At 66.6% G+C, this 54,162-nt stretch carries 51 protein-coding genes, 4 tRNA genes, 2 pseudogenes and 1 riboswitch; of the genes and pseudogenes, 35 read left to right on the plus strand and 22 right to left on the minus strand.

Annotated elements, in window-relative coordinates; genetic code table 11:
• From ACR2JI_RS07575 to ACR2JI_RS07585, 3 genes are all read right to left on the minus strand, one after another.
• Positions 1-1,917 (minus strand): LCP family protein (locus ACR2JI_RS07575; protein WP_526389468.1); only part of this gene is annotated, 1,917 nt, incomplete at its 3' end.
• 153 nt (positions 1,918-2,070) lie between these two features.
• Positions 2,071-3,234 (minus strand): tRNA dihydrouridine synthase DusB, encoded by a 1,164-nt coding sequence (gene dusB / locus ACR2JI_RS07580; protein WP_526389511.1) that lies wholly within the window; start codon positions 3,232-3,234, stop codon positions 2,071-2,073.
• An 11-nt stretch (positions 3,235-3,245) separates the two neighbouring features.
• A complete protein-coding gene (locus tag ACR2JI_RS07585) occupies positions 3,246-4,241 on the minus strand; it encodes an acyl-ACP desaturase (RefSeq protein WP_526389469.1) in 996 nt (331 codons plus the stop codon).
• 163 nt (positions 4,242-4,404) lie between these two features.
• On the opposite strand from ACR2JI_RS07585, the gene ACR2JI_RS07590 reads away from it, so the two are divergent.
• Entirely contained in the window at positions 4,405-4,845 is a 441-nt protein-coding gene (locus ACR2JI_RS07590; protein WP_526389470.1) for a hypothetical protein, read from the plus strand.
• A 29-nt stretch (positions 4,846-4,874) separates the two neighbouring features.
• Here ACR2JI_RS07590 and ACR2JI_RS07595 read toward each other — a convergent pair.
• Positions 4,875-4,947: transfer RNA gene (locus ACR2JI_RS07595), tRNA-Lys, on the minus strand.
• Between the two features lie 122 nt (positions 4,948-5,069).
• Here ACR2JI_RS07595 and ACR2JI_RS07600 point away from each other — a divergent pair.
• From ACR2JI_RS07600 to ACR2JI_RS07610, 3 genes are all read left to right on the plus strand, one after another.
• Positions 5,070-5,142 (plus strand) — tRNA-Glu (locus ACR2JI_RS07600).
• A gap of 33 nt (positions 5,143-5,175) precedes the next feature.
• Positions 5,176-5,249, plus strand: a tRNA-Asp gene (locus ACR2JI_RS07605).
• A gap of 47 nt (positions 5,250-5,296) precedes the next feature.
• Positions 5,297-5,370: transfer RNA gene (locus ACR2JI_RS07610), tRNA-Phe, on the plus strand.
• A gap of 26 nt (positions 5,371-5,396) precedes the next feature.
• Here the strand turns inward: ACR2JI_RS07610 and ACR2JI_RS07615 are convergent.
• Positions 5,397-6,563, minus strand: a pseudogene (locus ACR2JI_RS07615) (acyl-CoA dehydrogenase family protein).
• Between the two features lie 78 nt (positions 6,564-6,641).
• On the opposite strand from ACR2JI_RS07615, the gene fabG reads away from it, so the two are divergent.
• Genes fabG through ACR2JI_RS07640 form a run of 5 tightly spaced genes read left to right on the plus strand, consistent with a single transcriptional unit; the run spans position 6,642 to position 11,339 of the window.
• The gene (fabG, locus tag ACR2JI_RS07620) at positions 6,642-7,382 is read left to right on the plus strand and encodes a 3-oxoacyl-ACP reductase FabG (RefSeq protein WP_526389471.1); all 741 of its coding nucleotides are present in this window, start codon (positions 6,642-6,644) and stop codon (positions 7,380-7,382) included.
• Positions 7,383-7,436: 54 nt separating this feature from the next.
• Complete coding sequence (locus ACR2JI_RS07625; protein ID WP_526389472.1) at positions 7,437-8,624, plus strand: thiolase family protein; 1,188 nt, start codon at positions 7,437-7,439, stop codon at positions 8,622-8,624.
• A complete protein-coding gene (locus ACR2JI_RS07630; RefSeq protein ID WP_526389473.1) occupies positions 8,624-9,817 on the plus strand; it encodes an acyl-CoA dehydrogenase family protein in 1,194 nt (397 codons plus the stop codon). The genes ACR2JI_RS07625 and ACR2JI_RS07630 overlap by 1 nt, the downstream gene beginning before the upstream one ends.
• 9 nt (positions 9,818-9,826) lie before the next feature.
• Complete coding sequence (locus ACR2JI_RS07635; protein ID WP_526389474.1) at positions 9,827-10,867, plus strand: TIGR03857 family LLM class F420-dependent oxidoreductase; 1,041 nt, start codon at positions 9,827-9,829, stop codon at positions 10,865-10,867.
• Positions 10,868-10,895: 28 nt separating this feature from the next.
• Complete coding sequence (locus tag ACR2JI_RS07640; protein WP_526389475.1) at positions 10,896-11,339, plus strand: SRPBCC family protein; 444 nt, start codon at positions 10,896-10,898, stop codon at positions 11,337-11,339.
• Here ACR2JI_RS07640 and ACR2JI_RS07645 read toward each other — a convergent pair.
• Entirely contained in the window at positions 11,336-12,505 is a 1,170-nt protein-coding gene (locus tag ACR2JI_RS07645) for a pyridoxal phosphate-dependent aminotransferase (protein ID WP_526389476.1), read from the minus strand. The genes ACR2JI_RS07640 and ACR2JI_RS07645 overlap by 4 nt on opposite strands.
• 210 nt (positions 12,506-12,715) lie before the next feature.
• Here ACR2JI_RS07645 and ACR2JI_RS07650 point away from each other — a divergent pair, with 210 nt between their 5' ends.
• The 3 genes from ACR2JI_RS07650 to ACR2JI_RS07660 all read left to right on the plus strand — a co-directional run bounded on the left by ACR2JI_RS07650 (position 12,716) and on the right by ACR2JI_RS07660 (position 17,174).
• Positions 12,716-13,927, plus strand: a complete 1,212-nt coding sequence (locus tag ACR2JI_RS07650) for an acetyl-CoA C-acetyltransferase (protein ID WP_526389477.1) — start codon at positions 12,716-12,718, stop codon at positions 13,925-13,927.
• Between the two features lie 19 nt (positions 13,928-13,946).
• Positions 13,947-16,094 carry a 3-hydroxyacyl-CoA dehydrogenase NAD-binding domain-containing protein gene (locus ACR2JI_RS07655; protein WP_526389478.1) on the plus strand — a complete coding sequence of 716 codons (2,148 nt, stop codon included), beginning with the start codon at positions 13,947-13,949 and terminating at the stop codon, positions 16,092-16,094.
• A gap of 84 nt (positions 16,095-16,178) precedes the next feature.
• A complete protein-coding gene (locus tag ACR2JI_RS07660) occupies positions 16,179-17,174 on the plus strand; it encodes an LLM class F420-dependent oxidoreductase (protein ID WP_526389479.1) in 996 nt (331 codons plus the stop codon).
• A 1-nt stretch (position 17,175) separates the two neighbouring features.
• Here the strand turns inward: ACR2JI_RS07660 and ACR2JI_RS07665 are convergent, their stop codons facing one another.
• Entirely contained in the window at positions 17,176-18,837 is a 1,662-nt protein-coding gene (locus ACR2JI_RS07665; RefSeq protein WP_526389480.1) for a DNA repair helicase XPB, read from the minus strand.
• Between the two features lie 38 nt (positions 18,838-18,875).
• The gene (locus ACR2JI_RS07670; protein WP_526389481.1) at positions 18,876-21,110 is read right to left on the minus strand and encodes a helicase-associated domain-containing protein; all 2,235 of its coding nucleotides are present in this window, start codon (positions 21,108-21,110) and stop codon (positions 18,876-18,878) included.
• 64 nt (positions 21,111-21,174) lie between these two features.
• Between ACR2JI_RS07670 and ACR2JI_RS07675 the strand changes: the two genes are divergently transcribed.
• The 4 genes from ACR2JI_RS07675 to ACR2JI_RS07690 are packed head-to-tail and all read left to right on the plus strand — an operon-like array spanning position 21,175 to position 22,776.
• Positions 21,175-21,363: a hypothetical protein gene (locus ACR2JI_RS07675; protein WP_526389482.1), complete on the plus strand. Its 189-nt coding sequence runs from the start codon at positions 21,175-21,177 to the stop codon at positions 21,361-21,363.
• A complete protein-coding gene (gene moaC, locus ACR2JI_RS07680) occupies positions 21,360-21,860 on the plus strand; it encodes a cyclic pyranopterin monophosphate synthase MoaC (RefSeq protein WP_526389512.1) in 501 nt (166 codons plus the stop codon). The genes ACR2JI_RS07675 and moaC overlap by 4 nt, the downstream gene beginning before the upstream one ends.
• Before the next feature lie 14 nt (positions 21,861-21,874).
• On the plus strand, positions 21,875-22,354 hold the full coding sequence (locus tag ACR2JI_RS07685) for a MogA/MoaB family molybdenum cofactor biosynthesis protein (RefSeq protein WP_526389513.1): 480 nt from the start codon (positions 21,875-21,877) through the stop codon (positions 22,352-22,354).
• Positions 22,351-22,776, plus strand: coding sequence for a molybdenum cofactor biosynthesis protein MoaE (locus ACR2JI_RS07690; RefSeq protein ID WP_526389483.1), 426 nt, complete (start codon positions 22,351-22,353; stop codon positions 22,774-22,776). Before ACR2JI_RS07685 ends, ACR2JI_RS07690 begins: the two co-directional genes overlap by 4 nt.
• Positions 22,777-22,779: 3 nt before the next feature.
• Here ACR2JI_RS07690 and ACR2JI_RS07695 read toward each other — a convergent pair whose 3' ends face one another.
• The 4 genes from ACR2JI_RS07695 to ACR2JI_RS07710 all read right to left on the minus strand — a co-directional run bounded on the left by ACR2JI_RS07695 (position 22,780) and on the right by ACR2JI_RS07710 (position 26,134).
• On the minus strand, positions 22,780-23,922 hold the full coding sequence (locus ACR2JI_RS07695; protein ID WP_526389484.1) for a transglycosylase family protein: 1,143 nt from the start codon (positions 23,920-23,922) through the stop codon (positions 22,780-22,782).
• Between the two features lie 46 nt (positions 23,923-23,968).
• Positions 23,969-24,144, minus strand: a riboswitch (cyclic di-AMP (ydaO/yuaA leader).
• 249 nt (positions 24,145-24,393) lie between these two features.
• Positions 24,394-24,672 carry a MoaD/ThiS family protein gene (locus tag ACR2JI_RS07700; RefSeq protein ID WP_526389485.1) on the minus strand — a complete coding sequence of 93 codons (279 nt, stop codon included), beginning with the start codon at positions 24,670-24,672 and terminating at the stop codon, positions 24,394-24,396.
• Positions 24,673-24,674: 2 nt separating this feature from the next.
• On the minus strand, positions 24,675-25,739 hold the full coding sequence (gene moaA / locus ACR2JI_RS07705; protein ID WP_526389486.1) for a GTP 3',8-cyclase MoaA: 1,065 nt from the start codon (positions 25,737-25,739) through the stop codon (positions 24,675-24,677).
• Positions 25,736-26,134, minus strand: coding sequence for a YccF domain-containing protein (locus tag ACR2JI_RS07710; protein WP_526389487.1), 399 nt, complete (start codon positions 26,132-26,134; stop codon positions 25,736-25,738). The genes moaA and ACR2JI_RS07710 overlap by 4 nt, the downstream gene beginning before the upstream one ends.
• A gap of 134 nt (positions 26,135-26,268) precedes the next feature.
• Here ACR2JI_RS07710 and ACR2JI_RS07715 point away from each other — a divergent pair, with 134 nt between their 5' ends.
• A complete protein-coding gene (locus tag ACR2JI_RS07715) occupies positions 26,269-26,679 on the plus strand; it encodes a cold-shock protein (protein WP_526389514.1) in 411 nt (136 codons plus the stop codon).
• Here the strand turns inward: ACR2JI_RS07715 and ACR2JI_RS07720 are convergent.
• Both ACR2JI_RS07720 and ACR2JI_RS07725 read right to left on the minus strand, forming a co-directional pair.
• On the minus strand, positions 26,676-27,191 hold the full coding sequence (locus ACR2JI_RS07720; RefSeq protein WP_526389488.1) for a DUF2771 family protein: 516 nt from the start codon (positions 27,189-27,191) through the stop codon (positions 26,676-26,678). The two genes, ACR2JI_RS07715 and ACR2JI_RS07720, sit on opposite strands and share 4 nt — an antisense overlap.
• Positions 27,188-28,870, minus strand: coding sequence for an MFS transporter (locus ACR2JI_RS07725; protein WP_526389489.1), 1,683 nt, complete (start codon positions 28,868-28,870; stop codon positions 27,188-27,190). The genes ACR2JI_RS07720 and ACR2JI_RS07725 overlap by 4 nt, the downstream gene beginning before the upstream one ends.
• Positions 28,871-28,961: 91 nt before the next feature.
• On the opposite strand from ACR2JI_RS07725, the gene ACR2JI_RS07730 reads away from it, so the two are divergent.
• Complete coding sequence (locus ACR2JI_RS07730) at positions 28,962-29,780, plus strand: DUF3027 domain-containing protein (RefSeq protein WP_526389490.1); 819 nt, start codon at positions 28,962-28,964, stop codon at positions 29,778-29,780.
• Here ACR2JI_RS07730 and ACR2JI_RS07735 read toward each other — a convergent pair whose 3' ends face one another.
• Both ACR2JI_RS07735 and ACR2JI_RS07740 read right to left on the minus strand, forming a co-directional pair.
• A complete protein-coding gene (locus ACR2JI_RS07735) occupies positions 29,781-30,233 on the minus strand; it encodes an SRPBCC family protein (protein WP_526389491.1) in 453 nt (150 codons plus the stop codon).
• A gap of 10 nt (positions 30,234-30,243) precedes the next feature.
• Positions 30,244-30,552, minus strand: a complete 309-nt coding sequence (locus ACR2JI_RS07740) for a DUF2530 domain-containing protein (protein WP_526389492.1) — start codon at positions 30,550-30,552, stop codon at positions 30,244-30,246.
• Between the two features lie 24 nt (positions 30,553-30,576).
• On the opposite strand from ACR2JI_RS07740, the gene ACR2JI_RS07745 reads away from it, so the two are divergent.
• Positions 30,577-31,398, plus strand: coding sequence for a TrmH family RNA methyltransferase (locus ACR2JI_RS07745; protein WP_526389515.1), 822 nt, complete (start codon positions 30,577-30,579; stop codon positions 31,396-31,398).
• A gap of 9 nt (positions 31,399-31,407) precedes the next feature.
• A complete protein-coding gene (locus ACR2JI_RS07750) occupies positions 31,408-31,692 on the plus strand; it encodes a DUF2537 domain-containing protein (RefSeq protein WP_526389493.1) in 285 nt (94 codons plus the stop codon).
• On the opposite strand, the gene sepH is transcribed toward ACR2JI_RS07750, so the two are convergent.
• The gene (gene sepH, locus ACR2JI_RS07755) at positions 31,693-32,457 is read right to left on the minus strand and encodes a septation protein SepH (RefSeq protein WP_526389494.1); all 765 of its coding nucleotides are present in this window, start codon (positions 32,455-32,457) and stop codon (positions 31,693-31,695) included.
• 103 nt (positions 32,458-32,560) lie between these two features.
• The gene (serC, locus tag ACR2JI_RS07760) at positions 32,561-33,685 is read right to left on the minus strand and encodes a phosphoserine transaminase (RefSeq protein ID WP_526389495.1); all 1,125 of its coding nucleotides are present in this window, start codon (positions 33,683-33,685) and stop codon (positions 32,561-32,563) included.
• A 145-nt stretch (positions 33,686-33,830) separates the two neighbouring features.
• On the opposite strand from serC, the gene pdxH reads away from it, so the two are divergent.
• The 5 genes from pdxH (at position 33,831) to ACR2JI_RS07785 (ending at position 38,231) form a co-directional block, all read left to right on the plus strand.
• On the plus strand, positions 33,831-34,478 hold the full coding sequence (gene pdxH, locus ACR2JI_RS07765; RefSeq protein ID WP_526389516.1) for a pyridoxamine 5'-phosphate oxidase: 648 nt from the start codon (positions 33,831-33,833) through the stop codon (positions 34,476-34,478).
• Positions 34,475-35,779 (plus strand): MFS transporter, encoded by a 1,305-nt coding sequence (locus tag ACR2JI_RS07770; RefSeq protein WP_526389517.1) that lies wholly within the window; start codon positions 34,475-34,477, stop codon positions 35,777-35,779. Before pdxH ends, ACR2JI_RS07770 begins: the two co-directional genes overlap by 4 nt.
• An 18-nt stretch (positions 35,780-35,797) precedes the next feature.
• A complete protein-coding gene (locus ACR2JI_RS07775; protein WP_526389496.1) occupies positions 35,798-36,472 on the plus strand; it encodes a TetR/AcrR family transcriptional regulator in 675 nt (224 codons plus the stop codon).
• A 76-nt stretch (positions 36,473-36,548) separates the two neighbouring features.
• On the plus strand, positions 36,549-37,841 hold the full coding sequence (locus ACR2JI_RS07780; protein WP_526389497.1) for a citrate synthase: 1,293 nt from the start codon (positions 36,549-36,551) through the stop codon (positions 37,839-37,841).
• Between the two features lie 27 nt (positions 37,842-37,868).
• The gene (locus ACR2JI_RS07785) at positions 37,869-38,231 is read left to right on the plus strand and encodes an FKBP-type peptidyl-prolyl cis-trans isomerase (RefSeq protein ID WP_526389498.1); all 363 of its coding nucleotides are present in this window, start codon (positions 37,869-37,871) and stop codon (positions 38,229-38,231) included.
• Between the two features lie 43 nt (positions 38,232-38,274).
• Here ACR2JI_RS07785 and ACR2JI_RS07790 read toward each other — a convergent pair whose 3' ends face one another.
• Complete coding sequence (locus tag ACR2JI_RS07790; RefSeq protein WP_526389499.1) at positions 38,275-38,967, minus strand: response regulator transcription factor; 693 nt, start codon at positions 38,965-38,967, stop codon at positions 38,275-38,277.
• Between the two features lie 76 nt (positions 38,968-39,043).
• Here ACR2JI_RS07790 and ACR2JI_RS07795 point away from each other — a divergent pair, with 76 nt between their 5' ends.
• The 8 genes and pseudogenes from ACR2JI_RS07795 to ACR2JI_RS07830 all read left to right on the plus strand — a co-directional run bounded on the left by ACR2JI_RS07795 (position 39,044) and on the right by ACR2JI_RS07830 (position 49,520).
• Positions 39,044-40,975, plus strand: coding sequence for an ABC transporter ATP-binding protein (locus tag ACR2JI_RS07795; protein ID WP_526389500.1), 1,932 nt, complete (start codon positions 39,044-39,046; stop codon positions 40,973-40,975).
• Positions 40,972-42,768 carry an ABC transporter ATP-binding protein gene (locus ACR2JI_RS07800; RefSeq protein WP_526389501.1) on the plus strand — a complete coding sequence of 599 codons (1,797 nt, stop codon included), beginning with the start codon at positions 40,972-40,974 and terminating at the stop codon, positions 42,766-42,768. Before ACR2JI_RS07795 ends, ACR2JI_RS07800 begins: the two co-directional genes overlap by 4 nt.
• 58 nt (positions 42,769-42,826) lie before the next feature.
• A complete protein-coding gene (locus ACR2JI_RS07805) occupies positions 42,827-43,558 on the plus strand; it encodes an enoyl-CoA hydratase (protein WP_526389502.1) in 732 nt (243 codons plus the stop codon).
• A gap of 3 nt (positions 43,559-43,561) precedes the next feature.
• Positions 43,562-44,677, plus strand: coding sequence for an MBL fold metallo-hydrolase (locus tag ACR2JI_RS07810; RefSeq protein ID WP_526389503.1), 1,116 nt, complete (start codon positions 43,562-43,564; stop codon positions 44,675-44,677).
• Positions 44,662-46,242, plus strand: coding sequence for a serine hydrolase domain-containing protein (locus ACR2JI_RS07815; protein ID WP_526389504.1), 1,581 nt, complete (start codon positions 44,662-44,664; stop codon positions 46,240-46,242). The genes ACR2JI_RS07810 and ACR2JI_RS07815 overlap by 16 nt, the downstream gene beginning before the upstream one ends.
• On the plus strand, positions 46,239-48,623 hold the full coding sequence (locus ACR2JI_RS07820; RefSeq protein ID WP_526389505.1) for a cation-translocating P-type ATPase: 2,385 nt from the start codon (positions 46,239-46,241) through the stop codon (positions 48,621-48,623). Before ACR2JI_RS07815 ends, ACR2JI_RS07820 begins: the two co-directional genes overlap by 4 nt.
• A gap of 91 nt (positions 48,624-48,714) precedes the next feature.
• Positions 48,715-48,906: pseudogene (locus ACR2JI_RS07825) on the plus strand (Rv0909 family putative TA system antitoxin); the annotation flags it as partial.
• Between the two features lie 146 nt (positions 48,907-49,052).
• The gene (locus ACR2JI_RS07830) at positions 49,053-49,520 is read left to right on the plus strand and encodes a type II toxin-antitoxin system Rv0910 family toxin (RefSeq protein WP_526389506.1); all 468 of its coding nucleotides are present in this window, start codon (positions 49,053-49,055) and stop codon (positions 49,518-49,520) included.
• Between the two features lie 25 nt (positions 49,521-49,545).
• On the opposite strand, the gene ACR2JI_RS07835 is transcribed toward ACR2JI_RS07830, so the two are convergent.
• The gene (locus tag ACR2JI_RS07835) at positions 49,546-51,234 is read right to left on the minus strand and encodes a potassium channel family protein (protein ID WP_526389507.1); all 1,689 of its coding nucleotides are present in this window, start codon (positions 51,232-51,234) and stop codon (positions 49,546-49,548) included.
• Positions 51,235-51,284: 50 nt separating this feature from the next.
• Between ACR2JI_RS07835 and ACR2JI_RS07840 the strand changes: the two genes are divergently transcribed.
• Together ACR2JI_RS07840 and ACR2JI_RS07845 are read left to right on the plus strand one after the other, a co-directional pair.
• Positions 51,285-51,695 (plus strand): hypothetical protein, encoded by a 411-nt coding sequence (locus ACR2JI_RS07840; RefSeq protein ID WP_526389508.1) that lies wholly within the window; start codon positions 51,285-51,287, stop codon positions 51,693-51,695.
• Positions 51,696-51,731: 36 nt separating this feature from the next.
• Positions 51,732-52,364 carry an LpqN/LpqT family lipoprotein gene (locus tag ACR2JI_RS07845; RefSeq protein ID WP_526389518.1) on the plus strand — a complete coding sequence of 211 codons (633 nt, stop codon included), beginning with the start codon at positions 51,732-51,734 and terminating at the stop codon, positions 52,362-52,364.
• Between the two features lie 13 nt (positions 52,365-52,377).
• Here ACR2JI_RS07845 and ACR2JI_RS07850 read toward each other — a convergent pair whose 3' ends face one another.
• Both ACR2JI_RS07850 and ACR2JI_RS07855 read right to left on the minus strand, forming a co-directional pair.
• Entirely contained in the window at positions 52,378-53,895 is a 1,518-nt protein-coding gene (locus tag ACR2JI_RS07850) for a carotenoid oxygenase family protein (RefSeq protein WP_526389509.1), read from the minus strand.
• A gap of 9 nt (positions 53,896-53,904) precedes the next feature.
• A partial coding sequence (locus ACR2JI_RS07855; protein WP_526389510.1) for a thiolase C-terminal domain-containing protein occupies positions 53,905-54,162 on the minus strand: 258 nt, incomplete at its 5' end.

Raw genomic sequence — 54,162 nt, forward strand, 5'->3', positions numbered from 1 at the left:
CTCGCAGCTGACGTCCGCGCCGTTTGTGACGGTCAGGTCGGTGGGAAGCTTGGTGGGGGTGCTGCTGCCGGCGTGGGTGACCGACATCGTGAGCGCTGTTCCGCTGGCCTGCGGGTAGGTCACCGCGGTGAAGTCCGAGCCGAGAACCACCTGGACCGTCTCGCCCAGACCGCTGATCCGTTCGATCGCGGCGCCGGGAATCGTCGCGGCCACCGTCGCAGCGGCCTGCTCGTTGCCCAGCGAATAGAACACGGTCGTCGCGGTCACCGAGCTCCAGTCCGAGTAGGTGTCTGGTTGGAGAACGTCGAACCCGTACAACTCGAATTCACTGCTGGCGGTGGTGGCCAGGCCGCTCTGCTCGGTGGGGTCGGCAACCTGCACGGTGACATCGCGCGGGTCGGCCGCGACCGCCTTGAGCGCTTCGGTGATGGTCGTCTCAGTCGCCGTAGACGACTCCTCCTGCGCAGTCGGAGTGGGTGTGATGGTGACGGGGATCTCTGTGCTCATCGTCTCGGCGGTCAGCGGGCTGAGCGTCTCGTTGCGATCGTTCTCGCCCGGCAGGGGCTTATCGTCGATCACGGCGTCGAACAGCGCCCGAATGTCCTCGGTTTCGGGCACCTCGTTGCCCTCGGAGTCCGGGTATCCGGTGGTGGGCAGTGTCACGAAGGTGATCCGGCCGGCGCTCATCCCCTGCAACGACTGTCCCAGCCCGACCAGGTCGCGAGTCTTGACGTTGTCGACATAGCTGTCATTGATGAACATGTTGACAACATCGTTGAGCTTGCCGAGGTCGAACAGCGTCTCGGTGGAGATCAGTGAGCGCAGCAGCGACGAGAGGAACAGCTGCTGACGTTTGATCCGGCCGTAATCGCCGTTGCCCTCGGTGGTCACCGAGCGAGCGCGAACATAGTTCAGCGCTGTGGCGCCATCGACCTTCTGTCGTCCGGACGTCGGTAGCACGGTCCCGAGTTCCGCATCCTCAAGCGCAGTGGTGCTGCACACCTCGACGCCACCGAGGGCGTCGACCATCGTCGCGAATCCGGCGAAATCGATAGCCATGAAACGGTTGATCGCCAAACCGGACATCCTTTGGATCACCTTCACAAGGCACTTGGGTCCACCGAAGGCGTATGCCGAGTTCAGCTTGGTGCCGGTGAGTCGCTCGTTGTCGCTCCACTCGCCGGTTTCCCTGTCATACACCGGGCCGTACTTACCGGTCTCGGCATCCCAGGCCTGACACCTCATCGGGGTGATCGCCAGGTCGCGTGGAAATGACACCGCCACAACCCTTTTGCGGCTGGCGGGGATATTGACCAACATGATGGTGTCGGAGCGTGCGCCCTGAGCGAGGGTGGTATCTCCGGCACCCATTTCCCCGTTGGCGCCGATCCTGCTGTCAACGCCGACGATCAGGAAGTTCTCGTCGCCGAGTTGGGCGTTCGGATCGCGGATATCGGCGGAATTGGGATCCAGCGCGACAATGGTGTTCAGCAGTTTGTTCTTCGCGCTCTGCCACTGCCACGCGGCGCCGGTCAGCGCCAGCGCGCAGACTGCGATGAGCGCCGCGACCACCCTGGCGGCAATGGCGGCCGAGTGCCGGTGCGGTTTGGCTGCGCCCATGGTGGGAATGGGATCGCGATCGGCGGCCAGGGGCACCCGGTTGCGGGCCAGTGCCGCCAGATCGGGAATCTCCGAGCCGCCGGGGACAGTGATGGGTGTGGTGACGTCGGAGTCCTCGACTCGCGCGGCATCAGCGCTGCGGCGGGTTACCGGATTGATCTGTTGGCTACCGGTGAGCTTTGCGATCAGTTCGGCGGCAGCCACGCCTTCGCTGTGGCTGCCGGACCGCCGGGAGCGCGCGCCATCCCGCGACGGGCCTGAGGCCGGCCGCGGGTCACCACCGTCACTGTCAGACATGGTCCAGAACAAGCCTCCGACTCAGTGAAGTCTCGGGAGCGCGTCGATGCGCCACACACGGTGGTGCTTGTCTATCGGCACCGTACGGACCGTCGGCCCGCTATCAGGGAACTTATGGTACTAACCCAACCTGAGAGCAGGGTAGGCCCGGATTCAGCCGCCGGATGCCGACTCGGCGCCCACCGGCACAGTGGCGTCATCGGGATCCTCCAGCCACCCCTCCGGCAGCGAGACCGAGGCCGCGGAGCCCTGGCGTCCCCGGGGGCCCTCACCGGCCCGGGGAAAGGGCACGTCACGGTCCAGTTGGGTCAGCAGGCTGTCCAGTTCGTCCTGGGTCCTCACCAGGGCGAGGGCGCGGCGCAGGTCGGATCCGGCCGGGAACCCGTGCAGGTACCAGGCGACATGCTTGCGGATGTCCCGCATGGCCTTGTCCTCGCCGAAGTGATCGGTCAGCAGCGCACCGTGCCGGCGGATGATGTCGGTCACCTCGCCCAGGGTGGGCGGTGTGACGGCGGGGGTGTCGTTGAACGCCGCCGAGAGTTCCGCGAACAGCCAGGGCCGGCCCAGGCAACCGCGCCCGATGACCACGCCGTCGCATCCGGTGGCGGCCATCATCGCCAGTGCGTCCGCTGCCTCGAAGATGTCTCCGTTACCCAGCACCGGGATGGTTGTCACGGTCTCCTTGAGCCGGGTGATCTGACTCCAGTCGGCGGTACCGGAATACCGTTGGGCCGCGGTGCGGGCGTGCAATGCCACGGCGGCCGCGCCCTCCTGCTCGGCGATCCGGCCGGCCTCGAGGTGGGTGTGGTGGGCGTCGTCGATGCCGATCCGGTATTTCACCGTCACCGGGACGTTGGTGCCCTCGGTGGCGCGCACCGCCGCAGATACGATCTGGCCGAACAGCTTTCGTTTGTAGGGCAGAGCGGCCCCGCCGCCGCGACGGGTCACCTTGGGCACCGGGCAGCCGAAGTTCATGTCGATGTGGTCGGCCAGGTTCTCCTCGACGATCATCTTCGCCGCGTCGTACGTGGTGGCCGGGTCGACGGTAAAAAGCTGCAGCGATCGCGGCTGTTCGGACGCGCCGAAGGTCGTCATGTGCATGGTGACCGGATGCCGTTCGACCAGGGCTCGCGCGGTGACCATCTCGCAGACGTAAAGCCCGCTGACCGTGCCGGCCCGGGCGAGCTCGAGCTCTCGGCACAGGGTGCGGAACGCGACGTTGGTCACCCCGGCCATGGGCGCCAAGACAACCGGGCTGCGGAGGGTCAGTGACCCGATCCGCAGCCCGGTCGCAGGCGCGTGCGTGGCTGAGTTGATGAGCGTGGACCCTATGAGGCCGCTCCGGCCAGGGCTTTTCCGGCGCGCTTGTCGGCCAGCTTCGCGTCGCGCTCGAGCTTGCGGGCCTTGGCCTCGTCGAACTTGTCGCAGGTCTCCTCGAGTTCGGTGATCAGCACGGCCAGCTCGTCGCGCAGTCGGGCGCCCTCGCCGGTGAAGTCCTCGCGCTCGAAGATCCGCCACTTCTTGAGCACCGGCATGACGACATCGTCGAGGTGGATGCGTGGGTCGTAGACGCCACCCATCGCGATGATGACGGCCTTGCGTCGGAAGTCCGGAACGGTGTAGCCCGGCATCTTGAAGTTCTTCAGGATCCGGTGCACCGACTTGATCGCCATGTTCGGGGCGATATCCAACCCCGCCGCGCTGACGTCGCGGTAGAAGATCATGTGCAGGTTCTCGTCGTGGGAGATCCTCGCCAGCAGTTGTTCTGCGACAGGGTCATTGCACGCTTTGCCGGTGTTGCGATGTGAGACGCGGGTGGCCAGCTCCTGGAAGCTGACGTACATCACCGAGTCGAACAGGTTCTCGGCGAACAGATCGCCCTGCTGGTTCTGGCCCGGGGAGAAGCCGCGGGTCATTTGCTCCAGCCGCAGCTCCTCGAGCTCGACCGGGTCGCAGTTGCGGGTCACCACCAGGTAGTCGCGAATCGAGATGCCGTGCCGGTTCTCCTCAGCGGTCCACCGGTTCACCCAGTAACCCCACGGCCCGTCCATCGAGAAGTTCATCGCGATCTCGCGGTGATAGGCCGGCAGGTTGTCCTCGGTCAGCAGGTTCTGAACCATGGCGACCCGTGCCACCTCGGAGAGCTTGGCCTGATCCGGATGCCAGTCCTGGCCGCCGAGCGCGAAGTAGTTACTGCCCTCTTTCCAGGGGACGTAGTCGTGCGGAGTCCAGTCTTTGAACATCGACAGGTGCCGGTTGATCAGCTTCTCCGCGACGGGTTCAAGCTCTCGCAGCAGGTCGACGTTGGGCAGGTCTTGGGACATGGGTCCTCCGATAGCTGTGCCTCGTGGTTGCACCAATATATCTGTGTCTGGCGGTGACATTCAAGTTCCGCCCTGCTGGCGGCATGTCGAGCAGGCGCTGCGGGGGTCTGTTAACAGCGGTATCGTTGTCGGCGACATCCCTGGTATGTGGAAGGTAGGCGCGGTGAAGAGGACCTTGGCCCGCAGTGTGGCCGCCGCCGGCGGCGCGGCCGCATTGTTCGCGTTGTTCGGGTCCGGCTCGGCCGCTGCGATAGACGAATACAAGGGGCAGACCTACAACGACGCGGCCACCGCGATCAGCCAGGCCGGCCAGACGCCGATCATCGCGACCAAGGTGGGCAGCTTCCTGCCGACCGGGGCCTGCATGGTCACCGGGTCGCATAATGCCAGCTTCCTCGACTCCAGCGGCAACAACCCCGGCGGCAAGGTGCTACTCAGCCTGAACTGCAACTATTACTTCGCCCTGCCGGGGGTCCCGGGTAACTCCCATGGCAGCACGGATGGCAAGACCGCTTATGACGCGGCCGTGCAGCAGGCACAGGAGGAGCAGGAGGCCGCACAGGCCGCGCAGGAGGCCGCAGCAGGAGAGGCCGCGGCCGGCTGAGTACCGCCCCGCTTGGTGCCGGACTTTTGTGCCCCCACCAGGGCTCGAACCTGGGACCTGCGGATTAAAAGTCCGTAGCTCTACCGACTGAGCTATAGGGGCGCTCCGCACACGATACTGAATCGGTCGGGTTTGGTCTGGTTTGGGGATTGCCGCAGGCGTGCCCTAAGCTGTGAAAGCTCCAAGCTTGCAGCGATTGTGAGTTCCCCGGAGATTCGGCTCAGGCCCCCTTCGTCTAGCGGCCTAGGACGCCGCCCTTTCAAGGCGGTAGCGCGGGTTCGAATCCCGTAGGGGGTACGCACGACGCGGCAACGTGGAGTGAAGCGGTAAGGCCCTGTGGCGCAGTCGGTTAGCGCGCCGCCCTGTCACGGCGGAGGTCGCGGGTTCGAGTCCCGTCAGGGTCGCAATTGCGGCGAGGCACCTCGTTGTTTCATGCGACGGTGTGCCTTCCGGCCAGGTAGCTCAGTTGGTACGAGCGTCCGCCTGAAAAGCGGAAGGTCGCCGGTTCGATCCCGGCCCTGGCCACAACCAAAGTCGTGCCGGGTTGGCACTCAGCCCCGGGCAGCCTTCATCAGTCCACCACCGATGATCAGCCGCTGAATCTCGCTGGTCCCCTCGTAGAGTCGCAGCAGTCGCACATCGCGGTAGATCCGCTCGACGGGCACACCCCGCATCTAGCCGGTACCCCCGTGAATCTGGACGGCGAGGTCGGCGACAGTGCCCGCCATCTCGGTGCAGAACACCTTGGCCACCGACGGCGCGATCCGGCGGTCCGCACCGCTGAGCCACTTCTGCGCCGCGTCGCGCACCAGAGCGCGGCCGGCCGATACCCCGATCTCCTGATCCGCCAGCATCGCCTGCACCAGTTGGAAACCCCCGATTCCCACACCGCCCTGGGTGGCCGACGCCGCGAACGCGACCGACTCGTCCAGGGCCCGCTGTGCGGCACCGACGGCGAGTGCGGCGATATGAATGCGGCCCCGGGCCAATGAGGTCAGGGCGGCCCGATAACCGATGTCCTCACTCCCGCCGATGAGCGCATCATGGCCAACCCGGACATCGGTGAAGTAGACATCGGAGGTCCAGGCGCCCTCCTGGCCCATCTTGGCGTCCTTGACGCCGACCTCGACACCGGGTGCGTCGGCAGGCACCAGGAACACCGCGATGCCGGCGCCGTCGTCATCGGCGGGCCGGGTTCTGGCGAAGACCACGAAGAGATGCGCCGACGGGGCGTTGGTGATCCAACGCTTCTGCCCGGATATCACCCAGTCGTCGCCATCTCGGACGGCCTTGGTCCGCAGCCCCGACGGGTTGGAACCCGCCCCCGGCTCGGTGAGCGCGAAGGATGCGACCACCTCACCGGTGGCCATCGCCTCCAGCCAGCGGGCCTTCTGGCCGTCGGTGCCGAACCCGACCAGTACCTGCCCGGCGATGCCGTTGTTGGTGCCGAACATCGACCGCACCGCCAGCGAGGTGTATCCGAGTTCCAGCGCGAGTTCGACGTCCTGAACGATGTCCAGTCCCAGCCCGCCCCACTCCGCCGGGATCGCGTAGCCGAACAAGCCCATGGTCTTGGCCTGTTCGCGAATGTCGTCGGGAACGCGATCGCCATCTGCGATCTCGGTCTCCCGGGGCACCACCGCGGAGCGCACGAATCGGCGGGTCTGGGCCAGGATCTCCCGGAAGTCGTCGTCACTGACCGCAGGCGCAGAGGACATGGGTGCATCCAATACGATCGGCCACTGGGTCCGATCATTGGGCCCGATCATCGGGGGCGAGAGCAGGAGGGTGATCGGATGGGGTTACTGACCGGACGGACCGCTGTGATCACCGGGGGCGCTCAGGGCCTGGGGCTTGCCATCGCGGAGACCTTCATCGCCGAAGGCGCGCGAGTCGTTCTCGGCGATCTCAACCTGGAGGCCACCAGGGCCGCCGCCGCCGGTCTCGGCGGGACGGAAGTAGCCCGGGCGGTGCGCTGCGATGTCACGTCCGCGGCCGACGTCGACGCCCTCGTCGCCGCTGCCCTCGAGCAGTTCGGCGGCCTCGACATCATGGTGAACAATGCCGGCATCACTCGCGACGCCACGATGCGCAAGATGACCGAGGATCAGTTCGACGAGGTGATCGCCGTGCACCTCAAGGGGACGTGGAACGGCACCCGCGCTGCGGCGGCCGTCATGCGGGAGCAGGGCAGCGGCGCGATCATCAACATGTCCTCGATCTCCGGCAAGGTCGGGCTGATCGGCCAGACGAACTATTCGGCCGCCAAAGCCGGCATCGTCGGGATGACCAAGGCCGCTGCCAAGGAAGTCGCGCACCTCGGGGTTCGGATCAATGCGATCCAGCCCGGTCTGATCCGTTCGGCGATGACTGAGGCTATGCCGCAACGGATCTGGGACTCCAAGGTCGCCGAAGTCCCGATGGGCCGCGCCGGGGAACCCTCCGAAGTCGCCGGCGTCGCACTGTTCCTCGCCTCGGACCTGTCCTCCTATATGACCGGCACCGTTCTGGAAGTCACCGGCGGTCGGCACCTCTGATGGCTCGCCCAGCCGCGACGATCCAGAGCGAAGCGATGAGGAGGAGTGGCCGAGATGTCTAGCGCGGTGATCTGCGAACCGGTTCGTACCCCGATCGGCCGCTATGGCGGCATGTTCAGGTCGGTCAGTGTGGTCGATCTCGCCGTCGCCGCGCTGACCGGACTGCTGGAGCGAACCGGTCTTCCCGCCGACGCCGTTGACGACGTCATCCTGGGTCACTGCTATCCAAACCCCGAGGCGCCCGCACTGGGGCGCGTGGTCGCCCTCGACGCCGGACTGCCGGTGACCGTCGGCGGCATGCAGGTCGACCGGCGCTGCGGATCCGGCCTGCAGGCGGTGATCCAGGCCGCCATGGCGGTGGCGGCCGGCGACGATGATCTGGTCATCGCCGGTGGCGCGGAGAGCATGAGCAATGCGGCGTTCTATTCCACCGATATGCGCTGGGGCGCCGGTTCGCGCGGCGTACGGATGCACGACGGCCTGACTCGCGGCCGGGTGACGGCCGGTGGCCGGAACTATCCAGTGCCGGGCGGAATGCTTGAGACCGCCGAGAACCTTCGCCGCCAGTACGGGATCTCCAGGGCAGAGCAGGACGAACTTGCCGTGCGGTCCCATCATCGGGCGGTCGCTGCGCAGCGTGCCGGCATTCTCGCCGAGGAAATCGTGCCAGTTCAGGGAATCGACACCGATGAACACCCGCGTGCGGACACCAGCATCGAATCCCTTGCCAAGCTCAAACCCGTTCTTGCCCAGAGTGATCCGGATTCCACCGTCACGGCCGGCAACTCCAGTGGGCAGAACGACGCCGCCTCGATATGCATAGTCACCACCCCGGAGAGGGCAGCCGAACTGGGATTGACCCCGCTGGTGCGACTGGTCGCGTGGGGCCGGGCCGGAGTCGAGCCGAAGATCATGGGCATCGGACCGGTCCCGGCCACAGCGGCCGCACTGCGCAAGGCCGGGCTGTCGCTGAGGGACATGGACGTCATCGAACTCAACGAGGCCTTCGCCGCGCAGGCCCTGGCAGTCATGCGGGAGTGGGGTTTCACCGACGCCGATCGCGAGCGCACCAATATCCATGGCTCCGGGATCTCGCTGGGGCATCCGGTCGGCGCCACCGGCGGTCGCATGCTGGCCACACTGGCCCGCGAACTGCACCGCCGCGACGCGCGCTATGGTCTGGAAACCATGTGCATCGGCGGCGGTCAGGGTCTGGCGGCCATTTTCGAGCGGGTGAGCTGATGACGCGGTTGGCGCAGACTCTGGGGCTCACCGAGGTTCAGACTGAAATCATCGCCACCGTAAGACAATTCGTCGACAAAGAGATCATCCCCAACGCTCAGGAACTCGAGCACGCCGACGCCTACCCGCACGACATCGTCGAGCAGATGAAACAGATGGGTCTGTTCGGGCTGATGATCCCCGTCGAGTACGGCGGATTGGGGGAGTCGCTGCTGACCTACGCGCTGTGCGCCGAGGAGCTCGCGCGCGGTTGGATGAGCGTCTCCGGTGTGATCAACACCCACTTCATCGTCGCCCACATGATCCGCCAGCACGGTACCGATGAGCAGAAGCAGCGATTCCTGCCCCGGATGGCCACCGGCGAGACCCGGGGAGCGTTCTCGATGTCCGAGCCCGAACTGGGCTCCGACGTCGCGGCGATCCGCACCCGCGCCGTGCGCAATCCCGATGGGGACTACACCATCACCGGTCAGAAGATGTGGCTGACCAACGGCGGCAGCTCGACATTGGTCGCCACCCTGGTGCGCACCGACGAGGGGGCGGACAGACCGCATCAGAATCTCACCGCGTTCCTGATCGAGAAGCCCACCGGCTTCGGCGAAGTCGCCCCGGGGCTGACCATCCCCGGAAAGCTCGACAAGCTCGGCTATAAGGGCATCGACACCACCGAGTTGATCTTCGACGGCTATGTCGCCGGCGCCCGCGACATACTGGGCGGAGTTGGGGGCCGGGGCTTCGGACAGATGATGGACGGAGTCGAGGTCGGGCGCGTCAACGTCGCCGCCCGGGCCTGCGGTGTGGCGATTCGTGCATTCGAACTCGCGGTGCGCTACGCCCAGCAGCGGTCCACCTTCGGCAAGCCGATCGCTGAGCACCAGGCGATCGCCTTCTCGCTGGCCGAGATGGCCACCAAAGTCGAAGCGGCACACCTGATGATGGTCAACGCCGCCCGGCTCAAGGATTCCGGCCAGCGCAACGATCTGGAGGCCGGGATGGCCAAATATCTGGCCAGTGAATTCTGCTCCGAGGTCACCCAGGCCAGCTTCCGAATCCACGGTGGGTACGGATACTCCAAGGAGTACGAAATCGAACGCCTGATGCGCGACGCGCCCTTCCTGCTGATCGGCGAAGGCACCAGCGAGATTCAGAAGACCATCATCAGCAAGCGACTACTGGACCAGTACAAGATCTGAGGTACGCCCATGCGGGTTCTGGACGAACTTGGCTACTACCTGCTGGCCGGTGCCGGCGGGGAAGGTCCCGCGACGCTGATGGACGAAGCCCGCCGCGGTGAGGAACTCGGCCTGGGCACCGCGTTCATCTCCGAGCGCTGGAACATCAAGGAGGCGTCATCGCTGAGTGGCGCGGCGTGCGCGGTCACCACCAGGATGCAGATCGCCACGGCGGCAACCAATCACAACACCCGCCATCCGCTGATCACCGCATCCTGGGCCACCACCATGCATCGGCTGTCGGGTGGCCGGTTCACGTTGGGGATCGGCCGCGGTATCGGTGCCATCTACTCCGCATTCGGGGTGCCCAAGGTGACCACCGCCCAGATGGCCGACTTCGCCCGGGTGATGCGCAGACTCTGGCAGGGCGAGGTGATCATCGGGCACGACGGTCCGATGGGGCGCTACCCGGTGATGGTCCTGGACCCTGACTTCAACGAAGACATCCGGCTGGCGTTGGTGGCCTTCGGTCCCAAGACGCTGGCGCTGGGCGGCGAACTCTTCGATGACGTCATTCTGCACACCTACTTCACGCCGGAAACCGTGCAACGCTGCGTCCGCACCGTCAAGGACGCCGCCGAGCGAGCCGGTCGCGACCCCGACAGTGTTCGGGTGTGGTCCTGCTTCGCCACCGTCGGCGATCACCTGTCTGAGGAACTCAGGCTGAAGAAGACAGTCGCGCGGCTGGCCACCTACCTGCAGGGGTACGGCGACCTCATGGTGAGCACCAATGACTGGGATCCGGCGGTGCTGCGGCGCTTCCAGGCGGATTCGGTAGTGCAGTCGATCGGCGGCGGCATCGACCACAGGGGAACGCCCGCGCAGATCGAGCACATCGCAACCCTGATTCCGCGGGAGTGGCTGGAGCCGGCTGCCACCGGTTCATCCGCACAGTGTGTAGAACGGATCCGCCAGGAGTTCGACTACGGTGCCGACGCGGTGATCATGCACGGCGCGACCCCGGACGAGTTGGAACCGGTGATCGCGAAGTACCGCGAAATGGTGCCGTAGGGATCGGCCGTCTCGCTAGGGTCGCGATATGGCTGTCAAAGATTCACGGGAAGTCCTCATCGAAGCGTCCCCGGCGGAGATCTTCGCGGTCATCGCTGACGTGGACTCCGCGCCGAGCTGGTCGTCGCAGTACCAGAGCGCAGAGGTGCTCGAGACGTTTCCCGACGGGCGTCCCAAGCTGGTGAAGATGAAGGTCAAAGCCGCCGGTATCACCGACGAGCAGACCGTGGAGTACCACTGGGGCGAAGACACCGCGGGCTGGACGCTGATCAAAGCCGGTCAGATGCGGTCCCAGGAGGCCACCTACACGCTGACGCCGCAGGGCGATAAGACCAAGGTGCGCTTCGATCTCGTACTTGATCCCTCGATTCCGCTTCCCGGGTTCATCGTCAAGCAGGTCATCAGGGGCGCGATGGACACCGCGACCAACGGCCTGCGCAAGCAGGTGCTCAAGATCAAGAAGAGCGGCTAGCAACCCCGCAGCACGCCGAGGCGCTTGATCGCCTCATCGAGCGTCGCGTCACGTTTGCAGAACGCGAAGCGCACCAGGTGTTTCCATGCGTCTGACGTGCGGGTCGGGTCGCAGAACGCCGACATCGGGATCGCCGCGACTCCGGCCCGCTGCGGCAACTCCTCGCAGAATGCGGTGCCGTCATCGAAACCCAGCGGACGTGGATCGACACAGAGGAAATAGGTGCCCGAACTGGCCTGCACCTCGAAGCCCAGATCGGCCAGCGCCGCGCTCAGCTTGTCGCGCTTGGCCTGGAGCGAATCGCGCAGCCCGTCCACCCACGCGTCCTCATGGTTGAGCGCGTAGGCCACCGCCGGCTGAAACGGCGCTCCGCCGACATAGCTGAGGTATTGCTTGGCCGCCCGGACTCCGGCCACCAATTCCGCTGCGCCACAGGCCCAGCCGATCTTCCAGCCGGTGCAGTTGAACATCTTGGCCGCACTGGAGATGGTGACTGTCCGATCAGCCATACCCGGGTAGGAGGCCAGCGGCCGATGCACACCGCCGTCGAAGACCAACCGCTCGTAGACCTCGTCGGAGATCACCAGCAGATCGGCCTCGACGGCGATCTCGGCCAGCGCGTGGCACTCGGCATCGGAATGCACCAATCCGGTCGGGTTGTGCGGGGAGTTCACGATCATCGCCCGGGTCCGGGGAGTGATGGCGGCCCGCACCGCATCCGGATCGAGGGCGAACCCGCGACCGTGTGGCACCAGCGGCACCGAAACCCGATGCGCACCCGCCATCGCGATATTGGGCGCGTAGGTGTCGAAGTGCGGCTCGATGACGATCACCTCGGAGCCGGGCTCAACCAGACCAATCACCGCGGCTGCGATCGCCTCACTGGCGCCGACGGTGACCAGCACCTCGGTGTCCGGATCGAACTCCTGGCCGTAACGCCGACGGCGCTGCGCAGCGATCGCCTCCCGCAGCTCGGCGATGCCGGGCCCGGGTGGGTACTGGTTGATGCCGTCGGAGATCGCCTGGCGAGCCGCTTCCAGCATGGCCGGCGGGCCGTCCTCATCGGGGAAGCCCTGACCGAGGTTCACCGCACCGAGGGAAGCGGCCAGCGCCGACATCCTGGCGAAGACGTTGACGCTGAAGGGCCGCAGCCGCTGAACCGTCATGGCCGCAGCGTAAATGCCGTCCACTGTGAAGTTGTCTTCACACCGGTGGCCGACGGTGAAAATGGCTTCACGTTGGGCGGGGGGCGCCGGCCCCGAAGCTCCCTACCAACAGGTTGGCCGGGGCGTTTGTGGGGCGATCCCGTCGGCCGACTAGGCTGCTGAGCAGTGCCGGTAACGTCACCCAATCCTTGAACTGAAGAGGAATTCACCATGTCCGAAGAAGCCTTCATCTACGAGGCCATCCGCACCCCGCGTGGCAAGGGGCGTAACGGTTCCCTCACCGAGGTCAAGCCCCTCAATCTGATCACCGGTCTGATCGATGAGATGCGCTCCCGCCACCCCAACCTCGACGAGAACATGATCAGCGACGTCATCCTGGGCTGCGTCTCGCCCGTCGGTGACCAGGGCGGCGATATCGCCCGTACCGCGGTCATCGCCGCCGGTATGCCCGACACCGTCGGTGGCGTCCAGCTGAACCGGTTCTGCGCATCCGGTCTCGAGGCGGTCAACACCGCTGCCCAGAAGGTGCGGTCGGGCTGGGACGATCTGGTCTACGCCGGCGGCGTGGAGTCGATGAGCCGGGTGCCGATGGGCTCCGACGGAGGCGCCATGATGTCGGACCCCGCAACCAACTACGACGCCTACATCGTTCCGCAGGGAATCGGTGCGGATCTGATCGCCACCCTGGAGGGCTTCTCCCGCGAGGACGTCGACGCCTACGCGCTGCAGTCTCAGCAGCGGGCGGCGGATGCCTGGTCCGGCGGTTACTTCGCCAAGTCGATCGTGCCGGTGCGCGATCAGAACGGTCTGCTGATCCTCGATCACGACGAGCACATGCGGCCGGGCACCACCATGGAGAGCCTGACCAATCTCAAGCCCGCCTTCGAGGCCCTGGCCGCGATGGCCGGCTTCGACGATGTGGCCATGCAGAAGTACCACTGGGTGGAGAAGATCAATCACGTCCACACCGGTGGCAACAGCTCCGGCATCGTCGACGGCGCGGCCCTGGTGCTCGTCGGCAGCGAGAAGGCCGGTAAGGCCAACGGTCTGACCCCGCGTGCACGCATCGTCGCGACCGCCACCAGCGGCGCCGATCCGACCATCATGCTCGTCGGCCCCACCCCGGCGGCCCGCAAGGCGCTGGACCGGGCCGGTCTGACCGTCGACGATATCGACCTGTGGGAGCTCAATGAGGCATTCGCCTCGGTGGTGCTGAAGTTCCAGAAGGATCTGGACATCCCCAGCGAGAAGCTGAACGTCAACGGCGGCGCCATCGCGATGGGCCACCCGCTGGGCGCAACCGGCGCGATGATCACCGGCACCATGGTCGACGAGCTCGAGCGGCGCGGCGCCAAGCGCGCGCTGATCACGCTGTGCATTGGCGGCGGCATGGGCGTGGCCACCATCATCGAGCGAGTCTAGAGAGAGGCTGCGAAAAACCATGGCAGAGAACACGATCAAATGGGATAAGGATGCCGACGGCATCGTCACCCTCACCATGGACGATCCGACCGGTTCGGCCAATGTGATGAATGAGCACTACCAGGAGTCGATGCACAAGGCGGTCGAGCGTCTGGCGGCCGAGAAGGATTCGATCACCGGTGTGGTTATCACCTCGGGTAAGAAGACCTTCTTCGCGGGCGGTGACCTCAAGGGCATCATTGCGATCACACCGGAGGATGCCGGTGAGGCATTCACCACCGTCGAGAACGTCAAGCGTGACCTGCGCGCGCTGGAGACCCTGGGCGTGCCGGTGGTCGCGGCGATCAACGGCGCCGCCCTCGGTGGTGGACTGGAGATCGCACTGGCCTGTCACCGGCGGATCGCCGCCGACGTCAAGGGCAGCCAGATCGGATTGCCGGAGGCGACCCTGGGTCTACTGCCCGGTGGCGGCGGGGTGACCCGCACCGTCCGGATGCTTGGTATCCAGAACGCATTCGTCAACGTGCTCTCCCAGGGCACCCGGTTCAACCCGAAGAAGGCCAAGGACGCCGGTCTGGTCGACGAGCTCGTCGGTTCCGCCGAGGAAGTCGTGCCCGCCGCCAAGGCGTGGATCAAGGCTGAAGTTCTTGAGCATCCGGAGGGCACAGTCCAGCCGTGGGATGCCAAGGGCTACAAGATGCCCGGCGGCACTCCGTCCAGCCCGGCGCTGGCGGCCATCCTGCCGTCGTTCCCCTCACTGCTGCGCACTCAGCTCAAGGGTGCGAACATGCCCGCACCGCGGGCCATCCTGGCCGCCGCGGTCGAGGGTGCGCAGGTGGACTTCGACACCGCCAGCCGCATCGAGAGCCGCTACTTCACCGAGCTGGCCACCGGCCACGTCGCGAAGAACATGATCCAGGCGTTCTTCTTCGATATGCAGGCCATCAACGCGGGTGGATCGCGACCCGAGGGCATCGGCAAGACCCCGATCACCAAGATCGGCGTGCTGGGCGCGGGCATGATGGGCGCCGGTATCGCCTATGTCTCGGCGAAGGCCGGTTTCGACGTGGTGCTCAAGGACGTCACCATCGAGGCTGCCAACAAGGGCAAGAACTACTCCGAGAAGTTGGAAGCCAAGGCGCTCGAGCGCGGCCGGACAACCGAGGAGAAGTCCAAGACGCTGCTCGGCCGGATTCATCCGACCGCAGACGCCAAGGACTTCGCCGGTGTGGATTTCGTGATCGAGGCGGTCTTCGAGAACCAGGAACTCAAGCACAAGGTGTTTCAGGAGATCGAGGACATCGTCGAGCCCAACGCCATTCTGGGTTCCAACACCTCCACCATGCCGATCACCGGTCTGGCCACCGGGGTCAAGCGCCAGGAGGACTTCATCGGGATCCACTTCTTCTCCCCGGTGGACAAGATGCCGCTGGTGGAGATCATCAAGGGCGAGAAGACCTCCGACGAGGCGCTGGCCCGGGTGTTCGACTACACACTGGCCATCGGCAAGACCCCGATCGTGGTCAACGACAGCCGTGGCTTCTACACCAGCCGGGTCATCGGCACCTTCATCAACGAGGCGCTGGCGATGCTCGGCGAGGGTGTGGAACCGGCATCGATCGAGCATGCCGGGTCCCAAGCCGGTTACCCGGCCCCGCCGCTGCAACTCTCCGATGAGCTGAACATGGAGCTGATGCACAAGATCGCCGTCGCCAGCCGCAAGGGCGTCGAGGACGCCGGCGGCACCTACGTAGGGCACCCGGCGGAGGCGGTCGTGGAGAAGATGATCGCGCTCGGCCGGCCCTCGCGGCTCTCCGGCGCCGGTTTCTACGAGTATGTCGACGGCAAGCGGACCCAGCTGTGGCCCGGACTCCGCGAGGAGTTCAAGTCGGGCTCGTCGCAGCCGCCGCTTCAGGACATGATCGACCGGATGCTCTTCGCCGAGGCGCTGGAGACTCAGAAGTGCTTCGACGAGGGTGTGATAACCACGACGGCTGATGCCAACATCGGCTCGATCATGGGGATCGGTTTCCCGCCGTGGACCGGTGGCGCGGCGCAGTTCGTCGCCGGATACCCCGGTGGCAGGGCAGCGTTCGTGGCCCGGGCCAAGGAGTTGGCGGCGCGCTACGGCGACCGCTTCAATCCGCCGGCATCGCTGCTCAAGTAGCGCGCGGCATCAGCGAAAACCCCTGGAACTGTTCGGTGTTCCGGGGGTTTTCGCCTGCCCGGGGCAGGCCGTAGAGTCTCCGGCATGCGCTTTGGACTGTTCATCCCGCAGGGCTGGCGACTCGATCTCGTCGGTGTTCCAGTCGAAGACCACTGGCAGGTGATGCGCGATCTCGCCCTGCACGCCGACCGCGGTCCGTGGGATTCGCTGTGGGTCTACGACCACTTCCACACCGTGCCGGTGCCGACCGACGAGGCCACCCATGAGGCCTGGACACTGATGGCGGCCTTCGCGGCCACCACCTCGCGGATCAAACTCGGTCAGATGTGCACGGCCATGAGTTACCGCAATCCGGCGTATCTGGCCAAGGTCGCCGCCACCACCGACATCATCTCCGGTGGCCGGGTGCAGATGGGGATCGGCGGTGGCTGGTACGAGCATGAGTGGCGCGCCTATGGGTACGGCTTCCCGTCCGCAGGGGAACGGCTGGCCCGGCTCGACGAGGGTGTGCAGATCATGCGCAATGCCTGGCGTGACGGCCGGGTCAGCTTCGCGGGTAAGCATTACCAGGTCGATGGTGCCATCGTCGCGCCGAAACCCCTTCAGCCCGAGGGTATTCCGCTGTGGATCGCCGGCGGCGGCGAGAAGGTGACCCTCAAGATCGCCGCTAAGTACGCCCAGTACACCAACTTCAGCGCCGACCCCGAGGAGTTCGCCCACAAGTCGGAGATACTGGCCGCTCACTGCCGCGATGTGGACACCGACTTCGCAGCGATCGTACGTTCGGCGAACGTCAACGCGATCGTGGGATCGTCGGAGGCAGACTTCGCCAAGCGCTGCTCGACTGTCCGCAACCGGCTCGCCGGTGCGTGCGGGGACGACGCCGCTGACGCCATGATGGCGATGAATGACAACGCGGGCTCGGCCACCGGCACTGTCGCGCGGGTGATCGAGCGGATGACCAGGCTGCGGGATCTGGGCTGCGAGTACGTCATCTGCTATTTCCCCGAGGCGGCCTACGACCGCTCCGGTATCGAACTCTTCGAGCGCGAGGTCATCCCGGCCTTGGCGGGGAACTGATTCAGTCCGAGCCCTCGATCGCCGGGCCCAGCAGATCGTCGGCGTCGGTGATGATGTAGCCGTAGCCCTGTTCGGCCAGGAACCGCTGCCGGTGCGCCGCATAGTCGGCGTCGAGGCTGTCCCGGGAGACCACCGAGTAGAACACCGCGCCGCCGCCGTCGTGCTTGGGGCGCAGCAGCCGGCCCAGCCGCTGAGCCTCCTCCTGGCGTGAGCCGAAGGTGCCCGAAACCTGCACGGCCAGAGAGGCTTCCGGCAGGTCAATGGAGAAGTTGGCAACCTTGGATACGACCAGAGTCTTGACCTCGCCCCGGCGGAAAGCATCGAAGAGCGCCTCACGTTCGGCGTTCTTCGTCGATCCCTGGATCACCGGGGCGTCGAGCTCAGCGCCCAATTCGTCGAGCTGGTCGAGATAGGCGCCGATCACCAGGGTGGGCTCGTCGGGATGGCGGGCCAGAATCGACTTCACCACCGCGATCTTCGAATGCGCTGTCGAGCACAGCTTGTAGCGCTCCTCCGGTTCGGCGACCGCGTACTGCATCCGCTCGTTGTCGGTCATGGTCACCCGCACCTCGATGCACTCGGCGGGGGCTATCCAGCCCTGGGCCTCGATGTCCTTCCACGGCGCGTCGTACCGCTTCGGACCGATCAGGCTGAAGACATCGCCCTCCCGGCCGTCCTCGCGGATCAGGGTGGCGGTGAGGCCGAGACGCCGACGTGACTGCAGATCGGCGGTCATCCGGAACACGGGTGCGGGCAGCAGGTGCACCTCGTCGTAGATGATCAGGCCCCAGTCGCGGCTGTCGAACAACTCCAGGTGCCGGTACTCGCCCTTGGTGCGTCGCGTGATCACCTGATAGGTGGCGATGGTGACCGGACGGATCTCCTTGCGTTCGCCGGAGTATTCGCCGATCTCGGCCTCGGTCAACGAGGTTCGCGCGATCAGCTCACGCTTCCACTGCCGACCGGCCACGGTGTTGGTCACCAGGATAAGCGTCGTGGCCCCGGCCCTGGCCATGGCGGCCGCACCGACGATGGTCTTTCCGGCGCCGCACGGCAGCACCACCACGCCCGAGCCGCCGGCCCAGAATGAGTCGGCCGCCATCTGCTGGTAGTCCCGTAACTCCCAGCCGTCCTGCTCAAGGCTGATCGGATGTGCTTCGCCATCGACGTAGCCGGCCAGATCTTCGGCGGGCCAGCCGATCTTGAGCAGCATCTGCTTGACCCGGCCGCGCTCACTCGGGTGAACCGCCACGGTGTCGTCGTCGATCCGCGCACCGAGCATCGGGCTGATCTTCTTGTTGCGCAGCACCTCCTCGAGGACCGCGCGGTCCAAACTGATCAGCATGAGGCCGTGGGCGGGATGTTTGACCAGTTGCAGCCGGCCGTAGCGGGCCATGGTGTCGACGATGTCGACCAGCAGCGGCTGTGGTACCGCGTAGCGGGAGAAGCTGACCAGCGCGTCGACCACCTGCTCGGCGTCGTGTCCGGCGGCGCGCGCGTTCCACAGTGCGAGCGGAGTGATGCGGTAGGTGTGGATGTGCTCGGGCGCACGCTCCAGTTCGGCGAACGGCGCGATGGCCGCACGCGCGGCGCCTGCCTGTTCGTGATCGACCTCGAGCAGCACCGTCTTGTCGGATTGGACGATCAGCGGGCCCTCGGTCATCACCCCACCCTATTTGAAGTGACCGACACCTCCGCGGGTCAGTCGTCGTGGGCGGCCATCACCGAGGTGACGCGATGAACGGCGAACTCGCGGATCCGGCCCTGTGCCGGGTCGAATGCCATCAGATGCCCCCCGTGAACCGATATCGGGGTGAGCACCCGCTGGGTCGACACCCCGGCGGCGTCGACGTATCCCATCAGAACGTCCCTGCCGTTCACGGCGGCCTGCTGCAGGAGGGCGATCGCCACGGTCGGGTCGATGCGGGCGCCGCCCAGTGGGGCGTCCCGAACGCGGCGCAGCATCGAGACCACCGCCGCCAGCGTCTCCGGGTTGGGCTTGGGTGCTGACCGGTAGAGCCGCCGCAGTGGCAGGACAGCCGGCACACGTGCTCCACGCCGACGCAGGTCCACGATGGCGCCGGAGGAATCCTCGGCGGCGGGGGCGAAGCCGGACTCCCGCAGTGCGGTCAGCACTTCGGCGATGGGCGCCTGGGAGATCGCCACTGTGGGCGCCAGGAGGCGTACGTCGAGATTGCACAACGCCGGGGAGGCCACCGCATGCGCAAGCAGGGTGGGATCGTCACACCGCAGGAATGCGGACGCCATGCCCACCCGCAGCTGTCCATGCCGGCGGGCTACATCATTGATCAGATACGTCAACCCTTGCGGCACAGATGTTTTGGAATTCGTCTGGAAGAATTTCTGTAGCGCTTCGGCAGTCCGTCCGGTATCGAGAGCGTGACGTACCGATTGCTCACTGACCCGGTACACCATGGCTGCACCGGCTGACTCCACCGCGGCCACCGCGGCAAGCTCGTCGGCGAGATCTCGCTTGAGTGGCCCCGGCACCACCACTGTGAGGTCGGCCTGCACCAGGAAGTAGTCGATCGGTTCGGGCAGCGTCTTGGCCATCGCCGCGATGGCGGCCTCACCGCCGTCGCTGAGCAGGATGCGTGCCGGGCCGCTCAGCGCACCCCGGCCGGTCAGGCCCACCGCATGCCCCTCGTCGAGCAGATGTGCCACCGGTCCGGGCTGCAGTCGCGCCGCCCAGCGGGGACGGCGCCAGATCAGCGCCCGGGAGGCGCTCTGGGCGTCGACTCCCGCGCCGGTCGGCAGCTCCGACATCAGACCCAGCAGTAGCCGGCGGTCCAGTGGGGCGGCGGTGGAGTACAGCGAATCCGACAGTGCCGCATAATTTTTCCCATCCGGTCCGCGCTCGCCGATCAACCCGGGCCGTGACGGCAGGTCAAGCCAGGTGCTGGCCAGCTGGAACCAGCGATTGGCGGTGGGCGCCTCAAGAAAGCGATCGGCGGCCACTGTCGGAGCCCAGTACGCCGGGGCGTCATCGGCCGGAGCGGGATCGGGCACCCCGCTGGCGATCAGTCCTGCTGCCGCGATCAGTTCCAGGACCAGGCCGAGGCGCTGTTCGTCGATGCCGGTGGTCTTGGCCAGCCGGCGCGACTCGCGCACCCCGAGGCCGCCGGTGCGAAGTTCCGGAACCGGTGTGGCCGAGAGACTTTCGAGTATCACCTCGACCTCGCGCAGCAGTTCCAGCGCTGCCCCGGCGGCTGAGGCGTCGCAGACTTTGGCCGTGGCCTTCGACACCACGGGGTCGGGCGGGGTGAGGTCGGCCGGACCGGGCTCCTCGCCGCGCAGCACCTGCCCGATATCGCGGGGCAGAATCACCGTCTCGTCGTCGATCCGGCGCAGCAGTCCGGCGGCAAGCAGTCGTTGCACCGGACGGTCCGCCGGAGTCCCCGCGGCGGCGTCACGGGTGCGACCCACCGGGGAGCCGGACTTGAGCCGGCCGAGGAGATCGCGGGCACCGCCGTCGAGTGCCTCGATCGCCGCGGTGATGTCGGCGGCGGATCGGCCGGAGACGTCGACGGCCTGACCGGGAAACCACGGCAGTGCGGCGCTGGTCTCGGCGGCGACCTGGACCTCGGCCTCACCCCACACCAGTGCCCGGGCCCGCAGGTCGGCGAGCGCGGCCTGGACAGCGTCGGCGGGGGCGCCCCCGAGTCGGGTGAGCACCTCGGCCACCGGCACGGCCGTATCGTCGGCGCCCAGCGTCATCAGAACGTCGAGGGTGGCAAGGCGGAGGAAGTCCAGATCGTCGGCGGCCACTTTGACCGACTGCCGGGAGATCGCACGGGCGGCCAGGGCCGGCATGCTGCCCGGGGCGGGCTGGCCCAGGTCCGGCCGCAACTCCAACAGACGGATCAGCCCCTCGTCGGGCAGATCCGCCAGCCAGGAGCCCAGGGGCACGCTCATCACCGGTAAGCCTAATTCAGCGGCCATTGGCGCGAGTTCGCCCGACAAGTGTCAGAATGTTGACGTGGGAACCGAAATCCAGAAGCACCGGTACATCGACAACGGCTGGCCTACGCGCAATCCGCAGGATCACCCGGTCAGTGAACTCGCCGCCGACCGCGCGGGTGCGCTGTCGCCGTTCGGGTCGATCTCCTTCCCGGTGCCCGCCACCGATCTGCCCTATATCCACCCGGTCACCGTCATCAACCGATAGCGGTGAGCAGCGGGTCCGGCAGGGGACCGCAGCGCCTCTCGCACCTTGATGACGAGGGCGCGGCACGCATGGTCGATGTCAGCGGCAAGACGGCGACGGCGCGCAGCGCGACCGCTCGTGCCACCGTGCACACCACCGCCGAGGTGGTCGGACTCATCACCTCCGGCGGTCTGCCCAAAGGGGATGCCCTCGCCACCGCCCGGGTGGCCGGAATTCTTGCGGCCAAACGAACCTCGGATCTGATTCCGCTCTGCCACCAGATCGCACTCAGCGGCGTCGACGTGGACTTCCGCATTACCGAATCGGCTGTTGAGCTGACGGTTTCGGCGCGCACCACCGACCGCACCGGGGTGGAGATGGAAGCGCTGACCGCTGCCTCGGTGGCCGCCCTGACCGTCTACGACATGATCAAGGCGGTCGACCCTGCCGCCCGCATCGACGATGTCCGGCTGGTGCGCAAGGAGGGCGGCAAGTCGGGCGTCTGGACGCCCCCGTGACATCCGGCGGCGCCGTGACCCGCTCGGGCCGTGTGGTGATCGCATCCACGCGGGCGGCGAACGGCGTGTACGAGGACCGCACCGGACCGATCATCGCGGAGTGGCTGAGCGAGCGTGGTTTCGCGGTCTCCGGTCCGGTGGTGGTTCCCGACGGGGACGCGGTGACCGAGGCGCTGCGGGCCGCGATCACAGCGCGGGTCGACGTGATCATCACCTCCGGCGGCACCGGAATCTCGCCGACCGACGCCACCCCGGAAGCCACCCTCGCTGTCCTCGACTATCAGATCCCCGGGCTGGCCGACGCGATCCGTCGCTGCGGGCTGCCGAAGGTGCCCACCGCGATCCTGTCCCGCGGGGTGTGCGGTGTGGCCGGCCGGACCCTGGTGGTCAACCTGCCCGGATCACCCGGCGGCGTGCGGGACGGACTGGCCGTGCTCGATGGGGTCCTCGGTCATGCGCTGGATCAGCTTGCCGGTGGAGACCACCGGCGATGACGCGCATCCTGCGGGCCGCCGTCACCGATGAGGTGATCTCGTTGACCGACCATGAGGAACTCGTGGCCTCGGTGGAGGCCGGCGCGGTGGTCGGCTTCTCCGGTGTGGTGCGCAACCATGACGGCGGCAGGGATGTGCTGCGGCTGGAGTACTCCGCTCACCCGTCGGCGGCCGAGACGTTGTTCGAGGTGCTGGCCGAAGTCGCCGGGTCGGTGTCCGGGGTGCGGGCGATGGCGGCCAGCCATCGGGTGGGACCGCTGGAACTCGGGGACGCCGCGTTGGTGGTGGCGGTTGCCGCCGACCACCGCAGGGCCGCCTTCGAGACCTGCGCCCGACTGGTGGACACCATCAAGGACCGCCTACCGGTGTGGAAGCACCAGTTCTTCGCCGATGGAACCGACGAGTGGGTGAACTCCGCCTAGCGGCTATTCGGCGGCCGCGTCGGGGGCGGGTGCGGTCACCGGGATCAGCAGCGGCGCCGAACCATCGGCGGGCCCGGGCAGGGCGCCGGGAGCGTCGCCACCGGGAACCGGCGAGGTGAAGGAGCGCTGCGCCAAGGCCAGCAGCAGGTCACTGCGACTGATCTCCTGGTTCTGCACCGCGTGCCAGAGGTCCTTGAGGTAGGACACGTTCGGGCTGTCGGTGCCCGCCACGGGATCGTCGCTGGTGCCCGGCGGCGGATTATCGGGGCTCGGCAGATGCGGGACACCGGTCTGGCCCGAGGCCACCGCGGTCGCCGAACCATCGGTCGCGGTGCCCGTGGTGGACGCGGTCGTCGCGGATGCGGTGGTGCCTGTGGCCGGGTCGGTCGCAACCACGGTGCTCGGAGGCGCCGGCGGCACCGTCGGGTCAACGGGGGACTGCGGCGCCGGAGCCAAGCGGTTCGCTTCGACCACCACGACAACGTCCTGGGGGCCGTCGGCGGGAACGGCGGTGTCGATGGCGATGACGCCGGGGCCCGGGGTGATGACGATGTCATCCGCGGCGCTGCCGGCATCGCCGTCAACGGTGATGATGTCGATCACCGGGTTGTCGGCCGGCAGTTCCTGGAGTCCGGGGATGCCGTCCTGGGGAGCCGCATCCTGGGTAGCCAAATCTTGGGGAGCCACCTCCACGAGGATCAGTTCCTCGGGAGCGTCCTGCCCGGTGGCCTCGGGAGCCGGATTGTCCAGCGCCACGGCCGGCGCCTCGGTGTCGGCCGGAACGGCCGTCTGCTCCGGCGCCGGTGACACCACATTGCGCGGGGTCGGGCCGGAGAGCCCGCGGCCGCAGACCGGCCAGGCGCCCCTGCCCTGTCCGGCGAGGACCTTCTCGGCGATGGCGATCTGCTGCTCGCGGGTGGCGTGGTTGGCGGCCGACGCAAACTGGCCGCCGCCGTAGCCCAGCCAGGTGCTGGGGGCGAACTGCAGCCCGCCCTGGTAGCCGTTACCGGTATTGATGGCCCAGTTGCCACTGGACTCGCAGCGGGCGACGACGTCCCACTCGTGGTCGGGCGCGGCCTGAGCCTGCGCGGCCATGCCTACGGCGCCGCCGCCGAGGACCGCGCCGGTGATGGCGATCTTGGCCACACTCGCGGACGAAGTTGACGGTTTACTGTGCCGGCCCATTAGGTCGTTCCTCTCGGTGATACGCCTGCGAGGTCAGCTGTCGGGTTCGGGCGGGAGAGGCTGCCCGGCCGGCCGCTTCCAGAGAAGGGCCGGCTTCACCCCAAGGGCCGCGAGCGGCTCCTGGTCCTGAATCGGTGGACCGGTGGGTCCCCCGCCTCCATCCGAATGTGGTCGTCGTTCCCTCCGCTCCGGTGGATGGAGCTCGGCGAGTGAAGCGGAGAGGGTCCGCCGCAGCGTGCCGGCGAACCGCCTAGAACGGTAATGGCTGTTCGCGGACCCGGCAGCTTTTCGGAAATCGGGAGTTTTCCCAGCTGGCAAATAATAATCAATCTCTAAACCCGCATGGGAAACCAGCGTTGAGGCAGGTAGGAAGACGGCGTGATCGTCCTGTGGCCACGCCGTGATCTGAGTGTGATGTGACTTAAATCACGCTCAGCCGCCGGCAAACGGCGGCAGGACATCCAGAGTCTGATCGGTGCGCAGCACAGTGGTCTGATCGCGGACGGCGACGCCGTCGCACAGAAATGAACACTTCTGCAACACAAGTGCCAATTCGTCACTCTGACCACAGAGTTCGCTGATCGCGTCGGCGACCGTCGCCCCCGGTCGCAGCGTCAGGACTCCGCTGTCGGTTCCGGCCGCCGCCTGTGCAGCAGCAAAGAATCTGACGCTCACCCGAACGCCGGCGTTCCTGGTGGAGACATCGGTCACAATCAGCCCCCGATCGCGCTCATCGGCCGCTGCGGCTGCACGAAACCGGGGTCATTGATGCCGTGCCCCGCGGCCTTGCGCCACATCGCCGAACGCCACGCCGACTCGATGGCGGCATCATCGGCCCCGGAGCGCAGTAGCCCGCGAAGGTCACTTTCCTCCGTCGCGAACAGGCAGTTGCGAATCTGACCGTCGGCGGTGAGCCGGGTTCGGTCGCACGCCGAGCAGAACGCGTCGGATACCGAGGCGATGATGCCGACCGTCGCCGGTCCCCCGTCGACCACCCACAGTTGCGCGGGCGCGGAACCACGGGGTGCGGAGTCAGCGTGCAGATCGAATTCCCCGGCCAGGGCCCCCAGGATGTCGGCCGCCGGCACGGCGGTCTCGCGGCGCCATTGATGACCGCCGTCCAGTGGCATCTGCTCGATGATGCGTAACTGGTAGCCGTGGCCAATGCAGAACCGCAGCAACTCCACGGCATCTCCGGGACCGGTTACCGGGTCCAGCACGGCATTGACCTTGACCGGGCCCAGGCCGGCGGCGGCTGCGGCGGCAAGACCGTCGAGCACCTCCTCGAGCCGGTCGCGTCGGGTGATCGCGGCGAAGTGCTCGCGATCGAGGGTGTCCAGCGAGACGTTGACCCGGTCCAGGCCGGCGGCGGCCAGGCCGGCGGCCCGCCTGGCCAGACCGACCCCGTTGGTGGTCAGCGCGATCTGCGGCCTGGGGACCAGTTCTGCGGCAGCGCCGACGACGGCCTCGAGATCGCGGTAGAGCAGTGGCTCGCCGCCGGTGAAACGGATGTTGGTGATACCCAGCCGCGTCACCGCAAGTCGCAGCAACCGGGTCAGTTCCTCGAGCCTCAGCAGTTCCTCGCCGGGCAGCCAGTCGAGTCCCTCGGCCGGCATGCAGTAGGAGCAACGCAGGTTGCACCGGTCGGTCAGCGAGACCCGCAGATCGGTGGCCACCCTGCCGAAGGTGTCCACCAGTGGGCCCTCGGTCGGCATGCCGGCCGATGTCGCCGCGAGATCCCGGCGGACCGTCGGCAGGCCCAGGGTGGTCGGCGTCATCGGTCGGCCGGCTCGCGGGCGCCGTCGACGGGGACGATCTCCTTGCCCAGTGGCATCAGCGAAACCGGGATGAGCTTGAGGTTGGCCAGTGCCAGGGGGATGCCGACGATGGTGACGGCCATCGCGACAGCGGTCACGATATGACCGATGGCCAACCAGATGCCGCACAGCAGTAGCCACAGCACGTTGCCGATCAGCGCGCCGGGGCGGGGGCCGGGTTTGTCGATCACCGTCTGGCCGAAGGGCCACAGCGCGTACCGAGCGATACGCAACGAGGCGAAGCCGAACGGGATGGTAACGATGAGGACGAAGCAGACCAGCGCAGCCAGCAGATAGCCCAGCGCCAGCCAGAGGCCGCCGAAGAGCAACCAGATGATGTTCAGAACCAGTCGCATACCACCTCCAGCGGTTAGGTCACCCTATCGAACCAAAGTCCGGTGCTGGCGGGGCCCGGCTTTGAGTAGGATCGCCGTCGTCCCCAAGGACGACAATCTGACTGCGAACGACGAGCGACAAGCGGGTGAGACCAGTGCCAACCGGCAAGGTGAAGTGGTACGACGCCGAGAAGGGCTTCGGGTTCCTGTCCCAGGAGGACGGTGAGGACGTCTATGTGCGCGCCTCGGCCCTGCCTGACGGCGTCGAAGGTCTCAAGGCCGGTCAGAAGGTGGAGTTCGGTCTTGCATCCGGCCGGCGCGGTCCGCAGGCGTTGAGTGTCACGCTGATCGATCCGCCACCGAGCCTGACCCGGACGCGTCGTGAAGCGACCGCCGCCGAGCACAAGCACTCACCCGACGAACTGCACGGCATGGTGGAGGACATGATCACTCTGCTGGAGGGTGCGGTGCAGCCGGAACTGCGCCGGGGGCGCTACCCGGACAAGAAGGTTGCTCGCCGGGTCTCCGAGGTGGTCCGGGCCGTCGCCGCCGAACTCGACGCTTAGGCAGTCGCCGCATCCCGGTTCAGCCGCACCGACCATTCCGCATGCGGCAGTTGGAATTCCGCGCCGTTCTGGTCGCGAACCAAGGTCATCAACTGCACCACGACACCGACCAGGCGGCCGCGTCGGGCATCCATGGTGGGGATGGTCGCCGCGAGCCGGGCGCCGGGCCGAAACACCGTTGCGGTGGCGTCGCGCTCGTCCTCGTAGACCTTCAACAGCCGCCAGGGCGCGCGGGCGATCGACTCCGGAACCGACAGTTGTACCGGCTCGCGGTCATCGACCCGCAGTGCGCCCTGTGTGCCGCCACGCGCGCAGTCGTCGAGATTGACCACGTTGCAGAAGAAATACGGACCCACCCGCGTGGTCTGGCCGCGGGAGTAGGCGCTGATCTCCGGCAGTCGGGACACCGAGTCGCGGGACCACCGGTATGCCGCCACCCCGGCGCCCGCTGAGGCCAGCACCACCAGGGCCACCAGCAGCCACACCCAGGAACGGCCTGCGGGCCGTTTCACCTGTGCACCGCCGCCGAGCGACGCTCCGGTTCGGCCAGAACCGGGCGGTTACCGCCGAATCCGGGGACCAGCGAGTGCCCGCGGTAGCTCAGTACGGTCTGCGCCAGCCCCGGAATGAGGAGCGAGCTGATCGCGGTGAAACCGACCCACAGCTCGGTGTAGACCAGCACGCCGATCGCGCCGCCCAGCACCCAGGCCAGCTGCAGCACCGACTCCGAGCGACCGAACGCCGACGCCCGCGACTCCTCGGGTAGGTCATCCTGTAGCGAGGCGTCCAGTGATGCTTTGGCGATCGCACTCGACGCCGAAGTCACCAGGGTTGCGATCACCGCCACGATGAGGTTGCCGGTCACCGCGGCCGTCAGCGCCAACGTGGTGACCGCGACGGTGGCCCACATCACCAGGAGCGCCGGATTGCCCAGCTGCATCCGCGCGGCGGTGAAGTTACCGGCGAAGTTGCCGATAGCCGCCGCCGCGCCGATCGTCCCGAGCATGGCCAGCTGCACCCAGCCGCTGGCGTCGTGCGCTTTGGCGACGAATGCTGGGTACAGGAACAGGAAACCGACCATCGCCTTGATGGTGCAGTTGCCCCACAGTGCGGCTATCGTGTTGCGGCCCAACGGTTGCCGCGGCGCCTCCTTGGCGCGCGAGGACTCGACCGCATCGTCGTCGAGCCAGTCGAACGAGCTGGTTCCGTGGTAGGTGAAAGTGGCGGGCACCTCGCCCTCGGTGACCTCGACCAGGCGCGGTATCCGCATGGTCAGCGATGCACCGGCCAGCGAGACGAACACGACGACGAACAGCGCACCGGGCAGACCCAGCAGCGTGCCGAACACATACTCCACTGCGGCGGCGATCCCGCCGCCGATGATCGTCCCGCCGATCAGGCCGAACATCGTCAGCCGTGAGTTGACCCGCACCAGATCGATCGACGGCGGCATGACTCGCGGCGTCACCGCGCTACGAAGCACCGAGAACGATTTGGACAGCACCATCATCCCCAGCGCGCACGGGTAGAGCACCCAGGACGGGTAACTGCCGGTGGCGTTGTCGTAATTGGAGATCAGCACGACCGCCAGCACCGTGCGCAGCAGAAACGACATGGCCAGCGCAGCCCGGCGCCCGTGCTGCACCCGGTCCAGCGCCGGTCCGATGAGCGGGGCGATCACCGCGAAGGGGGCAATGGTGATCAGCAGGTAGAGGGCCACCTTGCCCTTGCTCTCGCCGGTGGCCGCGGCGAAGAACAGCGTGTTGGCCAGTGCGACCGCCATGGCGGAGTCGACGGCGAAGTTGGCCACCACCGGCCAGGTGAGTGCGGTCAGGCCCGACTTGTCGGCGCCGTCGGCGGCGGCCGCACGTTGCACCATCGAGTACATCCGGGAGCCCATCTCCCGGCTGCGCATCGCCGCGGCCCGCGTCCGCGTCACCCGATCGGTGTCGCTGCGATCATCGGCGAGATCATCGAACTCGCCGGGATATCGGTGCCGCTCGCCGTCCAGTGGCGGCAGGTATCTGTTGGCGCTCGGCCCGAAGTCGGTGGGGGAGTCGCCGCGCGGACCGAACCGCACCCTGCGCTGAGCAGATTCGTCGTCCGGATAGTTGGCCATCCCCGGATGGTCGGCCGGATGCCGGCGACCGGACCCGGGCACCGGCGGGGGCATGCGGCGGCCTCCGTTCATGCCCCGATTCTCCCCCAATCTCACGGCTGCCCGGCTCCGACCCGACGGCGGTGTGGCCGCCTGGCGGGGCGGTGAGGCAAGATTGACGGCGATGAACAGCGTGATGGACACCGTGGAGCAGCCGCGGCCGGAGCCCGCGGAGCCCACTGCGGAGGTTGCCGCCGTGTTGAGCGGGGCGGCCGAGCAGGCCCGCCAGGCCGTCGTCGAGTACAGCGGCGACACCGTCGGCGACTATCTCGGGGTCGGCTTCGAGGACGAGGCGTCGGCCACCCATCGTTTCCTCGCCACCCTGCCGGGCTATCAGGGCTGGGAGTGGGCCGTGGTGGTGGCTGCCTATCCGGGCGCCGATCACGCCACCGTCAGCGAGGTTGTTCTTATTCCCGGGCCGACGGCTCTGCTGGCCCCGGCCTGGTTGCCGTGGGAGGAGCGGGTCAAGCCCGGCGATCTCGGTCCCGGTGATCTGCTGGCGCCGCCGGCCGATGACCCGCGACTGGCACCCGGTTTCATGGCCACCGGCGATCCGCTGATCGACGACACCGCCGTGCAGGTCGGCCTCGGCCGCCGGCGCGTGCTCAGCGCGGAGGGCCGCGACGACGCCGCCCAGCGGTGGCATGACAGCGAGCACGGCCCCGCTGCTCCGATGGCGCGAGCCACCAAACGGGTGTGCCGGGACTGTGGCTTCATGGTGCCGCTGGCCGGGGGATTGGGCGCGATGTTCGGAGTGTGCTGCAACGCCCTGTCCGCCGACGGGCAGGTGGTGGACTTCTTCTACGGCTGCGGTGCGCACTCGGACACCCCGACGGCGCCGGGAATCGGGTCACCGGCCTTCGAACCCTATGACGACGGAGTACTCGAGGTGGTCGAGATTCCGGTGGTCGTCGTTGCGGAGACCCCCGAGGCCGAAGGCTGATCAGCTCTCGGCGGCGGCCTTGATCCGGGCCAGGCCCTGATTCATTCCTTCGAGCAATTCCCGTTCGAAGGTGTCCGTACCGCCGAGGGCGACCTTGGTCGTCGCCGCGGAAACCGCGGTGACGCAATTCTCGGCGTGCCGGGTCTCGATCAGGCGGGTGCCGGTGGCGGTGGGCACCAGCTCGTAGCTCCACACGGTGGTGTTGAGCGGGATCCGGAAGGCGAACTTACGTTCCGGGATCACCTCGGTGATCACGGATGTGGTGGGCCAGAACAACATTCCGCGGCGGTTCAGATTGACCGTGCGTGTGCCGGGGCGTAAAGGTCCGAGAGCCTTCATAACCCGGCACTGCGGACTCCACTGGGGCATCCGGCTCAGGTCCGAGACAAGGCTCCACACCTTGCCGACCGGTGCGTTGATCTCGATCTCGGCCTGCAAGAGCGGTGCTGCCATGGCGTTGTCCTTAGGTTGACGATGAACTTGACGACGAACTTGACGATGAATCCCGGTGTGGTTCGAGGCCGGTCTGTGCGCCACGCGCGCCCCGGCGGGCGGCCGAACGCTGCCAGAGGAAAAGGCCGGCGCCGAAGAGCCCGACGCCCAGACCCCCGAGGGTGATCGGACGCCAGCTGTCCAGTCCGGAGACCGTGAAGGCGGCGATGGCGGCCAGCGCCCACAGCACCACGCCGCCGCCGACCACCGGGCGCGGGTCGAGCAGCGCGGTGGGAAGCGCGGGAGGGGCCGGGGGAGGGGCCAAGCGTTCGGGCGGCATTGCCGTTACCTTAACGCCGTGGGCATGGTCATCGACATCACCGACCCCACCGACCCCCGGGTCGACGACTTCCGCGATCTCAACAGTGTCGACCGGCGTCCCGACCTTCCCACCGGCAAGGGGTTGGTGATCGCCGAGGGCGTTCTGGTGGTGCAGCGCATGCTCGCCTCGCGGTTCACCCCCCATGCCTTCCTCGGCACCGAGCGCAGGCTGATCGAACTCGCCCCGGATCTGGCCACCTCACCCGCCCCGTTCTACCGGGCCTCCGCGGAGGTGATGGCAGACGTCGTCGGCTTTCATCTCAATCGGGGTGTGCTCGGCGCGGCGCGGCGCCCCGCGGAGCTGACGCCGGTGGAGGTGCTGGCCGGCGCCCGCACCGTCGCTGTGCTCGAGGGCGTCAACGACCACGAGAACCTCGGTTCGATCTTTCGCAACGCGGCGGGGCTGGGTGTGGACGGGATCATCTTCGGTGCGGGGTGCGCCGACCCGCTCTATCGCCGGGCTGTGCGGGTGTCGATGGGCCATGCACTGCTGGTGCCGTTCGGTCGGGCACCGCACTGGCCGGTCGAACTGAAGGATTTGCGCGACAAGGGTTTTCGCCTGCTCGCCATGACTCCCGATCCCCGGGCGAACACGCTGGCGGAGGTGATGGACGGCCTTCGTGATGATCCGGTCGCGGTGCTGGTCGGAGCGGAGGGGCCGGGGTTGACCGAGACCGCGATGCGGGCCGCCGATGTCCGGGTCCGGATCCCGATGTCCAGGGGGACCGACTCGCTCAATGTGGCCACCGCGGCCGCGCTGGCGTTCTACGAGCGGGTGCGAACCTGTGACATGCCGCCGGGTTAGCCTGACCGGGTGTCCGACGAATCAGCCCTGCGAGCGCCCACGCCGTGGGGAACGGGGCTGACGGTCGCGGCGTTCACCGCGGCGGTCACCGGTGCCGCGATCGTGGTGCTCAGTATGGGTATGACCCGGGTGCATCCGGTGGTGTCCATCGGTCTGAACCTGGTTGCGGTGGGAGGCTTGGCGCCGACCCTGTGGGGATGGCGGCGCATCCCGGTGCGGCGCTGGTTCGTACTGGGCGCGGCCGTGGGTGTGGCCGTTGCCTGGGTGACGCTACTGGCGCTGAATCTGCGCTGATCAGCGATCGCCGCTGGAGCGCACCCCGAGCAGCACGTCTTCCCATGCGGGGACTTCAGCCCTGCGCTTGGCGCGCTTCGCCGGTGTGGGCCGGGGAGCCTCGTCGACGACCGTGGCCACCACCGTGGTCTCGGTGAATTCCAGTTGGGCCACCGCCGCGACCGGCCGGAGCGGACGCTCGAACTCGGGGTCGATCAGCTCGCTGGCCGCCTCGTCGATGGCGGTGACGGTGCCGCCATGGGCGCCCGGGGTGAACCGGAAGTGGGCGAAGTTCTCGCTCATTCCGGCCTGCCAGCTCATCCGGACCGTCCACCGGCCGTCATCGGTGCGCCAGGCATCCCAGTCGGTGGACTCCGAGCTCAGGCCACGCTCGGCAAGTGAAAAGCTGATGGTCTCCAGCAGGGTCTCCACCGCGGGCCCGTCGGCCAGCACCGGGTGGGCGGCGGTGGCCAGCTCGGCGGCTCGCGCCCGCTCCAGCAGCACCGGGTTGGCGAATCGCTCGATCTTGGCGACATCGACCCCGGAGGACTCCGCGAGTTCCTCCACCGATGCCCCGGCTCGGATTCGGGCCTGGATGTCCTTGGGACGCAGCATGCCTTTGACCTCGCTGTCCTTCTTGGACCCGACCAGGCCCGCCCGATCGCCACGCACCGCGGCACGCAACCGGTCGTCGACCCGGACCAGGAACTTGTCGGCTGGATCGCCACCTTCGCAGATGATGTGATTGCCGTCCACATCGAGTCCGATGAGTGTCAGTTCACGCATGCCAGCCTCCTTTTGCCCGGACTGTAACCGCGGGTCCGTTGACATAACGAACCCGACACGCGTGTGTGACAGGTGAGGTTTAGTGGTGTGCTCAGAGGTTGTCTCAGAGGTGCTCGAGGACCCAGTCCACACACTGCGTCAGCGCGCTGACGTCGTCGGGATCCACGGCCGGGAACATCGCCACCCGCAACTGGTTGCGGCCGAGCTTCCGGTACGGCTCGGTGTCGACGATGCCGTTGGCCCGCAGCACCGTGGCGATCGCCGCGGCATCGATGCCTTCGTTGAAGTCGATGGTTCCCACCACCTGGGAACGCAGCGCCGGGTCGGCCACGAACGGGGTCGCGAACGATGACGCCTCCGCCCATCCGTAAAGCCGCGAGGACGAGTCGGCGGTGCGTTTGACTGCCCAGTCCAGGCCGCCGTTGCCCAGCATCCAGTCCAGTTGCTCGGCCATCAGCACCAGGGTCGCGATCGCCGGGGTGTTGTAGGTCTGGTTCTTGAGGCTGTTGTCCACCGCGATCGGCAGTGACAGGAATTCGGGCACCCAGCGTCCGGATGCGCCGATCTTCTCCACCCGGGCCAGCGCTGCCGGTGACATCACCGCCAGCCACAGTCCGCCGTCGGCGGCGAAGTTCTTCTGTGGGGCGAAGTAGTAGGTATCGACATCGGTGATATCGACCGGCAGGCCGCCCGCGGCCGATGTCGCGTCGATGAGAACCAGCGCATCGCCGGAGCCGGCCGGGCGCTGGACCGGCAGAGCCACACCGGTGGAGGTTTCGTTATGCGCCCAGGCGATGGCATCCACCGACGGATCCGATGTCGGGACGGGAGCGCTGCCGGCCTCGGCCTTGATCACGATCGGCTCGCCGACGAACGGGTTGGCGGCCACCGCCGAGGCGAATTTCGCACTGAACTCTCCGAAGGTCAGGTGCAGTGACTTGGAGTCGATCAGACCGAACGCGGCGGCGTCCCAGAACGCGGTGGCGCCACCGTTGCCCAGGATGACCTCGTAGCCGTCGGGAACCGAAAACAGCTGTCGCAGTCCGTCGCGCACGCGGCCGACGAGGTTCTTCACCGGGGCCTGGCGGTGTGAGGTGCCGAACAGCCCGGCGTGGGTGGTGCTCAACGCCGTCAGCTGTTCGGGCCGCACCTTGGATGGACCGCAACCGAAGCGCCCATCGGCGGGCTTGAGATCGGCGGGGATGGTGAGCTTCGCGAGATCGGCCATGGTTAGCAGCCTAGATTCCGGGGTGCCGGACGTCTAAATCGAGCCGGTTGGGGACAGCCGCCATCGGCCACCGGCGTACCGTGAGGCCGTGGTCGATCCAGAGATAACGCCATCCGCTCACCTCCCCGGAGATCGGTTGGCGGCGATGCGGGTTGAGCACGGCTCGGTGGAGAAGGACGGCAGCACCGACCTCGACGTCGACTGGCTGTCGGAGGGCTGGCTCGCGTTGCTGCACAAGTGGATCCATGAGGCCGAGGAGGCCGGCGTTGCCGAGCCCAACGCCATGGTGCTGGCCACCGTGCAGGACGGCCGGCCGGTCACCCGCTCGGTGCTCTGCAAGAGCGTCGATGCCGGCGGGGTCACGTTCTACACCAACTACGACTCGGCCAAGGGCGCAGATCTCGCGGTCGCGCCCTATGCGTCGATCACCTTCCCCTGGTACGCGCTGGGGCGGCAGGTCCATGTCCGCGGTGCGGTGACCAAGGTGAACCCTGAGGAGACCGCGCAGTATTGGGCGCGGCGTCCGCGTGGATCGCAGTTGGGCGCCTGGGCGTCTGAGCAGTCCCGGCCGATCGGGTCCCGGGCCGAACTGCTGGACCGGCTGGCCGAGGTGACCGAGCGCTTCGCCGGCGATGAGCAGGTGCCGGTACCGCCGCATTGGGGCGGCTACCGGATGGCGCCGGAAGTGATCGAGTTCTGGCAGGGCCGGGAGAACCGGATTCACAACCGGATTCGGGTGCTGCCGGGCCTAGGTCAAGGCTCGGCAGACCGCATCGAGCGACTGCAACCCTGAGGCTCTCGCGACGGCTCTTCGCCGACACCACCCCGCTGCGGACGCCGGATTTCCGTCGGCTGTGGACGGCCGGCATCGTCACCGTGATCGGGGCCAACCTCACGATCTTCGCCGTACCGGTGCAGGTGTACGTGTTGACCCGCAATTCGGCCTATGTCGGACTGGCCGGGTTGTTCTCCCTGGTACCCCTGGTGGTGTTCGGCTTGCTGGGCGGTGCCTGGGCGGACGCCATGGACCGGCGACTCCTGCTGATCATCTCCTCCTGCGGCCTGGCGCTGGGCTCGGTACTGCTGTGGCTGCAGGCGGTGTTGCCGCTGAACCTCGGTGCCAACCACGTCTGGCTGGTGCTGGTGCTACTCGCGGTGCAGCAGACCTTCTACGCGATCAACTGGCCTACCCGCGGCGCGGCGATCCCGCGGATGCTGCCGATCGAACAATTGCCGGCGGCCAACTCTCTCAACATGACGGTCCAGCAGTTCGGCGCCATCGTCGGACCGCTGCTGGCCGGCATCCTGCTGAACTGGATCGATCTGTCCACCCTGTACCTGATCGACGCGGTCACCTGCCTGGTGCCGATCTGGGCGACCATCCGGCTGAGTCCGATGCCGCCACTGAAATCGTTTGTACCGCAGGAATTTTCACGATGGGGGTTCGGTGCAGTACTGGAAGGCTTCCGTTATCTGGCCGGTAACCAGGTGGTGCTGATGTCATTCGTGGTCGACCTCATCGCGATGATCTTCGGAATGCCGCGGGCGCTGTTCCCGCAGATGGCCCATGAGAGTTTCGGCGGCCCGGTCGACGGCGGAATGACCATGGCGCTGCTCGCGGCGGCTATCTCGGCAGGTGCGGTCGCAGGCGGCGTGTTCTCCGGCTGGCTGCCCCGGGTGCGTCGGCAGGGTCTGGCGGTGGTGGGCGCAATCGCGGTGTGGGGTATCGCGATCATCGGGTTCGGTCTGGCCGGCGGTGCGGCCGGCGGCCACGCCGGACTGATGCTCTGGGCGGCGATGGCCTTCCTCGCCGTCGGCGGGGCGGCGGACATGGTGTCGGCCGCGTTCCGTTCGACGATCCTTCAGGAGGCCGCCTCCGACGAACTACGCGGCCGGCTGCAGGGCGTGTTCATCGTCGTGGTCGCCGGGGGCCCGAGGCTGGCCGACGCCGTGCACGGGGCCGCAGCCGCGGCGGTGGGCACCACGATCGCCGCCGCGGGAGGGGGAGTTCTGGTGGTCATCGGCGTGCTGCTGGCCGCGCTGGCCGCACCGGTGTTCCTCCGGTACCGGCCGCCGGTGGCAGGGTCGGGCTGACGCCTCTACGATTCAGGGGTGCCTATCCGCACGGGGGAATCACCCCCGAGCCTGCGTGAGCGCAAGAAGCAACGCACCCGAGCGACATTGGTCGATGTCGCCGCTCGGCTGTGTGCGCAGCAGGGCTACGGGAAAACCACCGTCGACCAGATAGCCGCTGCCGCCGAGGTTTCTCCGCGCACCTTCAGCCGCTACTTCCCCAATAAGGAGGCGGTGGTCGGCGCTCTGATGGAGGAGGCGTCCGATCGCGTCGCCGAAGCCCTGGCCCGCCAGCCACTCGACATCACCGAGCATGAGGCACTGGTGAGAGCCCATGTCGAGATATTCCGTGCGACCGAGCGTGGCGAGCCGGGTGCGATGTCGTTCGACAGCATCAGCGGCTTTCTCAGCATCGTCAACAGCACACCCATGCTGGGCCTGGCGTCGTTCACGTTCCGCCCCGATGGATCCACCCACGCCGTGGTTGCAGCCATCGCGTGCCGGATGGGGGTGCCGGTCACTCATCCGGGGGTCCGGATCGCGTTCGACACCTGGGCGGTGCTGATGGCTGTCGCCTGCGGCACACCGGGCACCGACGCGAGCGATCCCCGCACCATCAGCGACCGTATCGAGACGACCTACGAGATTTTCACCCGGCTGTGGCGGCCGTGGCGGCCCCAGGATCAGCCCCCCGCGGGCGAACCCGGGACATAGCGACTACCTTCACCTAGAACGCGCAGTAGCGTGACCTCAAGACGGCTGCCGCCGTCGAACACGAGAAGGGTTTGATGTGGCCGACACCGACGACACCGCCACCCTCAGCTATCCCGGCGGTCAGATCGATCTGGACATCGTCCACGCCACCGAGGGCTCCGACGGGATCTCGCTGGGCCCGCTGCTGGCGAAGACCGGCTACACCACCTATGACCAGGGGTTTGTAAACACCGCCTCGACCAAGAGTGCGATCACCTACATCGACGGCGATGCCGGCATCCTGCGCTACCGGGGCTACCCGATCGAGCAGCTGGCCGAGAAGTCGACCTTCATCGAGGTCAGCTACCTGCTTATCTACGGCGAGCTGCCGACCGCCGAGCAGCTCGCGGAGTTCACCACCAGGATTCAGCGCCATACCCTGCTGCATGAGGACCTCAAGCGGTTCTTCGACGGCTTCCCGCGCAATGCCCACCCGATGCCGGTGGTCTCCAGCGCGGTCAACGCGCTCAGTGCCTACTACCAGGACTCGCTCGATCCGCTGGACCATGCGCAGGTCGAACTCTCCACGATCCGACTGCTGGCCAAGCTTCCCACCATCGCCGCCTACGCCTACAAGAAGTCGGTCGGACAGCCCTTCCTCTACCCCGACAACTCGATGTCGCTGGTGGAGAACTTCCTGCGGATGACCTTCGGGTTGCCCGCCGAGCCCTACCAGCCCGACCCGGAGATCGTCCGGGCGCTGGACATGCTGCTGATCCTGCACGCCGACCACGAGCAGAACTGCTCGACGTCCACCGTTCGGCTGGTCGGGTCCTCTCAGGCGAACCTGTTCACCTCGATCTCCGGCGGTATCAACGCGCTGTGGGGTCCGTTGCACGGCGGGGCCAACCAGTCGGTGCTGGAGATGCTGGAGGGCATCCGGGCCGACGGCGGCAACGTCACGGAATTCGTCCGCAAGGTCAAGAACCGCGAGGACGGCGTCAAGCTGATGGGCTTCGGACACCGGGTCTACAAGAACTACGACCCGCGGGCGCGCATCGTCAAGGAGCAGGCCGACAAGATCCTCAGCAAGCTCGGTGGTGACGACGATCTCCTCAACATCGCCAAGGCACTCGAGGAAGCGGCCCTGACCGATGACTTCTTCATCGAGCGCAAGCTGTATCCGAACGTCGACTTCTACACGGGTCTGATCTATCGGGCGATCGGCTTCCCCACCCGGATGTTCACCGTGATGTTCGCACTCGGCCGACTCCCGGGCTGGATCGCGCACTGGCGCGAGATGCATGAGGAGCCCAACAAGATCGGCCGCCCGCGCCAGATCTACACCGGCGACGGCGAGCGCGATTACAAGGCCCTCGGCGGTCGCTGAGTCCGCGGGCCTCGGTACGGTGATCCCGTGACGACCAAACCTGAAATCGAATTCCCCTCCGGTCCGGCTCCGACCGAACTGGTGATCAAGGACCTCGTTGTCGGCGACGGCGCCGAGGCTGAGCCGGGCGACGTGGTCGATGTGCACTACGTCGGCGTGGAGTACGACTCCGGTGAGGAGTTCGACAGCTCCTGGAACCGCGGTGAGTCGATTGCCTTCCCCCTGCGCGGACTCATTCAGGGTTGGCAGGACGGCATTCCCGGTATGCGGGTCGGCGGGCGCCGGCAGCTGACCATTCCGCCGGCGCTGGCCTACGGCCCCGCAGGCGGTGGCCACCGGCTGTCCGGGCAGACGCTGATCTTCATCATCGACCTGCTGGATGTGAAGTAACCCGACGTTCTCATCGGCGAAAAGACTCGGTGTCGTCGGACGGCTACTGGGTGCGCAGGACGAAGCCCACACCGCGAACGGTGTGCAGCAGTCGGGGGGCGCCGCCGGCCTCCAGTTTGCGGCGCAGATATCCGATGAAGACATCCACGACGTTGGTGTCGGCGGCGAAGTCGTAACCCCAGACCAGTTCCAGCAGTTGGGCCCGGCTCAGCACGGCGGTCTTATGCTCGGCGAGCACTGCCAGCAGATCGAACTCCCGCTTGGTCAGGTCGACGTCTGCGCCGTTGACGCGTGCCCGACGGCCCGGGATGTCCACTTCCAGAGCGCCGACCTGGATGGTCTCCGAGGAGGATGACACGCTCGAGCCACGCCGGCGCAGCATGGCCTTGACCCGGGCCACCAACTCGGCAAGGACGAACGGCTTGACCAGATAATCGTCGGCGCCGGCCTCCAGACCGGCCACCCGGTCATCGACCGAACTGCGTGCCGAGAGCACGCACACCGGCACATCGTTGTCCATCGCCCGCAGCGCGGTCACCACGCTGACGCCGTCGAGCACCGGCATGTTGATATCCAGCACGATCGCGTCCGGGCGAGTCTCGGTGGCGCTGCGCAATGCTTCGGCGCCATCGACAGCCGTGGACACCTCGAAGCCGGAGAGTCGCAGCCCACGTTCCAGTGAGGACAGCACGTCGGGGTCGTCATCGACCACCAGTACGCGCAGCGATCCGTCCATGGACTCCATCTTGCCGGATCGCGGGCGACAAGTGCAGTAGGCGTGGCCGGGCCGCGGCCACTACGGTGGCCACTAGATGAACGGTATGACCATCGCCCCGCCCCCGGCCCGAATCCGAACCGGGTCGGATCTGCTGCGACTGCTGCCGTATCTGTTGCCCTATCGGGTCCGGTGGATAGCGATGATCACCGTCGCGCTGGTCAGTCTGGTCGCAACCGTGGCGATCCCGCTGATGACCAAGGCGGTGATCGACGGACCGGTCCGGCACCGGGATCAGCATGGCCTCTGGGTCCTGGGCGCGGCCGCCACGGCCGTCGGACTGGCCGAGGCCGGCCTCTGGTTCATTCGCCGGTGGCTTGTCGGCCGCGCCACCATGGGTGTGGAGACCGACATCCGTAAGGATCTCTACGCCCGCCTGCAGATCCTGCCGATGTCCTTTCACGGCCGCTGGCAGTCCGGCCAGCTCCTGTCGCGGATCATGAACGACCTCAGCGTGATTCGCCGGCTGCTGTCCTTCGGCCTGGTCTTCCTGATGCTCAACGTCCTTCAGATCATCGTGGTGTCCGGCATCCTGCTTGCGATGTACTGGCCGCTGGGGGTGGTGGTGCTGGTATCCATCCTCCCGGTGACCGCCACCGTGCTGCGGTTCGAACGAGCCTTCACCCAGCTGTCGCGGCAGGCTCAGGATCAGGCCGGCCACGTCGCCACCCATGTCGAGGAATCCGCGCTCGGACTGCGGGCAATCAAGTCGTTCGGCCGGGAGGACTACGTGTTCGACCGGTTCGATGACCAGGCGCAGCAGCTCTACCAAACCCAAGTCGGCAAGGTCGCGGTCGCGGCGAGGTTCTGGACGCTGCTTGAGGTCATTCCCAACCTCACGCTGATCGTCGTGCTGGGTCTGGGTGCGTATGCCGCCGGACACGGGCTGGTGACGATGGGCACGCTGGTCGCTTTCATCACGATGATGCTTTCGCTGGTATGGCCGATCGCCTCGTTGGGATTCCTGCTGTCGATGACCCAGGAGGCGATGACCGCGGCCAACCGGATCGCCGAGATCTTCGACGCGCCCACCGAGATCAACGATGGTCCATCCGACGCCGCACCGGAATTGGGGCGCCTTGAACTGCGCGATGTCGGATTCCGATTCCCGGACTCCCAGACCTGGGTGCTCAGGAATCTCTCACTGACCGTCGAACCCGGCCAGACGCTGGCACTGGTCGGCGCGACCGGTTCGGGGAAGTCGGTGCTCGCCGAGTTGTTGCCCCGGCTCTACGACGTCACCGAAGGCCGAATCCTCATAGACGGCATCGATATCCGTGACCTGTCCCTGACCGCTTTGCGGCGCGCGGTGGCGGTCGCATTCGAAGATCCGACGCTGTTCTCGATGTCGGTTCTGGAGAACCTCAACCTGGGCCGTCCGATCGAGGACCCTGCGACCGAATCCGAAATCACCACCGCGATCGAAATTGCGGCCGCACAGTTCGTATACGAGCTGCCATACGGATTGCACACCCGCATCGGGGAGCAGGGGATGAGTCTGTCCGGCGGTCAACGTCAGCGACTGGCCCTGGCCCGCGCAATTCTGGCCAGACCGCGAATTCTCGTCCTTGATGACACACTGTCCGCCCTCGACGTCCACACCGAAGCCGTCGTCACCGAGGCGCTGGGCCGAGTACTCACCGAAGTCACCGGAGTCGTTGTGGCACATCGGGCTTCGACGGTATTGCTGGCCGATAAAGTAGCCCTCCTCGACTCGGTGGACGGTGCGACCACCATCACCCATGTGGGTACCCACGAGGGACTGCTCGCGGCCGTCCCGCGCTACCGCTACCTGCTGGCCGCCGACGACGAACTCGACGATGGATGTGAACCGCGTCCGGTGTGGGAGGACCTTGATGTCGAAGAGGCCGCACGCCGGCGGCTCGATCTCGGCTACGACGAGGCCGGTGTGATGCGTCGCCCAGACGGGCCGGAGGGCTACCTGTCGACCGAAGGCGGCACTCGATGAGCGAGTGGCGGGGCCGGCTCGGAGATCAACCTGACGAACTGGCGGCGAACCGATCCCAGGCCCGCACGCTGCTGCTGTCTCTGCTTAAGCCCTATCGGCACACAGTGGCACTGCTCGCAGTAGTGGTGATCATGGAAAACGTTGCCCGACTGTCGGTTCCACTGTTGGTTCAGCGTGGTATCGACCACGCCATCCCGCCATTGCTGGCGGGTGGATCGGCGGCCGAACTCATGGCCGTGGTCGCCATGCTCTGCCTGGTTGCTGCGGTCCAGGCGGTCAGCCGACTGTACTTCCTGAATCGCTCCGGCCGGATTGGGCAGGGGGTGCTGCTGGAACTTCGGCGCCGGGTCTTCCGGCACTTCATGCGACTCGACGTCGCATTCCACGACCGGTATACCTCCGGGCGCGTGGTCAGCCGATCGACCAGTGACGTCGATGCCATTCAGGATATGCTGGAGACCGGATTCGACAGTCTGGTGACCGCCTTTCTGACCCTGTTCGGCACCGCGATCCTGTTGGTGTTCCTCGATTTTCGTCTGGGTCTGATGTGTCTGGCCGCCTTCCCGGTGCTGGTCGCACTGGTCTGGTGGTTTTCCGTCCAATCAGCCAGGACCTACGCCCGTGTCCGCGAGAGTTCGGCACTTGTGATCGTGCAGTTCGTCGAGACCATGACTGGGATCAAGGCGGTGCAGGCCTACCGTCGTCAGGCGCGTAATCAGGAAATCTTCGGTGAGGTCGCCGACGGTTATCGGGCGGACAACGAGCGCTCCTTCCAACTGCTGGCCATCTTCATGCCGGCGGTGAAACTGGTCGGAAATCTCACCACCGCAGTGGTTCTGCTGTACGGCGGCTACCTGGTTCTACACGGCCAGATGACCATCGGCACGCTGGCGGCGTTTCTGCTGTACCTGCGGATGTTCTTCGAACCGATGCAGGAGATCTCGCAGTTCTTCAACACCTTCCAATCCGCGTCGTCGGCGCTGGAGAAGATCGCCGGGGTGCTTGCCGTTGAACCCGCGGTCGCTGATCCGGTCGACCCCGTCCGGCCGGACCATGTGGCGGGCGATATCGCCCTGCGGGGCGTGCATTTCGGGTATGCGGCCGATAAACCGGTACTGCCCGGGATGTCGCTCTCAGTGCCTGCGGGTCAGACGGTGGCCTTGGTCGGCACCACCGGTGCGGGTAAGACCACGATCGCCAAGCTGATCGCCCGATTCTATGATCCGCAGTCGGGCTCGGTCACGCTGGACTCAATCGATCTGCGCCGCTTCACCCAGGATGATCTTCGTCGGCATGTCGTGATGGTGACCCAGGAGAACTTCCTGTTCTCCGGGACCGTCGCCGACAACATCCGGTTCGGCCGCCCCCTGGCGACAGATGAGCAGGTGCGCGCAGCCGCCGCCGCGGTGGGCGCCGACGAGTTCATCGCCGCACTGCCCGACGGTTTCGACACCGATGTCGCCAAGCGGGGCGGCCGGCTCAGTGCCGGCCAGCGCCAACTGGTCGCGTTCGCAAGGGCGTTTCTCGCCGATCCGGCGGTGCTGATCCTCGACGAGGCCACCTCCTCGCTGGACATCCCCAGCGAGCGGCTGGTCCAGCGCGCGTTGCGCACCGTCCTGGCCGGCCGGACCGCGCTGATCATCGCCCACCGGCTGTCCACGGTCGAGATCGCCGACCGCGTCATCGTTCTCGAACACGGCCGCATCATCGAGGACGGTGTACCGGATGCGCTCATCGGCGCCGGCGGCCGGTACGCGGCCCTGCACCGGGCCTGGATCGACTCGCTCGCCTAGCTGTACTGACCACCGACACCCGCCGACCGTCGGGGCGCCGGTCAGTAGGCTCGTCCCCATGATCGGTATCGAGCGTGTCGGCGACGTGATCACCATCGAGTTGCAGCGACCGGAGCGGCGCAACGCACTCAACACCGAACTCGTCGATGCGACCCGTGAGGCTGTGGAGTCCGCCGCCGCTGAGGATGTCCGCGCGATCGTGCTGACCGGGCAGGGCACCGTTTTCTGCGCCGGTGCCGACCTTTCCGGTGACGTGTTCGCCGCCAATTTTCCGGAGAAGGCCATCGCCCTCAACAAGGCGATCGATGCCGCACCGGTTCCGGTGATCGCGGCCCTCAACGGTCCGGCGATCGGCGCCGGGGTTCAGCTGGCGATGGTCTGCGATCTTCGGGTGGTGGCGCCGGACGCCTACTTCCAGTTTCCCATCGCCAGATATGGCCTGGCGCTGGATAATTGGAGCATCCGGAGGCTGTCTTCGCTGGCCGGTTACGGGAGGGCCCGCGCCATGCTGCTGGCCGCCGAGAAATTGGACGCCCAGACCGCCCTGATGACCGGCATGGCCAATCGGATCGGCACCCTGGCGGACGCGCAGGCCTGGGCCGCCGAGATCGCCGGGCTGGCCCCGCTGTCGGTGCGGCACTCCAAGAGGGTGCTCAACGACGACGGCGCCTATGAGGATCAGGGCGAGCTGCACAGGGATTGGTTCGATGCTGCGTGGGCGAGTCAGGACGTGATCGAGGCCCAGGTCGCCCGAATGGAGAAACGCTCACCGAAATTCCGGGGGGCCTGACCGATGCCGGGTCTGTCCGCGCTCCGGGTGGCCGTCGGCACGGCCACATTGGCGGCCGGCGGCTGGACCCTGCGGGCGCTTCGTGAGACACCCGCATCCCTGGGCGCTGGTGCTGCGGAGCTGCACGCAGTAGCCAAAGGATCGCCGAATTACCGCGGCGGTGTCTTCCACAATGCCGAGCCGGCCTCCGCCATCCGACTCGACGCCGAGGAGAACCGGCTGGTTCTGTTCGACATGTTCGCCGACAACTCTGTCACTCGACCGGCATCGGCCGTCCCGCTGGCCGACCCGCCGGCGCACGCCGGATCCGACGCACTTGCGGTCAGCTGGCTCGGCCATGCCACCGCACTGGTGGAGATCGACGGCCACCGGGTACTGACCGATCCGGTGTGGAGCCCGCGCTGTTCACCGTCACACACGGTGGGGCCGCTGCGGCTGCATCCACCGCCGCTCGATCTGGCTGCGCTGCCCCAGTTGGACGCGGTCGTGATCAGTCACGACCACTACGACCACCTCGACATGAACACGGTCAAGACGCTGGCCCGCACTCAGCGAGCACCGTTCGTGGTCCCACTCGGTGTCGGTGCTCATCTACGGGCGTGGCGAATCCCATCTGAGCGCATCATCGAACTGGACTGGAACGCTGAGACCCGGATCGGCGATCTGAGGCTGATCTGCACACCGGCGCGGCACTTCTCCGGCCGGTTCCTGTCCCGCAATAACACCCTGTGGGCATCCTGGGCGATGATCGGGCCAGAGCACCGCGCCTTCTTCGGCGGTGATACCGGATATGCCCAAGGTTTCGCCGAAATCGGTTCGGAGCATGGTCCTTTCGATCTGACTCTGCTGCCGATCGGTGCGTACAACAGGTCCTGGCCGGATATCCACATGAATCCCGAGGAAGCAGTTGCCGTTCACCGCGACCTGAGCGGCGATGCCGGTCTGATGGTGCCCATCCACTGGGCCACCTTCCGGCTCGCCCCGCATCCGTGGGCTGAACCGGCTGAACGACTGTTGGAGGCCGCAGCCGGGGCCGCAGTGTCGGTGGCGGTACCCAAACCGGGCGGACGGGTGATCCCGGCCCTCGCATCTGAGCTCGAGACATGGTGGCGGCTTTGACACCGGGTCGGGGTGTCGGGATTCTCCTTCTCGCTCTGACCCTGACCGCGTGCGGGGGTTCCGCACAGAATGGCGCGCCTGCGACCAGACCGTCCGAGCAGCCGCCGCAACTGATTCCGGCGATGCCGTTGCCGGCCGACGCGGTAGGCAATGCCGTCTCCAGACTCGACGGACTCGCCGGGGATCTGATGGAGTCCTCCGGCATCCCGGGCATGGCCGTCGCGGTGGTGCACGGCGGTAAAACCCTCTACGCCAGGGGATTCGGCGTCCGTGACACCCGCACCGGCGAGAAGATCGACCCGGATACGGTGTTCCAGCTCGCTTCGCTGTCCAAACCGATCGCCGCCACCGTGGTCGCCCATCAGGCCGGCGCCGGTTCGATCGGTTGGGACACCCCGATCGTCGACAAGCTGCCGTGGTTCGCACTGTCCGACCCGGCGGTGACCCGCATGCTCACGGTCGGGGACCTGTTCGCCCACCGATCCGGGTTGCCCGACCACGCCGGTGACATCCTCGAGGACCTCGGCTTCGACCGGCGCACTATCCTCGAGCGCTTGCGACTGCTGCCGCTGGCGTCGTTTCGGGATTCCTACGCCTACACCAACTTCGGGGTGACCGCGGCCGGGGAAGCGGTGGCGACAGCAGCCGGCACGCCATGGGAGGACCTCAGCGAGCAGGTGCTCTACCGACCGCTGGCGATGGACTCGACGAGTTCGCGTTTCGCCGACTTCCAGTCCCGCACCGACAGAGCCGTCGGCCACGTCCGCGTCGACGGCTCATATCAGCCACGCTCAACCCGTGACCCGGATCCACAGTCACCGGCCGGCGGAGTCAGTTCATCTGTCAACGATCTAACCCACTGGCTGACGATGATGCTCGCCGGCGGCCGCTACAACGGCAGCGCCATCGTGGACCCGCAGGCCCTGCTAGCGGCGGTGACACCGCAGATCGTGTCGGTCCCGCCGACCGAACCTGCCATGCGATCGGGTTTCTACGGCTACGGGTTCAACGTCGGCACCTCGCCGGCCGGCCGGGTCCGGCTGAGTCATTCCGGTGCCTTCGGCCTCGGTGCGGCAACGAATTTCGTGATCATTCCAGATGCGGACGTGGCGATAGTCGCCCTGACCAACGCCGCACCGACCGGTGTTCCCGAGACCCTGACCGCGCAGTTCGCCGATCTCGTCGAGTTCGGTGAGATCCGCCAGGACTGGCGAAAGCTCTACACCGATGCGTTTGCGGCAATCGATGCGCCGATCGGCGAACTTTCCGGCAAACAGCCGCCGGTCAATCCCGCCCCGGCCCGTCCACTGTCGTCCTATGTCGGCAGCTACTCCAACGCCTACTGGGGTCCCGCGACGATCGCCGAGAGCGACGGAAAGCTGACCGTGACGGTCGGGGCCAGCCCGCACACCTATCAGCTGACACACTGGGACGGCGAGGTGTTCACGTTCGGGCTCACCGGCGAGACCGCCCCGCCCGGGAGCGTTTCCCGCGTGACCTTCGGCCCAGACAGGGTCACCGTGGAGATCCTCGACGACGACACGTTAGGAACCTTTATCCGATGACGGTCAGCATTGTGTCCGGTCTTTCCGATGCCGAGGTCGCCGCACGTGTCGCCGAGGGGAAGACCAACGATGTCCCGTCGCGCGCCTCGCGCAGTGTGTCCGAGATCGTCCGGGCGAACCTCTTCACCCGAATCAATGCCATCCTGAGTGTGCTGTTTGCGATCGTGCTGGCCACCGGTTCGCTGATCAACGGATTGTTCGGCCTACTGATCATCGCCAACAGCGCCATCGGCATCATTCAGGAACTGCGGGCAAAGAAGACCCTGGACAGTCTCGCCATCATCGGCCAGGCCAAACCCACCGTGCGCCGCCAGTCCGGCACCGTGGATCTACCGCCGGGTCAGGTGGTTCTCGACGATGTCATCGAGCTCGGCCCCGGCGATCAGATCGTGGTCGACGGCGAAATTCTCGAGGCCGCCAACCTGGAAGTCGACGAGTCGCTGCTCACCGGTGAGGCCGACCCGATCTCCAAACAGGTTGGGGACCAGGTGATGTCGGGCAGTTTCGTGGTGGCCGGCGCCGGCGCCTACCGTGCCACCAAGGTGGGTCGCGAGGCTTATGCTGCGCGGCTGGCCGAGGAAGCCAGCAAGTTCAGCCTGGTCAAATCCGAACTGCGCACCGGGATCAGCAAGATCCTGCAGTTCATCACCTACCTGCTATGGCCCACCGGGCTGCTGATCATCTACACCCAATTGTTCACCACACATGTGGGCTGGCAGGAGTCGCTGTTGCGGATGGTCGGCGCCCTGGTACCGATGGTTCCCGAGGGCCTGGTGCTGATGACCTCCATCGCCTTCGCAGTCGGCGTGATCCGATTGGGCCGCCGACAGTGTCTGGTGCAGGAACTGCCTGCCATCGAAGGTCTGGCAAGGGTCGACGTGGTGTGTGCGGACAAGACCGGAACGCTGACCGAGAACGGGATGCGCCTGGCAGAAGCCGAAGCTCTCGGTGGTGCGCCTCCCGATCAGATCGGTGCGGTGCTGGGCGCACTGGCCGCGGATGACTCCAGGCCCAACGCCAGCATGCAGGCCATTGCCGAGGCGTACCCGCAGGGCCCGGGGTGGACGGCGACCGGACAGGCTCCGTTCAAGTCGTCCACCAAATGGAGTGGCGTGTCCTACGGCGAGCACGGCAACTGGCTCATCGGCGCCCCGGATGTGCTGCTCGATCCGGCTACCCCGGTTGCAGAGCGCGCCGAGGAAATCGGCCGGGGAGGTCTTCGGGTGTTGCTACTCGGGTCGTGCGACCTGTCCGTGGATGCACCCGAGGCCCCCGGAGAGGTGACTCCGGTCGCACTGGTGGTCCTGGAGCAGCGGGTCCGCCCCGATGCGCGCGACACACTGGATTATTTCGCCTCCCAGGATGTCTCAGTGAAAGTGATCTCCGGCGATAACGCGGTGTCGGTGAGCGCGGTAGCCGGATCGCTGGGGCTGCACGGTGAGACGATGGATGCCCGCGATCTACCCACCGACCCCACTGCGCTGGCTGACACCATGGCCGAATACACCACGTTCGGCAGGGTGCGGCCGGACCAGAAGCGGGCCATGGTGCACGCCCTGCAGTCGCGTGAACACACCGTGGCGATGACCGGCGACGGAGTCAACGACGTTCTCGCGCTCAAGGATGCCGATATCGGTGTGGCGATGGGCTCAGGCAGCCCCGCCGCGCGCGCGGTGGCCCAGATCGTGTTGCTGGACAACAAGTTCGCCACACTTCCCTACGTCGTCGCTGAGGGTCGGCGGGTGATCGGCAATATCGAGCGGGTCTCGAACCTGTTCCTGACCAAGACCGTCTACTCGGTGCTGTTGGCACTCATGGTGGGTCTGGCGGGTCTGTCGTCCAAATTCTTCGGCACCGCCCCACTGCTGTACCCGTTCCAGCCCATCCACGTCACCATCGCGGCGTGGTTCACCATCGGTGTGCCGGCGTTCATCCTGTCGCTGGCGCCGAACGGCGAACGGGCTCGCACCGGATTTGTCCGGCGGGTGATGACCTCAGCACTGCCGGCCGGTGTGGTGATCGGAGCGTCGACCTATACCTGCTACCTGATCAACAACCCGGGCCGCGACGCCACCTCGGTCCAGCAGACCCAGGCCTCGACCGGTGCGCTGATCACCCTGCTGATCGGCGCTCTGTGGGTGCTCGCCATAGTGGCCCGGCCCTATCAGTGGTGGCGGATCGCTCTGGTGTTGGGCTCGGCACTGGCCTACGTGGTGATCTTCGCGCTCCCACTGGCCCGGGAGAAGTTCATGCTTGATCCCTCCAACCCCGACGTGACCACGCTGGCGGTGACGATCGGCCTGGCCAGTGCGGGGCTGATCGAGGCGCTGTGGTGGATCCAGGGCCGGTGGCTGGGCGAACCCAGGCGGCTATGGCGGTAGCCGAATACGGTGCTTAGATTGACCCGGGGGCGTCCTCCGGGCAACCGGATGGCATCAGCGCGCCCATACCGCACCGAGAAAGGTTGAACACATGTCGTTCATTGACAAGGCCAAGGAAGCCATCAGCGAGAATCTCGACAAGGCCAAGGACTTCGTCGGCGAGAACGCCGACAAGATCGAAGGCGCCATCGACAAGGCCGGCGACTTCATCGACGAGAAGACCAGTGGCAAATTCGCCGAGACTGTCGACAAGGTCCAGGGCGCCGCGCACACCGCGGTCGGCAAGGTGACCGAGGCCGCCGGAAGCGTCAAGGGCGCCGCCGATAACGTCGCCGACAGCGTCAAGGGTGCCGCCGACAAGGTCGCCGACGGTGTCAAGGGTGCCGCCGACAAGGTCGCCGACAAGGTCGACGGCCAGTAGGTCGGTAGATGGCGAAGGTTTCGGCTTCTGTCGAGGTTCCGCTTTCGCCGCAGGAGGCTTGGGAGCACGCCTCCGACCTGACCCGCTATTCCGAATGGCTCACCATTCACCGGGTCTGGCGCTCCAGACTGCCTGAGACTCTCGACAAAGGCGCCGTCGTGGAGTCCATCGTTGAGGTCAAGGGCATGCCCAACCGGATCTCCTGGACCATCGTGAACTTCAAACCACCGGAGTCGATGACGCTCAACGGCGTCGGCGTCGGCGGGGTGAAGGTCAAGTTGATCGGCAGGGTCCGTCCGAAAGATGAAGCCGGACCGAACGCACAGGACGGTGCCGCCGCCTCAGTCGTCTCATTGGACGTCCACCTCGGCGGCCCCGCCCTGTTCGGCCCGATCGGAATGATCGTGGCGGCGGCATTGCGCGGTGACATCAAATCCTCGCTGGACCGTTTCGTCGAGGTATTCGCGTCGGGCTGATCCGAATATGCTCAGCGGCAACCCATCACAGGGGCCCGCGCCGGCCCAGTTGTCCCCTGCGGAGGGTGTCGAGCAACTCGTGATACGGACCGACCAAGTATGCGGTGTCACCGGCCTGAAGCCGGACATCCCGGTGCGGATGCAACATTTCCGGTTCGCCGGAGCGTTCCATCGCGATCACGCGGGTGTGGGTGGACAGTTCAAACATCTGGACGCCATCCAGTTCGCTGCCGGGCTGCACCCGGACACCGCCCACCATGAACGAACGCTGTCCCACTGAGAAGGTGCCGAGGACTTCCAGGCCCATCGCCGCGCCGATGAACCACGGTGTGGCCAGATCGACGGTGGACCGCACGTACTGGAATCCCAGCCGGTGGCCGACCGCGTCGCCGAGGCTGCGGTCGAAGATCCGCATAACGATCGGGATGCGCTGCCCGTGTGGACTTTGATCCGGGCCGAGTATCTCCCGCAGCACGATTCCGGTTTCGATATTGATCATGTCATGGTCGGTGAGAACGGCGATAGCCCGGCAATGCTCAACACGAGCCGCTTCCAACGTGTTTCGCTCGGTAGCGTCGCCGATGATCACCGGGATCTTCAGCTCTGCTGCGGTCGGCAGATACTGATTGGCCTCGTTACGCTCGATCACCACCACTGAATAGCCGGCCTCCTTGAGCATGCTCGCCACCCGGATCCCGAACGAGCCGAGGCCCACCACGACGAAATGCCGGCGCAGATGGCGAACGTGCTGGCGGCTGGTTGCCTGTGAGAGCCGACGTGACAGCAGCACATCGGCGACGAATGCGACCACGATGGCGGTGGTGGCCAGACCGCCGAGCATCATCACCACACCCCATAGCCGCAGCCACAGCGGTTGGTGCATGAAGTTGAAGTCGCCGTAGCCGACTGTTGCCAGCGTCTCGGTGGAGAAGTACAGCGCATCCATCCAACTCATGCCGGGGGAGCGGAAGTTGAACCGCAGGATGACCGTCGACCCTACGAGCAGTGTCACCAGCAGAGCCAGCGCGCGGTAGAACGTGGGGTGGATGTCATCGCTGAACGCGCGGATCGAGTCCATCACACGCCATAGCGCCGGGCGCCGTGGCGCGGTGATGTCGCCGGTGCGACCGACCCGCATGCCCTGTGCCGAAAGTTCCTCGGGACGGCCGATCATCGAAGTCCAGTCACCCTGGTGTACCCGCGCATCCAGCGCCGGACAGGGGATCACGTCTCCGGCGCCCGGGGAGTTGGGGCCCCTGATGATGGCCACCGGCGCCAGTCGGCCGTAGATCTCTCGCAGCGTCCCGTCGACAGGTGCGATGGCGCCGGACACCACGAAATCGACCTGGCCGACGTGGATGGTGTGGGCTGTGCGCCCCAGGAGTGCCTCCACCACGGACGGGGCGGCCAGGTCGGCGACGTCGAGCATGTCGCCCGGATCGTCGGGGTCATCCATCGCCTCACGCAGCGATGTGTTGGCGATCCGGGCCACCACCCGCACGTGCGGGTTGGCCCGCCGGGCCAGCAATGCGACTTCGAGGTTGAGCGCGTCGTCGGGAGAGGCGGCGATGACTGCCCGGGCAGTTGCCACGTCCGCCAATTCGAGCGCCTTCGGTGACTTCAACGGCACGACACTGATCTCGGCGTCGGTGAGCTCATCGATGATCTGCATCGCGAGCGCATCCTCGCCGCAGACGATGATGTGATCGCGCATGGGGAAAAGCTACCCGCTGAATTGCCCGGTCCGCCGATTAGGGTTGAGGTATGGCACGACTGCGTCCCGGCTGGCTGCTTGTGCTGTGCGCGGTCGGACTGTCGATAAGTTCCTGGCTGCCGTGGCTGACGACGTCAGCTCTCGGCGGTGGTAGGGCGAGCGCCATCGGCGGCACGGTGGGCAGTATCACGCTGCCGCCCCGGTTCGGGGCCGGACAGTTGATCGTGGTGCTGGCCTCGGTGCTCGTCGTCCTCGGTGCGATGGTGGCCCGCGATCTCGCTCCGCGGCCTTCGGCCGCTGTCGCGGCGGTGATCTCGGTATCGGTCGTCGTCCTGATGTGGTGGTACTACGACGCCAACGTGCGGCCGCCGGTCGGCGCCGGCTACGGCCTGTATCTGGGGGCGGCCTTCAGCGTCGGCCTGCTGGCGTGCTCGGTGTGGGCGCTGGTGGCACGCCGGTAGGCTGTTGCCGGTTGTGAAGGAGTCCAGTTGCGCACAGTGATCAGAGGTGTCCCGGTGGCCGCGTTGACCCTGGTGGCCGCGGTCGGTTTCACGCTCACCGGATGTTCGGGAGGCGGAAAGCCCACAGCGGACCAGTGTCAGGCGGTGTCTGTTGAGCTGGCCGACGTCCCGACTCGCACCGATCAGGAGCCCAAGATGCGGGTGCCTTTGCCGCCGGGTTGGGAGCGAACCACCAAGATGGACAACGAGTCCATCCGTTTCGCCATCCGTAACCCGGCACTGACCGTCGACGGTTTCACTCCCAACGCGGTGGTGACGCTGCAGAAGATCGGCGCGGACCTCGGCAAGCCGTCGCAGATCCTCGAGGCGCAGAACGATCAGCTGGTCAAGAAACTCAAGGCCACCGATCTCAGCAGCACCCCGACTTCAGTGTGCGGTGCTCCGGCGCTGTCGAGCAGCTACACCGCCCCCGAAATGAAGATCAGTCCCAACCCGAAGGTGCCGAAGGTTCCCACCCGCAAGGCCACTTCACTGGGGGCGGTCTACCGGTCGTCCGACGCCAACTATGTCGCGACGCTGACCGTGCAGACGATCAAGCCCGACGACAAGACCTTCGCGCAGGATTCGCAAATCATCCTCAAGGGATTCCAGCTTCTACCGCCCGGGTGATGCCGAAGCGGCGTCACAGGCCGACGGCCGCGGCCGCCGAATCCGTCTCCCGCCAGCGGCGTACATCAGCCCCGGCTACCCAGGTGGAATGAGTGCCGCTGGAAATCCTCTCCGGTAGCTGCAGTTTGCACACTGGACCGTCTTCGAGACGGGCGGCGTCGAAGACCAGGCAGTAGGACGCGTCGGCGTTCATGTCGGTGGTCAGTGTCACCAGATAGCCGTCATCCTCGCCTCGGCTGCCGACCCGCGGCGCCATCGCGGTCTCGCTGCCGTAGACGCCGTCGCCGAAGCTGATCCGCTGTTCGGTGCCGGTCAGCACGTCATGGCGAATGAGCCCGTCGAACAGGAACCAGCCCGGTTTGCCGGTCGCCGCATAGATGTAGCGGTGCGGCTCCCCGCCGTGGGTGCCGTTGATCATGCCGAATTCGGAGATGTTCTCCGACAACGCTTCTTCGGTGGTGGCGCCGGTCTTGAGGTTGAAACGCCAGCGATGCAACCGCGTCTGCATGCGGTCCAGTGCCAGGAACCGAAACGCCCGCTGCCACTTGGTACCGGTGCCGTTATCCGAGGGTTCGGGGTCGCCCTGATAGAACCCGTCGAGCACAATCTCGTCGCCGTCCTCGTAGGCGTTGGCGAAGTGCAGCACGAAGGTCGGATCGGCCTCGAACCACTGGACGTCGGCCGCACCGCCGCGGCGCGGCAGTACCGCGAACCGCGAGGGCATATCGGGATGGAACCGCGCCACGTGCAGATCCCGTTCCAGCAGTTCCGGCTCCCAGAACAGTGGAAAGTCGTTGAGTATTACGTAGTTCCGGGTGAAGGCCATATCGTGCGGCAGGCGCGGCCCCGGCAGGCGGACGTCGGTGTAATGCACCAGATCGTTGTTGGCGTCCACGACGCCGTAGTGCAGATACGGCTCCTTCTTGCTGTAATTGAAGAACAGCAATTCGTCGGTTCGCTCGTCGACCTTGGGGTGCGCCGAGACGCCCCAGTCGAACGGGAACCCACCGTTGAAGTCCTGTTTGCCCCGGGTCTGGCCGGTGTAGGGATCTATCCGGTACAGATCGCCGCACTGGTAGAAACTGGTCAGCGCTGTTCCACGGTGCACCACTACATCGGTGCTCGAGGCGTCCTTGAGGAGTGTCCGGGCACCCCAGCCGTAATCGACCTTCGACAAAGACAGCGGTTCAGCCAGCCCGGGCCACAGCGGCCCGTTGGCCTCCTGCTCGGCTTCAAAGCCATCTGTGCGTACGAAGCTGTTGCGGTAGAACGCATTTCCATCACGGAAGCCGACGATGTGCACCATTCCATCACCGTCGAATGGGTGGTAGCTCTTCAGCGCGGGGTGTAAAGGATTCTCGGTGTTGCGCAGATATATGCCATCGAGGTCGGCGGGGATCTCGCCCTCCACCGCGATCAGGTCATCGGCGCGCCATTCGGTGTTCTGCGGCCGCCACGGCCCCGTCCGGTACGGATGGTCGTCATCCTCGGGCAGGGTGGAAAGGAACTTTCCGACGATCTCAACATCCATGTGCTGCTCCTACCGTTGCGCATCCGGTGCTGCAATGACGAAACTCACTGTGGTGGCGGTGCTCCCGCCGAGGTTGAGGGTGCCGAACCTGCGCGCACCGTCGACCTGATATTCCCCGGCGAAACCGCTGACCTGTTTTGCGGCGTCGAGCATCATCCGGATGCCGGTCGCTCCGACCGGGTGACCCCCGCCGATCAAACCGCCACTGGGATTGATCGGTAGCCGACCGCCGATCTCGATATCGCCGGACTCGACTGCTTTCCAGGA

The sequence above is a fragment of the Mycobacterium sp. genome (assembly GCF_051006775.1).
Taxonomy (GTDB): domain Bacteria; phylum Actinomycetota; class Actinomycetes; order Mycobacteriales; family Mycobacteriaceae; genus Mycobacterium.

Excerpts from the sequence above, each read along its gene's own strand:
- ACR2JI_RS07640 (WP_526389475.1), top strand. The coding sequence starts at position 10,896 with ATGGCTGTCAAAGATTCACGGGAAGTCCTCATCGAAGCGTCCCCGGCG.
- ACR2JI_RS07790 (WP_526389499.1), bottom strand. The coding sequence starts at position 38,967 with ATGGACGGATCGCTGCGCGTACTGGTGGTCGATGACGACCCCGACGTG.
- ACR2JI_RS07670 (WP_526389481.1), bottom strand. The coding sequence starts at position 21,110 with ATGAGCGTGCCCCTGGGCTCCTGGCTGGCGGATCTGCCCGACGAGGGG.
- pdxH (WP_526389516.1), top strand. The coding sequence starts at position 33,831 with ATGCGGGTTGAGCACGGCTCGGTGGAGAAGGACGGCAGCACCGACCTC.
- serC (WP_526389495.1), bottom strand. The coding sequence starts at position 33,685 with ATGGCCGATCTCGCGAAGCTCACCATCCCCGCCGATCTCAAGCCCGCC.
- ACR2JI_RS07660 (WP_526389479.1), top strand. The coding sequence starts at position 16,179 with ATGCGCTTTGGACTGTTCATCCCGCAGGGCTGGCGACTCGATCTCGTC.
- ACR2JI_RS07850 (WP_526389509.1), bottom strand. The coding sequence starts at position 53,895 with ATGGATGTTGAGATCGTCGGAAAGTTCCTTTCCACCCTGCCCGAGGAT.
- fabG (WP_526389471.1), top strand. The coding sequence starts at position 6,642 with ATGGGGTTACTGACCGGACGGACCGCTGTGATCACCGGGGGCGCTCAG.
- sepH (WP_526389494.1), bottom strand. The coding sequence starts at position 32,457 with ATGCGTGAACTGACACTCATCGGACTCGATGTGGACGGCAATCACATC.
- ACR2JI_RS07735 (WP_526389491.1), bottom strand. The coding sequence starts at position 30,233 with ATGGCAGCACCGCTCTTGCAGGCCGAGATCGAGATCAACGCACCGGTC.
- ACR2JI_RS07745 (WP_526389515.1), top strand. The coding sequence starts at position 30,577 with ATGGTCATCGACATCACCGACCCCACCGACCCCCGGGTCGACGACTTC.
- ACR2JI_RS07800 (WP_526389501.1), top strand. The coding sequence starts at position 40,972 with ATGAGCGAGTGGCGGGGCCGGCTCGGAGATCAACCTGACGAACTGGCG.
- ACR2JI_RS07810 (WP_526389503.1), top strand. The coding sequence starts at position 43,562 with ATGCCGGGTCTGTCCGCGCTCCGGGTGGCCGTCGGCACGGCCACATTG.
- ACR2JI_RS07650 (WP_526389477.1), top strand. The coding sequence starts at position 12,716 with ATGTCCGAAGAAGCCTTCATCTACGAGGCCATCCGCACCCCGCGTGGC.
- ACR2JI_RS07840 (WP_526389508.1), top strand. The coding sequence starts at position 51,285 with ATGGCACGACTGCGTCCCGGCTGGCTGCTTGTGCTGTGCGCGGTCGGA.
- ACR2JI_RS07725 (WP_526389489.1), bottom strand. The coding sequence starts at position 28,870 with ATGAACGGAGGCCGCCGCATGCCCCCGCCGGTGCCCGGGTCCGGTCGC.
- ACR2JI_RS07795 (WP_526389500.1), top strand. The coding sequence starts at position 39,044 with ATGAACGGTATGACCATCGCCCCGCCCCCGGCCCGAATCCGAACCGGG.
- ACR2JI_RS07730 (WP_526389490.1), top strand. The coding sequence starts at position 28,962 with ATGAACAGCGTGATGGACACCGTGGAGCAGCCGCGGCCGGAGCCCGCG.
- ACR2JI_RS07710 (WP_526389487.1), bottom strand. The coding sequence starts at position 26,134 with ATGCGACTGGTTCTGAACATCATCTGGTTGCTCTTCGGCGGCCTCTGG.
- ACR2JI_RS07630 (WP_526389473.1), top strand. The coding sequence starts at position 8,624 with ATGACGCGGTTGGCGCAGACTCTGGGGCTCACCGAGGTTCAGACTGAA.
- ACR2JI_RS07635 (WP_526389474.1), top strand. The coding sequence starts at position 9,827 with ATGCGGGTTCTGGACGAACTTGGCTACTACCTGCTGGCCGGTGCCGGC.
- ACR2JI_RS07645 (WP_526389476.1), bottom strand. The coding sequence starts at position 12,505 with ATGACGGTTCAGCGGCTGCGGCCCTTCAGCGTCAACGTCTTCGCCAGG.
- ACR2JI_RS07625 (WP_526389472.1), top strand. The coding sequence starts at position 7,437 with ATGTCTAGCGCGGTGATCTGCGAACCGGTTCGTACCCCGATCGGCCGC.
- ACR2JI_RS07655 (WP_526389478.1), top strand. The coding sequence starts at position 13,947 with ATGGCAGAGAACACGATCAAATGGGATAAGGATGCCGACGGCATCGTC.
- ACR2JI_RS07690 (WP_526389483.1), top strand. The coding sequence starts at position 22,351 with ATGACGCGCATCCTGCGGGCCGCCGTCACCGATGAGGTGATCTCGTTG.
- moaA (WP_526389486.1), bottom strand. The coding sequence starts at position 25,739 with ATGACGCCGACCACCCTGGGCCTGCCGACGGTCCGCCGGGATCTCGCG.
- ACR2JI_RS07585 (WP_526389469.1), bottom strand. The coding sequence starts at position 4,241 with ATGTCCCAAGACCTGCCCAACGTCGACCTGCTGCGAGAGCTTGAACCC.
- ACR2JI_RS07665 (WP_526389480.1), bottom strand. The coding sequence starts at position 18,837 with ATGACCGAGGGCCCGCTGATCGTCCAATCCGACAAGACGGTGCTGCTC.
- ACR2JI_RS07815 (WP_526389504.1), top strand. The coding sequence starts at position 44,662 with ATGGTGGCGGCTTTGACACCGGGTCGGGGTGTCGGGATTCTCCTTCTC.
- ACR2JI_RS07740 (WP_526389492.1), bottom strand. The coding sequence starts at position 30,552 with ATGCCGCCCGAACGCTTGGCCCCTCCCCCGGCCCCTCCCGCGCTTCCC.
- ACR2JI_RS07805 (WP_526389502.1), top strand. The coding sequence starts at position 42,827 with ATGATCGGTATCGAGCGTGTCGGCGACGTGATCACCATCGAGTTGCAG.
- ACR2JI_RS07830 (WP_526389506.1), top strand. The coding sequence starts at position 49,053 with ATGGCGAAGGTTTCGGCTTCTGTCGAGGTTCCGCTTTCGCCGCAGGAG.
- ACR2JI_RS07835 (WP_526389507.1), bottom strand. The coding sequence starts at position 51,234 with ATGCGCGATCACATCATCGTCTGCGGCGAGGATGCGCTCGCGATGCAG.
- ACR2JI_RS07820 (WP_526389505.1), top strand. The coding sequence starts at position 46,239 with ATGACGGTCAGCATTGTGTCCGGTCTTTCCGATGCCGAGGTCGCCGCA.